Genomic DNA, 54725 nt, shown 5'->3' on the forward strand with positions numbered 1-54725 from the left:
GCGGTGGTAGGCGGGCGGTCATGGTGCTGTGAACTTTCCTGATGCAAGACCGGGGTGCCGGTGTTCGATTCGGTCGCAGGGGCCTGCGCATGTTGCACAGCGGCGCCCCCGTGGCTAAAGTGGTACGTCCGGCGTTCATCGGCCATCGGGCCAGCGGTGCGGACGGTGTGCGATGATTAGCATGAAAGCGCACCCTTGTCCCAAGCCGCACGGACGCAGACCGTGATACAGCGCCGCCGTTCCTTCCACAGAAACACGACTCCGATCGCCATGAGCCGGGTTATTTCCATTCTTTTCGTCCTGTTCCTGTTCGTCATCGGGGGTGGCATGGCCTTCCTTGCCTCCTGGGACATGCCGGCACCGTCCAAGACGGTGGAAAAGGTCATTCCGGATGAGCGGTTCCCCCGCTGACGCCGGGGACGCCGACGGGGACGCCGCTGGGCGCCGCCGCCGGTTCGCCGCTCCGTCACGGGGCGGAAGGGCCGGTGCCGGCGCCGTTTCCATGTTTGCCGCAGCTCCTCTGGTGCTGGCCCCTCTGGCCCTGGCTTTGTCCGGTGCCCTGATGGGAGCGGCGACGCCGGCCCAGGCCCAGACCTATACCCAGGCCGTGCCTTCCGGGCCGCCGATCCGCCTGTTTCCGCCGCCGGAAACGATGGCTGCTCCCGACGTCGGGGCCGGGGCTGGGGCCGGGGCCGGGCGGGCGCTGGACGATCCGCTGGCCGCGCCGGGACCGTCCGTTGCTCCGCTGTCCCTGACGGTGCCCGTCCATACGCCGTCCTTCGACGTGGTGCCCACCGTTGCGTCGCCCTCGGCCATCGCGGTGGAGACGCTGGGGCCGCTGGACCCCGATGGCGCCGGTCCTCTGGCGGGCGCCGCCGGGCTGGGCGGCGACCCCTGGCGCGGCATCCCGCGCGCCGAGGTTCTGGCCCTGCTGCCGGAACTGCCCACCCTTACCCCGTCGCCCGCCGTGAAGGAGCTGCAGCGCCGCCTGTTGCTCAGCCACGGCTCGCCCGCCGCCGCTCCGGGCGAGCCCGAGCCGGCGCGCCGCTTCGGCGCGCTGCGGGTGGAAAAGCTGGCGGCTATGGGCGACCCGCGCGGGGCCGCCGACCTCGCTGCGCTGCTTCCCGAGGCGATGATGGCCGACGAGGCCGCCGCCCGCGCCCTGACCGACGCCGAACTGCTCGCCGGCCCGCTGGACTGCGCCGCCGCGACAGAGCGCGCCAAGCCCTTCTCCGGCCCCTATTGGCAGCGGGTGGCGCTGTTCTGCCGCCTGCGCGCCGGACGGATCGGCGGGGGAATGCCCACCGAGGCCGGGGCCGCCCCGACGGGGGACGACCTCGCCTTCGAGATGCTGCGCGAGCAGCCGGGCGGCGATCCCGATTTCCTGCGGGTGGCCGAAGCGATGGCCGGCGGTCCGACGCTGCGGCTGCGCAGCCTGAAGGACCCCAGCCCGCTGACCCTGGCCGCCCTGCGGACGCTCCAGGCCGCGCTGCCGCCGGACGTGCTGTCCCTGACCGACCCGGCCCGTCTGGCCGCGGTGGCGTCCTACAACGGCACCGACCCGGCGACCCGGGCGACCGCGGCGGAGCGCGCCGCCGTCGCCCTGTTCCTCGATTCCCGGCGGCTGGCGGAGGCGTACCGCGCCGCCCCGGCCAAGGGCGACGAGTTTCTGCGGCTGAAGGACGCCGCGGCCCGCGACCGCACCGCCCGCACCCGCGCGCTGGTGCAGCAGGCCATGCTCGCCGCCATGGGGGGCGGGCGGCGGGTGGAACTGGCCGGGCTGGCGCTGGAGCTTCTCGACCCGCCGATGCTGGGCGGTCCGGTGGGGGCGGTGGTGGCGGACATGCTCGACACCCTCTCGCCGACTCCGGACGCCGCCGCCCTGGCCCCCGCCGCCGCGCGGCTCTGCTTCGCGCTGGGCCGGGCCGACAAGGGCAAGCGCTGGTACGACCTCGCCCTGCGCAGCCGCCCGACGGCGGAGGTGGCGCGGCTGTGGCCGCTCGCCGTCATCGCGCTGGGTCCGCCACCGGGCGGTGGGGCGCTGGGCCTCGCCGGCTGGCTCGACGAGTCGCTGCGCGGCGCCGATCCGGAGGCCCGTGGTCGCGTCGCCGGGCAGCTGGCCCTGCTCCAGGCGATGGGCGTCGCCGTGCCGGAGGAGGCGTGGCGCAAGACCGCCGACCCCGAGGATACGGCGCCCATGCCCGCCGACAGCCGCCCCGCGATGGCAGACCCCGCTTTGTGGCAGCGGCTTGTCGAGGCCGCCGCCGACCGGCGCGTCGGCGAGACGGCGCTGGCCGCCCTGCTGCTGCTCGGCAACGCCGGGCCGGCGGGCACGCCGCCCGCGGTGGTGGCGCGTGCGCGCCGTGGGTCTGGACAGCGATGCCCGCGCCATCGCCCGTGAAGCCGCCGCGGCCCTGGCCGGATGAGTCCCATGCCCAAAACGACCCCGCCAAAAGCCCAGCCAAAAGCCCAGCCGCAAACCCGGCCGAAGCGGCGCGGACGCCCCTGCAAGCCGCGCCCGATCGCCACCTCGCCCCATGTCGACGCCTTCCTGGACATGCTCACGGCGGAGCGCGGGGCTGCGCTCAACACCCGCATGGCCTACGAGCGCGACCTCGCCGACCTCGCCCTCTGGCTGGCCCAGCGCGGCCAGCCGCTGGAGAAGGCGGGGACGGAGGATCTGCGCGCCTACCTCGCCTTCCAGTATGTGGAGGGCGGGCAGAAGCCGGCGCCGCGCACGCTGGCCCGCCGCCTGTCGGCGATGCGCCAGTTCTACCGCTTCCTGGTCTCGGAAGACCGGCGGGCGGACGACCCGGCCTCGGCGCTGGACAGCCCCAAGCAGGGCCGCCCGCTGCCCAAGATCCTGACGGTGGAGGAGGTCACCCGGATGATCGACTCCGCCCAGACCCGCGGCGGGCCGGAGGGATTGCGGCTGGTCGCCCTGCTGGAGGTGCTCTACGCCACCGGCCTGCGCGTGTCGGAGCTGGTCGGCCTGCCGATGGCGGCCATCCTGCGCGACGGGCGCGGGCTGATCGTGCGCGGCAAGGGCGGGAAGGAGCGCATGGTGCCGCTGTCCGAACCGGCCTCCGCCGCGCTCGGCGCCTATCTGCCCTGGCGGAGCCACTTCATCCTGGCCGGGCGGGAGAACGGGCCGATCGCCTTCCTCTTCCCGTCGCGCAGTTCCACCAACGGCCATCTGACGCGCCAGCGATTCGCCCAGCTGCTGAAGGAGCTGGCCATCGAGTCGAACATCGACCCGGAGAAGGTCAGCCCCCACGTGCTGCGTCACGCCTTCGCCACCCACCTGCTCGACCGCGGGGCGGATCTGCGCTCGGTCCAGAAGATGCTGGGCCACGCCGACATCGCCACCACCCAGATCTACACCCACGTGGTGTCGGAGCGGCTGAAACAGGTCGTGCACGAGCATCACCCGCTGGCCCGGCGAAAAACCGTTCGTACGCAATAGTGTTGCGCTAAAAGGGGTTGCTCCTTTCAAAAGATACCAATCCGGCTATGGCAGGTTCTCCCGCTGTGGTATAGCCCTGGTTCCAATGGGGTTGGCTGGCGCGGGTGCGTCGGACCGCCCTCGCGACGAACTGGGGGAACCGCATGGCCACGACCATCTCCGGGCTTGAGATCCTGGGTCCGATCACGCCGGGCTTCGAGGCAATCCTGACGCCGGAGGCGCTGGCCTTCCTGGCGGAGCTGGAGGGCCGGTTCGGGTCGGAGCGGTTGCGCCTGCTTGACGTGCGGACCAGGCGGCAGGCGCTGATCGACCAGGGGCACAAGCCGGACTTCCTCCCGGAGACCCGCGCCATCCGCGAGGCCGACTGGACCATCGCGCCGCTGCCGCACGACCTGCTCGACCGCCGGGTGGAGATCACCGGGCCGGTGGACCGCAAGATGATCATCAACGCGCTGAATTCCGGCGCGAAGGTCTTCATGGCCGATTTCGAGGATTCGAGCTGCCCGTCCTGGGCCAACCTGATCGAGGGGCAGGCCAACCTGCGCGACGCCGTGCGCCGGACCATCGCCTTCGACGATCCCATGTCGGGCAAGAAGTACCGTCTGAACGACAAGACCGCCGTCCTGAAGGTCCGCCCGCGCGGCTGGCATCTGGAGGAAAAACACGTCCGGTTCGATGGCGAACCGGTGTCCGGCGCGCTGTTCGACTTCGCCCTCTACGCCTTCCACAACGCGCAGGAGCTGCTGGCCCGCGGCTCCGGCCCCTATTTCTACCTGCCGAAACTGGAAAGCCATTTCGAGGCGCGGCTGTGGAACGAGGTGTTCTCGGTCGCCGAGGATTATCTGACGATTCCGCACGGCTCGATCAAGGCCACCGTGCTGGTGGAAACCATCCTGGCCGCCTTCGAGATGGACGAGATCCTCTACGAGCTGCGCGACCATTCCGCCGGGCTGAACTGCGGGCGCTGGGACTACATCTTCAGCTTCATCAAGAAATTCCGCAACGACCCCGCCGCCGTCCTGCCCGACCGGGCGGAGGTGACGATGGCGACGCCCTTCCTGCACTCCTACAGCCTGCTGGCGGTCAAGACCTGCCACCGCCGGGGCGCGCCGGCCATCGGCGGCATGGCCGCCTACATCCCGGTGAAGGACGACCCCGCGGCCAACGAGACGGCCTTCTCCAAAGTCCGCGCCGACAAGGAGCGGGAGGTGTCCAACGGCCATGACGGCACCTGGGTGGCCCATCCCGGCCTCGTTCCCGTCGCGCGGGAGGTGTTCGACGCCTACATGCGCAAGCCCAACCAGATCGACCGCAAGCGCGCCGACGTCGCCGTGACCGCCGCCGACCTGCTGGCCGTGCCCGAGGGGCCGAAGACGGAGCGCGGCCTGCGCAACAACGTCGCCGTCGCCATCGGCTATCTGGAGGCGTGGCTGCGCGGCATCGGCTGCGTGCCGCTGTTCAACCTGATGGAGGACGCGGCCACCGCGGAGATCAGCCGCACCCAGCTCTGGCAGTGGGTCCATCACGGCGCTGCGCTCGACGACGGGCGCCCGGTGACCATGGAGCTGGTGGACGAGACCATCGCCGAGGAGTTGGCCGCCTGGAAGGCCCGCGTCGGCGACGGCGCCTTCGAGCGAGGCCTGTACGAGGACGCTGCGGTGATGCTGCGCGACCTCGTGGAGCGCGACGACTTCGTGGATTTCCTGACCCTGCCGGCCTACGACCGCATCGTCGCGCAAGGGGCGTGAGGGCGTTGCCAAGCCCACGGCGTGTTCACCATATTGGTGTCGGCACATCACCCGAAGGGGCCGCCATGGGACGCAACGCCGCCGCGTATGGAGACGATTTCTACGGCTGGACGCAGGAGCAGGCCGGGCTTCTGCGCGCCGGCAAGCTGTCCGAAGTGGACGCCGAAAACCTCGCGGAGGAGATCGAGAGCATGGGCCGCAGCGAGGCCGACCGTCTGCGAAGCTGCCTGCGCCTGATTCTTCTGCATCTCCTGAAATGGCAGGAACAACCCGCCCGCCGGTCGCGGAGCTGGCGCAACAGCATCCAGCGGGAGCGGGACAACGCGGCCCTCGTGTTGGAGGACAACCCCAGCCTGACGCCCAAGCTGCCCGCGCTGTTCGCCAAGGCCTACCAGCTTGCCCGGCGTGAGGCCGCCCGCGAAACCGATCTGCCGGTGGAGCGTTTCCCCGAGGACAGCCCCTTCACGGTGGAGCAGACCCTCGACCCGGCCTTCCCGGACGATCTGGAGGACGGCTGGCGCCGCAGCTCCCGGACCCCGCCGATCTGACATTGCGTATCTGACATTGACCTCCCAACCCTCCACCGTTCCGCCGGCCTCGCGCGGGGCCGAATCGCTTGCGTTGCTGCTCTTGGTCGGCGGGTTGATCGGCGTGATCTTTCCGGTCACCAAGATTGCGCAGGCGGGCGGCGTGCCGCCGCTGCCCTGGGCCTTCTCCATGATGCTGGGCGCCGGGGTGATCCTGGCCGGGCTGGCGCGCGTCAAAGGCCAGGCGATGCTTCCCGCCGGGCCCCTGACCAGACGGTACCTGCGCTATTTCGCGGTGTCGGGGCTGCTGTCCATGGCGCTGCCCAACGTGGTGCTGTTCTTCGTCATGCCGTGGCTGGGGGCCGGGCTGTCGGCGGTGGTCTACACGCTGCCGCCGATCCTGACGCTGCTGATGGCCGTGGCGGTGCGGATCGAAAAGCCCGACCGCGGGCGGGTGGTGGGCATTCTGCTGGGCTTCGTCGGGGCGCTGATGATCGTCGGGCCGCGCGGCAGCCTGCCCTCACCCGATCTGGCGGGCTGGATGGCGCTGGCCTTCGTCATGCCGCTGTCGGTCGCGGCGGGCAACGTCTACCGCACCGTGGCCTGGCCACCGGGCGGGCAGTCGGTGGCGCTGGCCGCGGGGACCATGCTGGGCGGGGCGGGCTGGGTCGCGCTGGCCCTGCTCGGCACCGGGGCGGTGGCGGAGTTGCCGGCGCTGGGCCGGGCACCCTGGCTCGCCCTGCTCCAGATCGCGGTGACGGCGCTGACCTACGTGCTGTATTTCCGGCTTCAGGTCGTCGCCGGGCCGGTCTATCTCAGCCAGATCGGCTACGTGGCGACCTCCGTCGGGCTGGGCACCGGGACGCTGCTGTTCGGCGAGCGCTATTCCCCCTGGGTGTGGGGTGGGGCGACGGTGATCGTCCTGGGCGTGCTTCTGGTCAGTTTTGGCCGGCGATTCGCGCGATAAGCTGTGGCATCGCCGCCGCGCACCGTGGTACCAAGGCCGGTCCGCGACGTCCGCGTCCTATCCTATTCGGTCCGTGATCCTTCCGGCATGCAAACCTTCCTGGAATTCGAAAAGCCGATCGCCGAGCTTGAAGGCAAGATCGAGGAACTGCGCCACCTGACCAACGCCGGCGATATCAACATCGCCGACGAAGTGACGAAGCTGCAGACCAAGGTCGACAAGCTCCTCCGGCAGACCTACGCGAAGCTCACCCCGGCGCAGAAGGTGCAGGTGGCCCGCCACCCCAACCGTCCGCACTGTCTGGACTATGTGAAGGGGCTGATCGACGACTTCACGCCGCTGGCCGGCGACCGCGGCTTCGCCGAAGACCGCGCGGTCATCGGCGGGCTGGGCCGCTTCCGCGGCCGCTCGGTCGTGGTGATCGGGCAGGAGAAGGGCCACGACACCGAAACGCGCGTGCGCCACAACTTCGGCATGGCCAAGCCCGAGGGCTACCGCAAGGCCCAGCGCCTGATGGACCTCGCCGACCGCTTCAAACTGCCGGTCGTCTCGCTGGTCGACACCGCCGGCGCCTTCCCCGGCGTCCAGGCGGAGGAGCGCGGCCAAGCCGAGGCCATCGCCAAGAGCATCGAGCGCTGCCTGCGCCTGTCCGTGCCCATGGTGGCCGCGGTGATCGGCGAGGGCGGCTCGGGCGGCGCCATCGCCATCGCGACCGCCGACCGGGTGCTGATGCTGGAGCACGCCATCTACTCCGTCATCTCGCCGGAGGGCTGCGCGTCGATCCTGTGGCGCAACCCCGACATGGCCGGCGAGGCCGCCGTCGCGCTGCGCCTGATCAGCCACGACCTCAAGGAACTCGGCGTCATCGACCGGGTGGTGAGCGAGCCGATCGGCGGCGCCCACCGCGACCCGGCGGAAACGGTCAAGGCGCTCGGCGACGCCATCGAGGAGTCGCTGGGCGACCTCGACGGGCTGGACGGTGCGGCGATCCGCGCCCAGCGCCGCCAGAAGTTCCTCGACATGGGCCAGAAGGGCCTGGGGTAAGGCGCCATGGCCGCCGCACCGGAGACCCGTCCTTCCAAGACCCGTCTTCTGCGTCTGGCGGCCACCGTCAACCTCGCCGCGGTGGTCGTGGCGCTGCTGGCCCTGTGGCTGCTGCCCCCGCTGTTCGCGCCGCCGCCCGGCATCGCCGATCCGGGCGCGCGCATGGCCTTCTGGGGGCGTCTCGCCCTGTGGCCGGCGCTGCTGCTGTTCCTGACGGTGGGCGGGGTGCTGGTCGCCCGCGCCCGCTCCGTCGCCCTGAACCCCATCGACGACGCCGAGTCGCGCTTCCACCGGGTCAGCCAGCGCGTGCTGACCAACACGGTGGAGCAGACGCTGATCTTCGTGCCCGCCCTGGCAGCTTTGGTGGCGCAGATGCCGCTGCCCGACCTGGGGTTCGCCCGGCTGGCGACCGCGCTGTTCGTGCTGGGCCGCCTGTTGTTCTGGGCGGGTTACGTGATCCACCCCTACGCCCGCGCCCCCGGCATGGCGGTCACGCTGACGGTCAACCTCGTCGTGCTCGGTTGGGCGCTGGTGCTCGCCGTCGGCTGAGCGGAAATTACAGCCAGCGCCGCCGCTTGAAGTGGATCATCGGCAGAGCCGCCGACAGGATCATCAGCATCACCGCCAGCGGATAGCCGAACGTCCAGTCCTTTTCCGGCATGGTCGCGAAGTTCATGCCGTAGATGCTGGCGACCAGCGTCGGCGGGAACAGGGTGACCGTCAGGATCGAGACGATCTTGATGATCTCGTTCTGCTCGACGTTGATGCGGCCCAGCGTGGTGTCCAGCAGCAGGCTGACCTTCCCCGACAGGAATTGAGCGTATTCGCCGAGGCCCGTCGCGTCCTGCAAAGCGGCGCGCGCCCAGCGCCGGGTCCGCTTGGCCGGGGTCCAGCCCTCGCCGCGGGCCAGGAAGGTCAGCAGGCGGTTGAGAGTCGACAGGCTGACATGGGCCTTGCCGATCAGGTGCCCGGTGTGGCCGATGCGCTTCAGCGTGCGGCTGTCGTCCCGCCGCTCCCCCTTGACCGGCAGGGCGCGCCCGCGGAAGGCGCGGCTGCCCATGGTGTCCAGTTCCAGCCCGACGCGGCGCAGGACGGCGGCGGTGCGCTCCACCACCCCGTCGAGCAGGGCGGCCAGGACCGCCTCGGCCGTCAATTCCGTACCGCCGTTGCGGGTGACGCGGCGGCGGAAGGCCAGGAAGGGCTGCGGATCGACGGTGTGGATGGTGGCGAGCCGCCCGCCGGCCAGGACGAAGCTGACCGGGACGATGCGCGGCTGGTCGGTGTCGGCCCAGACCAGGACGAGGGCGGTCATGTGCACGGCGCCGGGGGTGACGCGCAGGCGGCTCGATTCTTCGATTTCCGCCATCTGCTCCCGAGTCGGCAGCTTGATGCCCATCAGCGCCTCGGCGCGGGCCAGCTCCTCCGGAGTCGGATTCTGCAGGTCGAGCCAGACGGCCTCAGTGGGCAACGGGGTGCGGACGCCCTCGGCCTCGCGGGCCCAGCGCAGCCGGTCACCGTCGCAGGCGAAGACGTGGAGCATGGCGGCGGTCCGCCTTAGAGGAGGCGGCCGAAGCGGCGCGGCTTGCGCGGCTGGGGCGGATCGGCGGGGCTGTCGCCGCGTCCGGCTTCCCCTTCCGGAAGGTCGACGGGCGCGCCGTCCTCGCGCAGCGCGGCCTCCAGCTTGCGCCGGAAGGCCCCGCCGTCATCCTTGGAGTCGAGGAAATGCCCGACGGCTTCCTTCGCCGAGTCGCGGTCGTAGGGGACCTTGCCGAAGACCGACAGCTTGGCGCGTTCCAGCAGCTTCGGGTCCATCCGTTCACGAATGGCCTTCATCTGGCGGAGCAGGTCCTTGCGCACGTCGGACATGGCGGGTCCCCTTCGCTTACCCGGTCACTCGCGGCCGATCATAGTACCGGCCCCGCCCTCGGTGAAGATCTCCAGCAGCAGGGCGTGCGGCACCCGGCCGTCCAGGATGACGGCGGCGTCCACGCCCTGTTCGACGGCGTCGATGCAGGTCTCGATCTTCGGGATCATGCCGCCGGTCGCGGTGCCGTCGGCGATGGCGGCGCGCGCCTGGTCCAGCGACATGCGCGGCACCAGCTCCTTGTTCTTGTCCAGAACGCCGGCGACGTCGGTCAGCAGGAAGAAGCGGGTGGCACCCAGCGCCGAGGCGACGGCGCCCGCCGCCGTGTCGGCGTTGATGTTGTAGGTGTCGCCGTTGCGGTCGAAGCCGATCGGGGCGATGACCGGGATGATGTCCGACTGGGCCAGCGACGTGAGGATCTGCGGGTTCACCTGATAGGGCTCGCCGACGAAGCCGAGGTCCAGCACCTTCTCGATGTTGCTGTCCGGGTCGCGCTGGGTGCGGCGCAGCTTGCGCGCGGTGATCAGGCTGCCGTCCTTGCCCGACAGGCCGACGGCGCGGCCGCCCGCGTTGTTGATGGCGGCGACGATCTGCTTGTTGATGGAGCCGGCCAGCACCATCTCGACCACCTCGACCGTCTCCTTGTCGGTGACGCGCAGGCCGTCGATGAAGCTGGACTTGATGGCCAGCCGCTGCAGCATCTGCCCGATCTGCGGGCCGCCGCCGTGCACGACCACAGGGTTGATGCCGACCTGCTTCAGCAGGACGATGTCGCGGGCGAACTTCTCCGCCAGGCTGTCGTCACCCATGGCGTGGCCGCCGTACTTGATGACGAAGGTGCGCCCGGCGTAGCGGCGCATGTAGGGCAGGGCTTCGGACAGGGTGCGGGCCTTGGCGAGCCACTCGTCGCGGGTCGTGTTCTGCACGGGATGGAGCCGTTCGTCGGGGTGGGCCAATCGGGTGAGATTCCGCCGACTCTTTAACGGAAAGCGCGGGGGGTGCCTAGGGGGCTTTTTCAGGCGCGCGCCGCGTCCGGGAACCCTTGCCGCGCCCGGCGGTTCGCCCGGGGTAGGATGAACCGCAAAGGACGGTGCCATGAACGACCGCATCATGCCGACGCCGCGCAACCCCTTCACCGAAGCCCACAAGGCCGAGATGGAGGAGACCGCCCGGCGGGCCGAGGAGATCTACGGCTCCCCCGACGCCCAGGAGGTGACGGAGGCCAACACGGCGCTGAAGGAGCAGGCGCGTGGGGACGGAAAGGCCGGGTCTGATGGGCCGGGCGCCGATCCGGTGGTGACCGGAAACGTGCGGAAACCCGGCTGACGGGTCAGGCTGTGCCGGCGTGGCCCGCCCGGCGGCCGGCGATCCGCCCGGCCAGCAGGGTCATCGGCTGGGTCAGCGCGGTGACCACCACCGCCATCAGCACCATGGCCGAGAAGCAGGCCTCCGACAGCACCCCCGCCTCCAGCAGGATGGTCAGGACGATGACCTCCATCAGCCCCTTGCAGGACATCAGCGTGCCGAGCCGCCAGGAATCGGCGGCGCTCTCGCCCGACAGCCGGGCGGGCAGGGCGGTGCCCAGGATCTTGCCGGTGATGGTCGCCACGGTCGCCAGCACGAAGACCCACCATTGCGCCGCGGCGGCGAGGTCGAGATCGACCTTCAGGCCGGTCAGGGTGAAGAAGAAGGGCAGCAGGATCAGCGTGGCGAAATGCTCCAGCCGGTCCAGGATGGCCGCCGCCAGCCGCCGCGGCATGACCGTGCCGGCGACGAAGGCGCCCAGGATGTAGTGCAGCCCGATCAGTTCCGTCACCGCGGCGGAACCGAGCAGGGCGGCGCAGGTGACCACCACCACCATGTCGCCGACGTCGCCGTCCGGGGCGATGCGGTTCATCAGCCGGGTCAGCAGGGGGCGGGCGAACAGCTCCGTCGCGGCGAGATAGGCAAAGCCCAGGACGGCGATCCATGCCACCCCGGCGAAGCCGCCGCTTCCCCCCGCCGCCAGGGCCAGCACGGCGGTGATGAGAAGCCACAGCAGCGCGTCGTTGACTGCCGCGTAGCCCAGCGCCAGCCGCCCGACCCGCTCCCCGATCAGCCCCATTTCGCGCAGGATGGCCCCCAGCACCGGCAGGGCGGTCACCCCGATGCAGATGCCGAACCCCGCGGCGAACAGCAGCGGGTCGGCCTTCGGCCCGGCCATCTCGGGAAAGGCGCCGACGATCCACCAGCCGAGCGCGCCGCCGAGCAGGGTCGGCACCAGCATGCTCGACAGGCTGATGCCGACGAAGGCGCGCCCGCGGCCCTTGAACTCCTCCAGGTCGAGATGAAGCCCGGTCAAAAAGGCGAAGAAGACCACGGCGAGCAGGGCCAGCCCGGAGAGCGGCGCCAGCGACCCCTTGGGGAACAGCGGTTGCCAGAGTTCCGGGGCGGCCTGCCCGAGAACCGACGGGCCGAGCGCGATCCCGAACAGGATCTGGATGACCACCATCGGGGCCACATGCTTCAGCCCGGACAGCCGCCACAGCAGGAACGGGCCGGCGATCAGCAGGATGGCCTGGAGGAGGAACAGCAGGGCCGGCGTCAGCTCGACGGGCATCGGGTCATCCCAGGCTGGCGAGCTGGGCGAGGCTGGCCCGCAGCTCCGCGATGCCCTGGCCCTTCTCGGCGCTGGTGGCGTGGATCTCCGGGAAGGCGGCGGGGTGTTTCTTGATGGCCGCCACGGTGCGCTTGCTCACCTCGGCCAGCTCCTGCGACCGCACCTTGTCCGACTTGGTCAGGACGACGACGTAGGGCACCGCCGCCTGATCGAGCATCGTCATGATCTCCTCGTCGTTGGGCTTCAGCCCGTGGCGCGAATCGACCAGCACCAGCGCCCGGCGCAGCGTGACGCGGCCGCGCAGGAAGCGGCGGACCATGTCGTTCCAGATCTCGATCTTCTCCTTCGATTCCTTGGCGTAGCCGTAGCCGGGCATGTCCACCAGCTTCAGCCGGTTGCCAAGGTTGAAGAAGTTGAGCTGCTGGGTGCGGCCCGGCGTGTTGGAGGTGCGGGCCAGCGTCTTGCGCCCGGTCAGCGCGTTGACGAGGCTGGACTTGCCGACGTTGGAGCGGCCGGCGAAGGCGACCTCCGGCAGGTCGGCCTCCGGCAGCTGCTCCGCCGTCTGGGCGCCCCAGATGAAGTCGCATTCCTTGGCGAACAGAAGCCGCCCCGCTTCCAGGGCCTCCTCGTCGAAACCGGAGATCGGGGAGCTGCTGGAAGAGGTCATGGACGGCGCTTTCGAAAGAGGCGGGCTGTGGATCGTGACCGGCCCAAAACATAACCGCCGGCAAACGCCCGTCAAGGGAGGCGCTTGCCGGCGGTCGATGCCCTGAGGTTCAGGGAAGCCGGGTATCAGATGGAAAGGACCCTCAGGTCACCTTCACACCGTCCTGCCGCATGATGATCCACTGCTGGGCGATGGACAGGGTGTTGTTCCAGGCCCAGTAGATCACCAGACCAGCCGGGAAGCTGGCGAGCATGAAGGTGAAGACGATCGGCAGGAACTGGAACACCTTCTGCTGCACCGGATCGGGCGGTGCCGGGTTCAGCTTCTGCTGGAAGTACATGGTGATGCCCATGATGATCGGCCACAGGCCCAGCATCAGGAGGTGCGGCGGCTGCCACGGGATCAGACCGAACAGGTTGAAGATGGTGGTCGGATCGGGCGCGGACAGGTCGTGAATCCAGCCGAAGAACGGCGCGTGCCGCATTTCGATGGTCACGAACAGCACCTTGTACAGCGCGAAGAACACCGGGATCTGGATCAGGATCGGCAGGCAGCCCGACACCGGCGAGACCTTCTCGCGCTTGTAGAGCGCCATCATCTCCTGGTTCAGGCGGACCTTGTCGTCGCCGAAGCGGTCGCGCAGCTCCATCATCTTGGGCTGCAGCTTCTTCATCTTGGCCATCGCGTGATAGGACTTGTTGGCCAGCGGGAAGAAGGCCGCCTTGACGATCACGGTGAAGACCAGGATGGCGATGCCGAAGTTGCCGAACAGGCGGCCCAGCAGGTCCAGCCCGTAGAAGAACGGCTTGGTCAGGAAGTAGAACCAGCCGAAGTCGATCGCCAGATCGAAGTTGGCGATGCCCAGCTTGTCCGAATAGTCGTCGAGCAGGCGGACCTGCTTGGCGCCGGCGAACAGCCGGTCGGTCATCTCGATGGTGGCGCCGGGGGCGATTTCCACGGCCTTGCCGAGCGTGTCGACCTGATAGCGGTCGGTGCCGCCGGGGGCGGAGTGGACGAAGCGGGCGGTGATCGGGGCCTTCTGGTCGGGGACCAGCGAGACCAGCCAATACTTGTCGGTGATGCCGATCCAGCCGCCCGTGCTCTGGGCGGAGACGGTGCCGGCCTTGCGCAGGTCGTCGTACTTGTGCTCGTTCAGCTTGCCGTCGAAGACGCCGAGCGGGCCTTCATGCAGGATGTAGTAGCCGTCGGTGTGCGGCGTGCCGGCGCGGCTGACGAGGCTGTAGGGCAGCAGGCTGACCGGGGTGGAGCCGGTGTTGCGCACCTTCTGGGTGACCGTGAACATGAAGTTCTGGTCGACCGCGATGGTCCGCTCGAACACCAGGCCCTTGCCGTTGTCCCAGGTCAGGGTCAGCGGCTGGTCCGGCGTCAGCGCGGTGCCGGCGGCGGTCCAGCGGGTGTCGGCGCCGGGAACCGGCTGCGACTTGTCCTCCGGAACCCAGCCGAACTCGGCGTAATAGGCCTCGGGCGTGCCGGCGGGGGCCAGCAGCACGATTTCCGGGCTCTTGGGATCGGGGGTGACGCGGTAGTCGGCCAGCGTCAGGTCGTCGATGCGGCCCCCAACCAGATTGACCGATCCGTGCAGCGACGGCGTGTTGATCTTGACGCGCGTTCCGGCGGCCATCTGCTCGGCGAGCAGGCCGGCGCGGTCGCGGACCGTGGCGGGAGCCGCCGTGCCGGGGACTGAACCGGGAGCGGCGCCCGGCGCTGGCGCGGCGCCGGGAGTGACCGACTGCTCCGTCTGGGCGGCCTGCTGCGCAGCCTGCTGCTGCTTTACCCGGGGTCCATCGTAGAAATACTGGAATCCCAGGAGGATGGCGATCGACAGAGCGATCGCGAGGATGAGGTTGCGTTGATCGGTCATGGCATCCCGGTTGCCGTGGGCCTTCATCAAGAAGGGGGCCGAACGCCGGTTTTCAGGCCGGCATGCGAATTGCTGCATCGATGCGCCGCGTCGTCCGGCCCGTGCGAACAGCGGTTGGACCGCCCCGGTTCGGGCACGGGATCATATCCCCACCCGCCCCAGGGATGGCAGCGCAGAAGCCTCCGGACGGTCAGCCAACTGCCCCGGATCGCTCCGTGCTTAGATAGCGCATCCAGCGCATAGTTTGAACAGGTCGGCTGAAATCGGCAGTGCCACCCGATGAAGGGCGACAGGGTCCACTGATAGCCGACCACGAGCGCGCGCAGAAAATAGGCGAGCGGGCTCACGCGCCGGCCTCCCCACCGCCGGAACCGTTGCCGGTCCCGCCGTTGGGTGTGACGGCGTTTGGCCCGCCATTCGCCTCGCTCTTGGGCACCTCGCTCTTGGACGCGTCGCGCCACAGACCGAGGCGTTTCAGCGCCGCAATCAGATCGCCCACCAACTCCGTCCACGGCCTTTCGGCCGTCGCGGCGCGGGCCACCAGCACGAAATCGTGACCGGGGGCCGCGTGGGCGGTCAGAATTTGACGGGCCGCTTCGCGAAGGCGGCGGCGTGCGCGATTGCGCACGACCGCGTTCCCCACTTTGCGGCTCGCCGTCAGGCCAAGACGAATCGGCGGCTCGCCAGGGGCGGGCCGCTGCCGTTCGTCGTGTCGGCGCACCTGCAGGATAAGGCCGGGAGCCACATGCTTGCGCCGTGTACCGGCCACGGCCAGAAATTCCGGCCGCCGCTTCAGGCGCCCGACCCTGGGGTCCGGCGCCGCCATGCGTATCAGGCGCTCAGGACACTGCGGCCCTTGGCGCGACGGCGGGCAATCACCTTGCGGCCACCGACGGTCGCCATGCGGGCGCGGAAGCCATGCCGGCGCTTGCGCACGATTTTGCTGGGCTGGAACGTGCGTTTCACGGCACCATACTCCTCGATCTCAGGGCAAAAAATGAGCCCCGCTGTATAGAGGTACCGACCCCCGGAGTCAATCACGCCCTGCCACCCAAGCGTGGGAAATATTCTCCGTTCGGATGGGCAGAGGCAAGAAGGGTGGCGCAAAGGAGGGTGAAAAGGGGTAGGGGCCTGCCTCCCCCGCCGTGCGGCGTGTTTACCCCCTGACATTCGCGAAAGGTCCGGGGGAAGTCGGCATGCTGCACCGGCGGCAATTCATCGTGTCCAAAAACACCCACGCGCTCCGTCCGGATTGGGTGAGCCGTGATATCGGCGGGCTGGTCCTGTCCCATTGTCCCGACCTGCCGGTCCGGCGCGTGCTGGGCGCCGACAAGACGGTCTGGCACCTGCTGGGGCTTCCCGTGCAGACCGACCCGGCGCGTCCCGACCCGGTGGAGGCGCTGGCCGCGTCCCGCGCCGGGGACAACGCGGAGCTGTGCCGTTCCTGGACGGGACGCTGGCTGCTGCTGAACAACCGGGCGGTTCATCTGGACACCGGCGGGACGCTCGGCTGCTTCTACGGGATGGTGGACGGCGCCCTGACCCTCGCCTCCAGCGCCGGGGTGATGGCCGAACTGCTGGGCGAGGAGGCGACGTTCCGCCGTCCCCTGACGCACGAGGCCGGGCTGGACTGGTACCCTTTGCCCGGCTCCGGGCTGGCCGGGGTGCGCCGGCTGCTGCCGACCCAGGTGCTCGACCCCGCCCGCCCGATGGACGATCCGGGCTTCCTGACCTTCCGCCGGCCCTTCCCGGCGGTTCCGCCGGGCTTTTCCGATTCGCTCGCCTATGAGCGGATGGAGTCCATCCTGGTCACCGCCATCCGCAATCTGCACCGGACCCTGTCGGGACCGGAGGGCGGCAACCGCCCGCTGATGCTCCAACTCACCGCCGGCTACGACACGCGGCTGCTGCTGGCCGCGGCGCAGAAGGCCGAGGTGCCCTTCGCCACCTTCACCTTCGACCACCGCGACTTGACGCCGGGCGACCGCAAGCTGCCGCCGAAGCTGGCCCGGCTGGCGGGGGTGGAGCATCACCTGATCCCCTGCCCGCCGCTGGACGCCCAGCGTGCGCGCGACTACGCCGCCCACACCGGCGGGCACACCGCGGCGATGGACGGGGAGTTCTACGCCAACGGCGCCTGGGACGGCGTGCCGGAGGGTGCCGTCGTCCTGCACGGCGGCGTCTTCGAGGTGGCGCGCTGCTTCTACTGGGGTCAGATCCCGCCGGGCCTTGCCGCCGACGCCGAGGACACCGCCGCCCGGATGTTCGACGCCTTCCGCGGCAAGCTCTACAACCCGCCGTCCCATTGCGAGGCGCTGCGCGAATGGCTGGCCTGGGTGGTAAAGACGCCGGACGTCCTGCCGGGCGGCGCGATGGACCTGCGCGACCGCTTCTATCTGGAGCAGCGGGTGGCCGGCTGGCTCTCGGCCATCGACCAGGGGGTGGACCTGACCGGGCGTCAGCTCTTCCAGGTCGGCAACTGCGCGGACTTCCTGGCGATCGCCCTGGCCATGCCGGTGGACGTCCGCCGCTCCAGCCAGCATCAGGCCGAGCTGATCCGCCGCATGGCCCCCGACCTGCTGAGCGAGCCGATCAACCCGCCGCAGCCCGCCGTGCTGCGCCAGCTGCGCAAGCTGCCGCGCCGGCTGAACAAGTTGCGCACGGCGATCGGGCACCATCTGGCGCGGACGTCGGCGTAGGTGGTGGCTTTAAGGGTGGCGGCTTGTCCCCACCCTAACCCTCCCCCGCTGGGCGGGGGAGGGGATTGTGGGCTGGCGCGGGGTCGGGTTGGGAAAGGCCTGGTGCGGCCGTCTTGGACAGGTACAGCCAGCGGCGGTAGGCGTCCTCGCTGACGGGGGCGCGGTGCTTCAGGCCGATGCGGAGGATCTCCGGCAGGGCCAGAAGCACCTTCAGGTCGGTCAGCCGCGGGCCGTGGCGCAGGTTCTTCCAGCTGTTGCCGATCCAGCTCCGCGCGAAGCGCCAGGGCAGCAGGCCGGCGGGGCAGCGGGCGATCTCGCGGATCAGGTCGTTGCGGTGGTTGTAGAAGCGCTCCAGCCCCGGCTTGCGGCCCTTCTCGCTCTTGTCGTGATAGACCATGATGCCGGGCAGGGCGACCACCCGGTGGCCGGCGCCGATCAGCCGCAGGCAGCGGTCCTTCTCCTCCCCCTGGCGGTACAGCTCCGGCATGTAGAGGCCGACGGCGGCGACCGCGCTGCGGCGCAGCAGATGGCCGCAGCCGACGTACCAGGGCGCGTCGAAGGGGTCGGCCTGCGGCGGGAAATAGACCAGCCCGTCGCGCGTCTCGATGTTGCAGGCCAGCGCCGCCACATCCGCGTGCGTCTCCATGTAGGCCACCGCGCGGGCGAGGCCGTCGGGCTCGGCGAACCAGGAATCGTCGTCCACCGACAGCACGTAATCGCCCGCCGTGTTCACGAAGCCGAAGTTGCGGGCGTAGATCAGCCCGGCGTTGTGCGGCAGCCGGACGTAGCGGACGGTGGGGAACTCCCCCCGCACCATGGCGTCGGTGCCGTCGGTGGACCCGTCGTCCACCACCAGGATCTCCGCGACGGGGTGCGTCTGGGCGAGCAGGCGGGACAGCGCGGTGCGCAGTTCCGGCGCGCGGTTGAAGGTGGCGATGACGGCGCTGACGCTGGGCATCAGGCAACCTCGCTGGAGGAGGACGAGGCGGCGCGCGGCCGCTCGGGCAGGGGCAGCCGGACCGGTGGGCGCTTCAGCTCCTCCGGGTACTCGTCGCGCAGGCCGGACAGGTAGCTGTCCAGGAAGACCCGCAGGCCCCGGAAGTCCCGGTTCACCAGATAATGGGCGGTGTATTTGGCGATCATGCGCGGGATCACCCCCGCCTTCTCGTAGTTGGCGTGGATGTAGCCCATGTTGCGGAAGAAATGCGGCGCCCGGTCGGCCCGCATCGTCTCCACCGTGCCCAGCCGGCCGCCCAGCACCTTGTGCTCCGTCCGCGACATGCCGGGATGGATGTGCAGGGCCTTCACCGCCGTGCCGACCTTCAGCCCGGCGCGGCGGGCGCGCAGGGTGAACTCGTACTCGTCGCCCCAGATGAACATCTCGCGCTTCACGTTGCCGATTTGCTCGAAGACGGCGCGGCCGATCAGCGTGCCGTTGAACAGGGCGATGGTGCCCGGCGCCAGCCCGTCGACCGCCCGCGCCATCAGGCTGTCCGGGTCGCGGGTGCCCTGCATGGGGAAGGCCAGGGTCGAGCGGTCCTCCGCCGCCAGCACCAGCGGGCCGACCATGGACAGGCCGTGGTGCCGCGCCTGAGCCAGCAGTTCGGCCAGCGCGCCGGGCTGCGGGATGCCGTCGTCGTCGGTGCTCCAGATCCAGCGGGCGCCGAGGCCGAGCGCCGTCTCGAAGGCGGTGTGGTAGGCGCCGGCGGACCCGCAGTTGGCCTGCCGCACCACGACCAGCGCGTCGTCCCGCTCCTCCGCCTGCGCGGCCAGCCACTCCGGCGTGCCGTCGCTGGAGCCGCTGTCCACCACCACCAGCCGCTCCGGTCGCGGGTGCTGCCCGAGGATCGCCGCGACGCAGGTGGCCAGAAGCGGCAGGCGGTTGTGCGTGACGACGATCGCCACGACGCCTTGGGCGATGTCCGCCGAAACGCTGTCCGCCGGGAATGTGTCGTGAGCCATGGCTGGGCGGTTCCTCCTGGTCCTGTCCATCAGTCGGTTTGGGTGCGTGTGGGGGTGCAGTCGCCCTGGTCCGGCCGGCAGGGCAGGATGGCGACGTCCGGCGATGGGTCGGTGGCGCCGGACAGCACGCCCAACTGCCCCAGGGCGCGGGCAACCGTCCGCGCCGCGTAGAGCTGCCCCTCCAGCCCCCAGCGGCTGCCGTTGGGCGCGTAGAGATCGCGCACCCCGCCCGCGGCCAGTGCCGTCAGGCCGGCGGCCAGCGGCACCGCCTGAAGCGTCGGGTCGGCGGCCATGACCTCGTCCACCGCGGACCGGTGGGGTGGGGGGGTGAGCAGGAAATCGGCATAAACCGTCCCCTTGTCCGGCGCGACCAGCAGCAGGAAGCGCGTCACCCCGTTGGACTCCACCGCGTCCTGGATGGCGTGCAGCCCGGCGCGGCGCTCCTCCAACAGACGGCGGTCGGTGCGCCAGGGCTGGAAATCCTCCGCGTGGAAGAGGGTGGTCGTCGCGGCGGCGGAGCTGAACAGTCCCGCATAGGCCAGCGCCCGCTCCTCCACCGGGCCGCCGGTGACGTTCAGCACCGTGCGCGGCAGCGCCTTGACCAGCAGGTCCAGCGCGTGGCCGACCGGCGGCGGGTTCCAGGCCTGGGCGCGGGTGCGCTCCATGGCGCGTGGCTGGCGGTTGAGGGGCTGGACGGCGAGGGGGCGCAACGTAGCCACCGCATGGGGGCGGGGTGTGGTGACGGTGGACAGCGCCAAGCCGCCGATGCGCTCCCCCAACTCGTGTTCGGATAACTGCAGGATCACCACGCGCGGCGGGTGCTCCCGGAAGTCGGGGGAGGCCAGATAGCCGGCCAGCGCCGCGCCGTCCGAAGCCCGAACGCCCACGGTCAGGCCGGTCAGGTTGCGCAGATGGTCGGTCCAGTAACGGCCGTAGCGGCCGTGGCGCTCCTCCGCCTCGGGCCGGGAGAAGCCGTCGCCGAAGACCATAACGTCGTAACCGGCGCCGGGCCGCGCCGCCTCGGCCAGCGGCGGCACGAAGATCGCCTGCGGTGCTTTGGGGCCGAAGCGGTTCTCCGCGTAGCCGCCCAGCTCCGTCAGGTCGCCGTCAGGCGGGTCCAGCGCGAAGGCCAGCGGTAGGACCAGCGCGACGGCGAGGGCCAGCCCGCGCAGAACGATCCTGTCCAACCCGCCCCTCACCGGTCGCCTCACGCCCGGTCCGCGGGGAACCGGAAGCCGGGCAGGCGGAAGGCGGGCTTGTGGAAGACGGACATGCGGCTTTGGGCGAGCGGCGACCCGGCGGAGTCGCCGATCCACAGGCGCAGCGCCTTGGTCGCGCCGATCCACAGCAGGATGGGCAGCAGCGAGAAGAAGCCGAACTTGACGATGGTGATGTTGCCGTCGCGGTACCATTGCAGCGACAGCGGGATGAAGGCGCAGTAGAACAGCACCGCGTAGCGGTTGGTGAAGCCCGACTCCCAGAACCAGCGGTGCAGCCGGCCCAGGATCAGCCCGACCACCACCATGGTGACGATCACGCCGATCCACCCCGCGCTCATCCAGCCGTCCCCGGCCAGCGAGGTGGTCAGGTTGGAGAAGTTGCCGAAATCGTGCAGCGACACCCATTTGATCGGCGCGCCGATGGGCTTGTCCGGCCACAGCATGCGCGGGATCGGCTCGGTGAACAGTTGCAGATACTGGGTGAACCAGGTGTAGGTCCCCGACTGCTGCGGCACCGCCCACAGGATGAAGGCCAGGAAGTCGAAGTTGGCGATGTCCTGGTTCGACACGCTCTCCACGAAGGAGCCCTGGCCGCCCTGGAAGACGCTGAACAGCTTGCCCGGGCTCTCGGTGCCGGCCAGCACGCCGCGCAGGAAGTCGCGGTTGTTGCCCAGCGTGTGGAACAGCAGCAGCACCGGCAGGCCGCAGGCGAGCTGCCACCAGCGGAACCACTTGGTGCGGGTGTGGTAGAGGATCAGCAGCACCATGCCCAGCACGCCCATGATGATCGCCCAGCGCCCCCAGCCCAGATAGGCGCGGTAGCTGACGAAGGCGATGAAGGGGATAAAGGACAGCGGGTGGAAACGGCTGACCCAGATGATGCCCAGCGTCAGCGGCAGGCCCATCGAATGGGCCTCGGCGATGTAGCCGGTGGTGTTGACGTAGACCGGCTGGCCGGTCAGCGGGTCGCGCTCCATCTGCACATCGCCGGTGCCGGTGAAGTCGGCGCCGTCCTGGCGCAGGATCGCCGAATAGATGGCCAGCGGTCCCAGCGCCGCCACCGTCAGGGCGAAGGCGGTGATGTCCAGCCGGTCGAAGGTGAAGGTGGGCGCCCGGCTGAAATCCGGTTTCACCCGCCCGGCCCAGCCGCAGGCGGCGGAGAAGGCGACGAGCGCGACCGAACTGACCGTCAGCGACTTCACGAACTCCGCCGCACTCGGCCAATAGCCCATGAACAGCCAGGCGTTGTCGATGCCGAAGCCATGGACCAGCAGCGGTCGGATCACGAAGACCAGCGTGTGGAAGATCAGATAATAGGTCAGCGGGTGGAACATCGACGCGGTGCCGGTGCTGAGGAACACCACGGCGACCAGGGCCACCACCAGCACCTGCGCGATCAACGCCGTTTCGATCATGCCGGACTCCGCTTGGCCTCGTGAACGCGCGGCACCGCCGGCCACGGCCCGTGGTGACGGCCTGTGGGGCGGTGTCGTCGTGCCGGCCCTCGGGAGCGAGAGCGACACTCCCCGGAAGCAACGCCGCCGGCCCCGGTCGGGTCCCCCCGTCCGGGAGCGCAGACGGCGAGGTCCGCCCGGTCAGGGCTATCCGCGCCACGCCTTCGAGGCACCCCGTCCGCGCTTTTGCTTCATCCGGCCCCCGCCGCCAGTTTCGCTGGGGTGCCGAACGGAGGTGATATGACGCGCCGGATTCCTGGACTCTTCGCGGGCGGGCTGTTGTGGCTGGTCCTCTTCCTGGCTGGCTTCCACCCGTCCCTTGCGGCCGAACCGGCGATCCACGTCTCCCCCCAGGGTGACGACCGCTGGTCCGGGCGGGTTGCCGCCTCCACCCCGGACGGGCGGGACGGCCCGGTCGCCACGCTGGCCCGCGCGGTGGAGGAGGCGCGCAAGCGCGGTCTGCACCTGATCCTGCTGCGCGGCGGCACCCACCGGCTGACCGACACGGTGACGCTGGGGCCGGAGGATTCCGGCCTGCGCATCGCCGCCTTTCCCGGCGAGACCCCGATCCTGTCGGGCGGCGAGGTGGTGACGGGTTTCAAGGCGGAGCGGGATGGCGTCGTCTCCGCCCCGCTGGCGCGGGAACCGGGGCTGGACGTCAGCGCCGGCGGGGTGCGGCTGCGCGCGGCGCAGAGCGGCGCCTTCGACCCGCAGGACCCGATCCGCAGCGGCTGGTTCGTCGCCCAGCAGACCAAGGGCGGCGGCGACAAGCGGCAGTTCCGCTTTCCGCCCGGCACCGTCCAGGCGGCCTGGGCGGTCCCCGGCGTGCGTGTCCAGGCGCTCGACCGCGAGCGGCAGGCCGACGACATCCGCGGCATCGAGCGCATCGACCGCAACGGCACGCTGGTTCTGGACCGCGACGGCTGGTACCCGTTCCGCGACGGCAGCACCTTCCGCCTGCTCGGCCATCCCGATTTCCTGAAATTCCCTGGCCAGTTCGCCTGGAGCGCCAAGGACCGGCGCCTGCTGCTCCGCCCCCACGACCCGGCGGCCTTCGCCCGTGAGGGCGAGGCGGTGGTGGCGCGCACCGCCCCGCTGATCCAGGCGGAGAAGGCGGACTCCATCACCCTCGACGGGTTGTCCTTCGTCGACGTGCCCTACAGCGGCGCCGCCGTGCGGCTGGCCGGCGGCACCGGGCACCGCGTCCTCGACAACCGCTTTTCCGCGGTCGGGACGGGTGTGCTGCTGGTCGGCGTCTCCGACAGTGAGGTGCGCGGCAATCGCCTGGAGCATCTGGGGCGCAGCGGGATCGAACTCACACCCGGCAGCACCGGCAACCGGATCGTCGCCAACACCATCCGCCATGTCGGGGAGGTGAACCTCTACAGCGCCGGCATCATGACCGCTGGGGTGACCCGCACGCGGATCGCCCACAACGACATCCGGCACGCCGCCCGCTACGGCATCTCCATGAAGAACTGGAACCCGGAGACGAAGAACGTCGACAACGTGATCGAGTACAACCGCATCCGCGACGTCGGGCGGGAGACCGCCGACCTCGGCGCCATCGAGACGCTGGGGCGCAGCGACATCGACACCAAGCTGGTCATCCGCTTCAACGACATCCGGGGGACCGGCGGGATCGCCACCGACGCGGCGGGGCGCTGGATGACCCGCTACAAGGGCTTCGGCGTCTATCTGGACGACCTGACCAACGGCGTGCGGGTGGAGGGCAACTTCCTGGAGGACACCGGCTGGGCGTCGGTCTTCATCCATGGCGGCGACGGCAACCGGGTGGAGAACAACATCGCCGTGCTGACCGACGAGCGCGACCGTTTTCTGCGCTTCGAATGGGTGCCCAAGGCGGGGACGGCGGGCTTCCTGCGCGACAACGAGGCCAGCCGCAACCTCATCCACGCCCGCGTTCCGGTGGAGCAGTTGGTGACGGCGCTGACCGGCGGCGAGTACCGGCTGGAGAACAACATCTTCGACCGTCCGGGCCGCGGCCTGCGCGCGCCGGGCGCGTCCATGGAACGGACGCAGGCGCGCTCCGTTCAAGGAGGCAACCTGCCGGACCCCTATTTCATGAACCCAGCGAAAGACGACTACCGCCTGCGCCCGAACTCCCCCGCCCTGAAGATCGGCTTCCAGGAGCTTCCCTGGTCGCGCATCGGTCCGGAAGGGGCGCGCTGAGCCCGTGGACACCCGCATTCCCTCGCCCAACTCTTCTGCCGAGGCGCCGCCGTCCGCCACCGTCGGGCTGGCGCCGCCGCAGCTCGACCTGTCCGCCCTGCCGCCGCGCATCCTTCGCGAGTTGCGCGCCAGCCATGTCGGAGAGACCGTGGCGGTCGCTCTTTACGACGGCGTCGCCGGCGCCACCACCGATCCGGAGGTCCTGCGCTTCGCCGCGTCCCACCGAAGGGTCGAGCGGCGGCACCTGCGGCTGTTCGAGGCGGTCCTGCCGCCGGACAGGCGCAGCGCTCCGTTGGCGTTCTGGCGCTGGTCGGGCCGGTTGATGGGCGGGCTGCCGGCGTGGCTCGGCCCGCCCTATTTCTACGCGGTGGTCGCCGGGGTGGAAGCGTGGGTGGACGGACATTACGCCCGGCAGATCGCCCTGGCGCGGCGGATCGCCCCCGATCCGGACCTGCTGAACCTGCTGGAGGCCTGCCGCCTCGACGAGCGTCTCCATGCCCACGACGCCGCCCGTCTCGACCCGGCACCGCCCTGGACCGCCCGTGCGCTGGCGGGACTGGCGGTGTTCCTGTCCGGTCTGGGGGTGAGGGCGGCGCGCTGGGTGTGACGGTTACTTGCTGCGGATTTCCTGGAGCAGGACGCCGAGCATCTGCTTCAGTTCCAGGTGATTGTCGTTGTGGACCTTGTTCGACGCGGCCAGCGACCCTTCGAGATTTTCGAAATGCTGGTCAATCGACTCGAATTTCTGATCCATGACGTCGAACCGTTGGTCGATCGCCTCGAACCGTTGGTCGATCGCCTCGAACCGTTGGTCGATGGCCTCGAAACGCTGGTCCACCTTTTCGAAGCCCTGCACCATGTCGGTGCGCAGAGACTTCACCTCGGTTTCGAGCGCGGTCAGCCGACGGCCGATGTGGTTACCAAGTTGGTCGATGGCTTCGTTGAACTTGTCTTGGGTCACGTAAGCCATGCGTACCGTCCGTTCCTGCGCGGAAGCCGGCGTGGTGGAGCGTCCGGCCGTCTCAGGGTGAACCGCTTTCGTGTCCCTGTCGATGGATTCTACCGGCGGAACGGCCCTGGCTTGGCTCAAGGGATTGGCTGGGGCTTTCTTGCCGGTGGGGTTCATCGAGTCGGCCGGATTGCGGATGTATGCCCCGATGATGGCGCATCCCGGCACGCGGGTCCAGCCGCCTCATCTGAAAAAGCGATTGACATCGAAGAAATTCCACTCAGGCGCGGTCAGCCCATGGCGCGTTTCGGGCGGACGGCGGTTCCGGCGGCTTCGGGCAGCGGGCCGGCGATGCGGTCGAGCAGCGCGTCCATGCCGCCGTGCCCGGCCTCGTGTGCGGCGCGGGCGCGGGCGTGTGCCTGCTCGGAGGCGAGCGCCAGAGCGTCGCGGTCCTTGGCCCAGAGGCGCAGCGCCGGCAGCACCGCCTGGATGAAGTCCCGGTCCTGCGGGACGAGGCCGGGGCGGGGGATGTCGCTGCCGATGCAGCCGCGGTCGTAGGCCAGCACCGGGACGCCCGCCGCCATCGCCTCGAACAGCACCAGCGGCTGCGCCTCGTTGCGGTAGCGGGTGGGGAAGACGAAGACGTCGATGTCGCGGTAGAAGGCCGCCTTGGCGTCGTCGTCCACTGGCCCGCGGTACTCCACGTCGCCGTCGAAGGCCGCCAGTCCCGCCGCGACCAGTGCGTTGTCCATGCGCCCCAGACCCGGCCCGGCCAGCACCAGAGTGACGTCCACTCCCTCCGACCTCAAGGCGCGCAGCAGGGTGAACAGCGTGTCCAGCCCCTTGTCGGCGCACAGGTTGGACAGGTGGCCGATGCGCAGCGGGCCGGACTTGCCGTGGCGCGGCCGTGGCACCGGCGGGGTGAAGATGGCGTTGGACACGCTCATCGCCGTTTTCGCCGCTGGGTAGAGCGCCTGGAACCGCGCCTGCATGGCCGGGCAGAGCAGCACATGCATGCAGTCCGTGCCGGCGAGACGGGTCAGCAGGCTCATCCGCCAGGTCGGCTTGGAGATGGTGGCGAAGGAATGGTGGTGCAGCGTGCGCTCATAGCCGAACAGCCGCGCCGCGCCGGCCAGCGCCGCCGTGTAGAAGATGCCCAGCCCCGAATCGACGGGCATGTAGAAGCGCCGTTCGGGGATCGTCGCCCCGGCCGCCAGCCGCAAGCCTGCCAGCAGGACGCGCATGGCCTTGGCCGCGTGGTAGCGCAGGCCGCCGCCGTTCCAGCCCGGCGACAGGTCCGCGACCTCCACCGTGGCTTCCACCGGGCCGCGGTTGCGCAGGCGGTCCAGCACCAGGGCGGTGACCCGGCTCATCCCGTCCGTGGGCGGGGGAAGGCGGCCCGAGACGACGATGTGAGGGATGTTGCGGCGGTCGGTCATCAGGCTTCGCTTTCACGGGTGCCCTTTCGGGCGCTTTCGCTGGCACTTTCCGGTGCGGCGGTTTCCAGTACGGACGCCGCCGGACGGGCGCCCAGGCTGTGCAGGGCCTTTTCCACGGCCTCCGCGAAAAAGCCGGCGTCGGCCAGCGCCTGGAAGGGCCGTCCGTTGAGGCTGAGGCGGCGCCATTCCGCCTCGTCCGACGCGACGGACAACATGTGGCGGGCCAGCCCCTCCGGATTGTCGGGCTCGACGATGTGGCCGTTCAGCCCGCTGCGGATCAGCACGTCGCGGGCGCCGCACTGATCGGACAGGATCGTCGGCACGCCCATCGCCAGCGCCTCGTTCACCACCAGCCCGAACTGCTCCTCCAGCGAGGGCAGCAGCAGGCACAGGGTGGAGCCCAGCGTTTCCGCGATGCCCTGTTCCTGAAGGAAGCCGCGGAAGATGATCTGCCCCTCCAGCCCACGCTTCGCGACCTCCGCCCGCAGATCGGTCTCCAGCGGGCCGGAGCCGCAGAGGTGCAGGGGCCGCGCCGCTTCTCCCGCCATCCGGCGGTAGAGGTCGTAGGCCTCGACCGCGCGGAACAGGTTCTTCTTTGGCACGAAACGGGCGATGATCGTGAAGTGCCGCTCGGCGAAGGGCACGCCCTCCGGGGCCGGCGTCATGCCGGACAGCCGGCGCACCCGCTCCAGCGACAGGGTGTCGTAGCCGATGAACAGCCGGTCCTTGGGCAGTCCCAGGAAGCGGTAATAGTCGACGGTGCGGTGGCTGCCCCCGATCGCCGCCTGATAGGGCTTGTAGAGCAGGGACTTCAGCGCCTCGCGCCAGAGGACGCGCGGCTTGTCGTCGAACTTCGAGGCGTTCATGTTGACGACGCGCCGGCCCATCAGCCGCATCGTCACCGCCAGGGCGAAGACGTCCGGCTCCTCGTAATGGCACAGGAAGACGTGGCTGGCCCCCGCCGCCCGGCATTCGCGCAGCAGGGCGCGGTAGACCTGGAAGGACGGGATGTCCGCCTTGGAGCGCCCGGGGAACAGCGTGACCTTGCGGAAATGCTGCCCCTCCCCGGTGGAGTCCCAGGCGTAGGTGTGGGACTTCGACCCGACCTCCAGACCGACCACGTCATAGAGATGGCCGAGCCGTCGCCCGACCGCCTCCAGCCGGTCCATGTGGTAGGGGCCGAACATCTCCCAGGAAAAGACCAGGGCGGGCTTCGTCATGCGGCGTCGTCTCCCAGCAGCAGCGCGGCGTATTGCGCCAGGACGGCGCTGCGGCTGGCGTTGCCCTCCACCCAGGCGCGGCCCCGGCGGCCCATGGAGGCGCTCCGGGGGGGATCGTTCAGAAGCTCGGCCACAGCCTGCGCCATCGCTTCCGGCGCGTCGGGCGGGGTGCGCAGGAAGGCGTCGATCTCCGTCCCCAGCCGGTCGAGCGCCGAACCCGGCAGGCAGGTGCAGACGAAGGGCCGCCCGGCGGCCAGGATGGTCACCGCCTTGCCCGGCATGGCGAAGGCCGCCCCCTCCGGTCGCTGCGGCACCAGATGCACGTCGCCCTCGGCCAGTCCCTCGGCGAGCCGGTCGGAGGCGATCAGCGGCGCGAACTCCACATTGGGCAGCGCCATCGCCTTGGCCTGAGCCTTCAGTTCCTCCTCCAGCCCGCCCTGGCCGCGCAGCAGGACGCGGGCGTCGGGGCGCAGCGCGTGGAGGTGGCGGGCCATCTCCAGCACCTGGTCCAGCCCCTGCTTGCGGGCGAAGGCGCCGCTGTAGAGGACGGTCGGCGGCTGGCCCTCCGGCCGGGGCAGGGGGCGGACGGCGTCGGCGTCGACGTGGGGCGGGATCACCGTGATCGGCCGCCGCACGCCGAGGTCGCGCAGCACGTCGGCCATCGCCTCCGACAGCACGACGATGCCGTCGGCGCGGTTCAGCGCGGTGCGCTCCACCGCCTGGATGGCTTTCAGAGCGGCTCCGCCGCCCATGCCCAGCGCGCCGGCGAGGCCGGACTGGATGTCGTGCACGATGGCGATGTGCCGCCCGCCCGGCGCCCGGAAGCGGTCGGCGACGGCGACGCTGAAGATGGAGGGGCACAGCGACAGCACCGCCCTGTGCCGCCCGACGCGCCCGCGGGCGCGGGCCGCCAGGAAGCCGGCGTGAAGCACCCCCTCGTGGATCAGCCGGGCCTTCATGCCGCCGCCCTTCGGCGGGATGGTGGGCAGCCGCTCGATGCGGACGCCGTTCACGGTGCGGCGGTCCTCGGCCCCGTCGGCGTAGCCGTCGTAGATGGCCTGGCCCGGATAGTTGGGGCGGGCGGTCAGAACCGTCATGTCCGTTCCCGCCGCGGCGAAGGCGGTGGCGAGGTCGGTCATCATCGGCGCGCTGCCGGCGGGTTCCGGCCAATAGCTCATCGCCACCAGCAGGACCGATGGCGGCAGGGCGGCCGGAGCCACTGTCCGGGTGCGCAGCGGTGTGGAGTCATCGGGCATGGGCGGTCACTCCGCGGCTTCGCCAGTGGCGGCGGGCCGGGGAGCCGGCGGGGCGGCGTTCTCCAGGAACCAGCCGTAGGTGCGGCTTAGCCCCTCCTCCAGCCCGACCTTGGGCCGCCAGCCGGTGGCGAACAGGCGCGACACGTCCATCAGCTTGCGCGGGTGGCCGTCCGGCTTGCTCAAATCCTGGGTCAGCGCCCCCTCGTAGCCGACCACCCCGCGGATCAGCCGGGCCAGATCGCCGATGGCGATGTCCTCGCCGGGGCCGACGTTGATGATGTCCTCGCCGTCGTAGCGCTCCATCAGATGCAGGCAGGCGTCGGCCATGTCGTCCACATAGAGGAACTCGCGCCGTGGCGTGCCGGTGCCCCACAGGGTGACGCTGGGCGCCCGCTCCATCTTCGCGTCGTGGAAGCGCCGGATCATGCCGGGGATGGCGTGGGAGCCCTCCGGGTCGAAATGGTCGCCGGGGCCGTAGAGGTTCGACGGCATGGCGCAGATGGCGTTGAAGCCGTATTGCCGCCGGTAGGCCTGGCACTGGGTGATGCCGGCGATCTTGGCGATGGCGTAGGGCTTGTTGGTCGGCTCCGGCGGACCGGTCAACAGCGCCTCCTCCTTCAGCGGCTGCTCCGCGAATTTCGGGTAGAGGCAGGAGGAGCCGAGGAACAGCAGCTTCCTCACCCCCGCCCGCCAGGCCGCGTCGATGACGTTGGTCTGGATCAACAGGTTGTCGCGGATGAAGTCGCCGCCGAACCGCTCGTTCGCCAGGATGCCGCCGACCTTGGCCGCGGCCAGGATCACGTAATCGATCTTCTCCCGGTCGAAGAAGGCGCGCACCGCGGCTTGGTCGGTCAGGTCCAGCTCGTCGCGGCCGCGCAGCACGAGATCGTCGTAGCCGTCCTCCACCAGACGGCGGACGATGGCCGAACCGACGAGGCCGCGGTGCCCCGCGACGAAGATGCGGCTGTTTCGCTCCATGGGTCTCGGTTCCCTTATTCGGCGGCGCTGGCGATCGGGGCGTCGCCGTCGCGGCTGCGGGCGGCGTACCAGTCCACCACGCCGGGCAGACCGTCCTTCAGCGGGATGCGCGGCGTGTAGCCGAGCGCGGAGAGGCGGGCGATGTCGGGGCTGCGCCGCTGGGTGCCGCCGGGGGSGGGCGGCCCGATCCGGATGTCGGCCACCCGCCCCAGCACGCCGACGATCTGCCGGGCGAGTTCGGCGATGGAGATCTCCTCCGGGTTGCCGACATGGTAGATGCCGAGATGCTCGCCGCGCTCGATCACCGTCATGATGCCGTCCACCGCGTCGTCGACGTGGACGAAGGCGCGGGTCTGGGTGCCGTCGCCCTGGATGGGGAAGGGCACGAGAACCTCCGGGCTGCGGTCGATGGCATCCACGGCGCGGCGCACGAACTCCGGCACCACATGCTCCCACCCCATATCGGGGCCGTAGACGTTGTGCGGGCGGAAGACGGCGACGCGGTCGAAGCCGGTGCGGCCCCAGTTGACCGCCAGAAGCTCCGAGATCAGCTTCGACCCGCCGTAGCTGTAGCGCGGGTTCAGCACGTCCGGCACGACCAGCGGGATGTCCTCCGGGGTCGGCACCATCGGCGGGGTCTGGTAGGCCTCGGAGGAGGAGGCGACGACCAGATCGCCCACCCCGTTCGACCGGCAGGCGTCCAGCACGTTCAGCATGCCGCGCACGCCGACGTCCAGCACCACCTCCGGCTTCTCGTAGAAATGCTTGGTGCCGTTGACGGCGGCCAGATGCAGCACGCCGTCGACGCCGCGCACCGCCTTGTCCACCGCCGCCGGGTCGCGGATGTCGCCCGACACGAACTCGACCGCGTCCACCGCGTCGCCCAGGCGGCGCGGGTGGCCGCGGGAGTTGTCGTCGAGAACGCGCACGCGGTGTCCGTCGCGCACCAGCCGGCGCACCAGGGCGGCGCCGATGAAGCCGCTGCCCCCGGTGACGAGGTAATGTTTCGGCATTGGTCTTTTCCCTCAGGCAGCGGCGTCAAGCGACATGGGCGAAGCGGGCGGCGCCGTGGCTGCCCAGCGCCACGTAGGCCGTGCCCTCCGGCAGGTCCACCTCGCGGCTGTTGAAGTTGTTCCAGAAGTCGTAGATGACCCCCGGCCGGTCCATGCGGCGCGCCAGATCCGGCAGCGGCATGGAGGTGAAGACCGGGTGGTTGTTCAGGATGACGGCGAGGTTGGCGCCATCCACCGCCTCGGCCATGCTGTTGGCGGGCTCCAGCCCGAAGCCGCGGATGTCGTCCGCCGCCACCACCGCGTCGAAGCCGCGCCAGCGCGCCTTGGGGAAGCGGGTGCGCAACTCCTCGAACAGCGGCTTGGCCATGGTGCCGCGCAAGTCGTCGGTTGCTGGGCGGCCCTTGAAGGCGAGGCCCATCAGGCTGATGGTCGGCTCCTGTGGGAAGCCCTGCATCGAGCCGGTCAACCGCTCCAGGAAGTGCGACACCTCGAGCGGCTGGCTTTCGTTGATGCGGCGCCCGGCGGCGGTGATGTCCATCTCCACCCCGAACTCGCGGGCGGATTCGATCAGGATGTGCGGGTCCTTCTCCAGGCAGGGACCGCCGACCGGGCCGGGCAGCGGAAGCTGCGTGCGCGGGTAGCCGAGCTTGCCCGCCCGCGACACCTCCAGCGCCGACACCTCCATGGCGTTGCACAGCCGGGCGATCTCGTTGGCGAAGGCGAAGGTGACGTCGCGGTAGGTGTTGTCCACCAGCTTGATCATCTCCGCCGTTTCCAGCGTCGAGACCTTGACCGTCGTCGGAGTCAGCATGCCGAAGATCTGCGAGGCGCGGGCCGCCACCTCGACGCTTTCCGCGCCGATGATCTGGGGAAGCTGGTTCAGTTCGATCAGCGCCTGCCCCTCAAGCGTGCGCTCCGGGCAGAAGGCGATGTCGAAACGCTTGCCGGTGCGGCGCAGGATCGGCGCCACGACCTCGCGGGTCGTTCCCAGCTTCACGGTGGAGCGCAGGATGACGAGATCGCCGTCGTGGATGCAGTCGGCAACCTGGCGGGTCGCCGCCTCGATCATGTCGGTGCGCACGCGGCCGTCGCGGTCGAGCGGGGTGCCGACGGTGATGATGAAGACGGAGCAATCCCGGCTGTTTTCCGGCTTGCGGCCGAAGGTGAAGCGCCCGCGCTCCATCACGCGCCGCAGCGTCTCGGCAAGGCCCGGCTCATGGAAGTGGGGGATGCCGTGGGCCAGCTTGTCCAGCACCTCGTCCCGGACTTCCACGCCGTGCACCTGGAACCCCGCGTCCGCCATGGCGACGCCCAGCGTCAGCCCGACATAGCCGAGACCGAGCACGCAGACGTTCCGGTCGGGAAAGGACTTTGGGAGCATAGTCTTTCGATCCTGCTAGTGATTGGAGCATGCATCCAAAGGCGCCGCCATCCGCCACCCGCGCCATGCGCAATCCGAACGTCTTGCAACGCGGCATTGTTCCGGCCGTTCGGGGTGGCGTGAAATGACTATGCCGTTGATCGGGCATTGTTTTGTTCGTGGTACCCCGGACCGGCGGCAAGGGTGCGTCCGGTCGGCGTCCTTCGGGATTCGGGATGAGGCGGGCGGGTCATGCCGCCGCCATGATCAGCCGGCGCAACCGCGACGGGCGCACCAGCCCGGTGAGCAGCGCCGCCAGCGCGTAGACCGCGACCAGAACGCTGCCGCCGATCAGCAGCGCCGGCAGGGGATGAGCGGGAGCCATCAGGTCCGGCAGCGCGTGGGTCAATCCCATGGTGACCCCCATGGCGAGCGCGCCGCACAGCGCCGCCCGCGCGGCGATTCCGAGGTAAAGCTGACCGACCGCCCGCCGGTGCTGCCAGGCGAGGCCGGTCATGGCGGTCAGCTCGGCGACGATGGTGGCGGCGGCGGAGCCCTCGATCCCATAGCGCGGGATCAGGATGAGGTTCAGCGCCGCATTGGTCAGGCCGCCGATCAGGATGGCGGTCATGTAGCCGGTCTGCCGGTGCCAGACGAGCAGCGGGTTGCCCATCGTCAGGTTGATGTGGACGATGGCGACCGCGATCATCAGCAGGCGCAGCGTGTCGACGGCCGGCGCGTAGGCCGGGCCGAAGACGGTGCCCAGGATGGCCGGCGCCAGGGTGAAGCCGCCCGCTGCGATCAGCGCGCCGATGGACAATGTGGTGGCGGCGTAGTCGCGCATCCGTGCCCGCATCGCCTCGCGGTCGCCATAGGCGGCGGCGAGCTGCGGCATGAAGGCGCTGAGGATGATGTTCCCCGCGGTCAGCGACAGCACCAGCAGCTTGGTCACCGCGGCGTACCAGCCGACCTCCGTCTGCGGCGCCATGAAGCCCAGCATCACCAGGTCGAGGTGGGAGAACAGCGCCCAGGCGAAGACGCTGACCGCCATCGGGGCGGAGGTCTTCAGGATGTCCCGCCACTTGGCGAGGTCCACCCGCGGCCGCGGCATCCGGAAATCGCGGCTGAAGCGGACCAGCATCAGGGCGGCGTTGATGACGAAGGAAACGGCGGTGATGCCGGCGGCGACGGCCAGATCGTCCGGCCCGTGCACCAGCGCCAGCACGGCGACCATGTTGCCGAGCGAGGTGCCGATCTCGCGCACCGCGATGACGCTCATCCGCTCCGTCGCCTGATAGACGAAGTCGAGCAGCAGCGCGTTGCCCAGCAACTGCACCGCCTGGACCAGCAGCACCGCCTTGACCAGCGCCGATTTATCGAGCTGGAGCACGAACAGGGCGTAGAGCCCGCCGACCAGCACGGCCAGCAGCATCCGCAGCGTCAGCACATGGTCCGCCAAATCGGTGGCCTTTTCCCGGTCGCGGGCGATCTCGCGCACCGCGTAGGTGGACAGGCCCAGATTCACGAACAGCGCCGCGTAGGCCAGCATCGAGGTGCCGAAACCCAGCACGCCGAACCCGTCCGGTCCGAGCGCGCGCGCTGTCCAGGCCGTGGTGATCAGCCCGCTCAGCAGCGTGGCGACGCGGGCCAGCCCCAGCGCGCGGATGTTCAGGAAAATGCGTCGTCCGGCGGTCATCGGGTCTTTTCGGGTGTGTGGGCGTGTCGTGTCGGAGCCCCCCTCCCGACCTCCCCCCGCTTCGCAGGGGGAGGAGAAGAGCCCTCCCCTGCGAAAGCGGGGGAGGGTTGGGTGGGGGCCCGAAGCAGTGGCTTCTCTCAAGCGCCGCCGTCAGTTCGCGTAGTAGCGGCGGTAGCCGTGGTAGCGCCCGCTGTCCGGGAACTCGTATTGGGCGTGGCGGCGGATATCGACCTGGGAGAACAGGACGCCGACCACCTCGCCGCCCGCCTCGACGATCTCCTTGAGCCCGGCCATGGCGGTCTCCCGCTTGGTCTTGCCCCAATGCACGATGAAGACCGTCTGGTCGGCCAACGCCGCCAGCAGCTTGCCCTCCGACACCGCCAGCACCGGCGGGCTGTCCAGGATCACCCGGTCATACTCCAGCGCCAGCCGCGAGATGAGCTGGTGCATCCGGCTGGAGCCCAGCATGTCCTGCGGCAGGGCGGAGCCGCGGCCCGACGCGATGAAATGCAGGCCGGTGCGCGGGTCGGTCTGGATCACCTCGTTCGGCGCGCATTCGCCGGACAGCACCTCGTACAGGCCGTGCCGGTTCTCCAGCCCCAGCATCGGGTGCAGCCCCTTTCGGCGCATGTCGCAGTCCAGGATGATCGTCTTCTGGCCGGCGTTGGCGCAGATGCGGGCGAAGGCCGCGGCGATCGAACTCTTGCCCTCGCCGGGGACGGAGGAGCTGAACAGGATCACCCGCTGGTGCCCGTCGGGGTTGGCGAGCAGCAGCGTGGTGCGCAGGTTCTGCATCGCCTCGGCGAAGGCCGACATCGGCTTGTCGATGGCGTAGGCGGCGGGCGAGGTGCCGCGGCGGCGCCGTCCGATGGCCGGGACGATGCCCAGCGAGCGCACGCCGGTCACCGATTCGAACTGGTGCGGGCTGCGGAAGCCGCGCTCCGACTGCTCGCGCAGCATCGCCAGCAGAACGCCCAGCGTGGCCGAGGCGATCAGGGCCAGCAGCACGATCATCTTCTTGTCGGGCTGCGACGGGTTGAGGGGGATCGCCGCCTCCGACACGATGCGGGCGTCGGGCTGCTGGATCTCGGTCTGGCCAGCGATCTCCTGGAAGCGGGTCAGCATCGCCTCGTACATGGTCTGCGAGGTCTCGGCGTCGCGCTCCAGCGTGCGCAGGGTCACGTTGGATTCCTGCTGCTGGTTGCGCTGGGCCTGGAGCTGGTCGAGGTTGGTCTTCAGGGCGGCCTCGCGCCCGCGCTCGACCTCCACCTCGTTGCTCAGGTTCTGGACGATGCGGCCCACGTCGGCCTTGATCTGGCCTTGCAGGTCGCGCAGCTCGCTCTGCAGCGCGGTTAGCGTCGGGTGGCGGGCGCCGTACTTGTTGGCGGCGTCGGCGATCTTGCGCTGAAGCTCGACCTCCTGCTGGCGCAGCGCCTGGATCAGGGGGGAGCCGAGCACGTCGCCGATGGCCGACACGCCGCGCGGGCTCTGTGCCAGGGTGGTCACCTCGCGCAGCTTGGCCTCCGCCTCCTGCCGCTTGGTGCGGGCCAGGACGTAGCTGGTGTTCAGCTCGGCCAGCTGCTGGGCGATCAGGGTGGATTCGCCGTTGGCGCTGGTCAGGCCGCTTTCGGCGCGGTACTTCTCCGCCGCCTCGCCGGTCGTCTTGGCCTCGCGGCGCAGCTCGGTGATGCGCTCCTCCAGCCAGGCGGTGGCGCGCTTGGCCGCCTTGAACTTCTCGTCGAGCTGGTCGACGAGGTACATCTCGCCGATGGTGTTGGCGATGAGGGAGGCCTTGCGCGGGTCCTCGCTGTCGAAATCCACGGCGATGACGTAGGAGCGGCCCTGCGGGCGCACCGCCAGATTTTCAATGAAGCTGTTGACGACCGAGGTCCTCTCGTTGGCTGTCTTCTCCTCCGGGCTCAGCGTGATCTCGGGCCGGTCGCCGCGGGCGCTGTTCCACCAGGAGTCGGGCACCCAGTTCTTCGGGTTCAGATAATAGAACCAGTTCGTTTGCTCGGGCCGCAGCGCCGCGTTGAACTCCGGATCGTTCATCAGGCCGAGCTTGTCCACCACCTTCTCCGCGAAGGCGGGAGATTTCAGGATCGCCACCTCGCTCTGCAGGGCGCCCAGCTCGGTCGAGAGGCCGGAGACGACCTCCTGGTAGTTCATCACCTGGTTCTTGCGGTGCTCCACCATGATCAGGGTCTGGGCGGTGTAGAGCGGCGTCATGCGCAGGGCGACGAGACCCGCGATTCCCGTCCCCAGCACGATCACCGTCCCGATCAACAGCTTGTGGCGCAGCAGCATGCCGGTGGTGCGGCGCACCGCGCTGGCCGCCGCGGTGGACAGGTCGAACGAGAGCGGTGCCGAAACCGGTGCCGCCTGCCGCCGCTGGGGTTGATCCTGAATGTCCTGGGTGGCCAAAGCGGGTTCCTCCTCGCATGCCGAACGGCACCCCGTTCGGGGCGTTACGATTGCCTAGAACGCCATCGACCGTCCGGCCGTTTCATGCTGCCCGGAGGGCATATGGTGGGGAAGACACGCTCATTGGGTACCCTCCCCGGAGGTGCCATTGGGTAGACCGGTCCTTTGGGTGGACCGGGGAAGCCCCTTTGCGGATAATGGTCATAGTCGATCGAAGGGGGCCGGGCATGCTGCCGCAACATGTTGGAAAGATTGACGCTGCCTGGGCCGGTGCGTTTCCGGCGCTGTCCGCCCTGGAGCCCGACGCGCAGGCCGTCCTGCGCACGCAGGGGGCACGGATGGCGGTGCCGCGCGGCACGGTGCTGTTCCGCATCGGCAGCCTGTGCCACAATTTTCTCATGCTGCTGGACGGCACGGTGCGGGTCCAGATGACCGCCGAGACCGGGCGGGAGATCGTTCTCTACCGCGTCGGGGCGGGCGAGACCTGCATCCTGACCACCGCCTGCCTGATGACGCGCGCCGACTACAGCGCCGAGGGGGTGGCCGAAACCGACCTGGACGCCATCGCGCTCGGGGCCGGGGCCTTCCACGAGCTGCTGGCACGGTCCGCGCTGTTTCGCGACTTCGTTTTCGCCTCCTTCGGCACGCGCCTGCTCGGCATGATGATGCTGGTGGAGGAGGTGGCCTTCGGGCGCATCGACCTGCGGCTGGCCCGCTTCCTGGTCGACCACCGCGACGCGCGCGGCGGGCTGGACACCACCCACCAGACGCTGGCCGTCGAGCTGGGCACGGCGCGCGAGGTGGTCAGCCGCCAGTTGAAGGAATTCGAGCGGCGCGGCTTCGTGGAGCTGTCGCGCGGGCGCGTCGGGGTGCGCGATCCCGACGCGCTGCTGGCGCTGGAGCGCACGGACGGCGTGTGACGGAGTCACAGACCGGCGGGCGGAAAGGGTCTTGGATGGGCGCACCAACCGCCCACTTCAATTCCCAAGGTGCACCCATGCCCGTCAACGTCGGCACCATCGACCGCGCGCTGCGCGCCATCGTCGGTCTCGTCCTGATCGCCCTCGTCTTCGTCGGCCCGCAGACCCCCTGGGGCTGGATCGGCCTCGTCCCGCTGCTGACCGCGGTGGTCGGCTTCTGCCCGGCCTATACCCTGTTCGGTGTCAGGACCTGCTCCGTCAGGAAGTGAACCGCCCCGCGGCAAAGAAAAAGGCCCCTCTCCGCAAGGACAGGGGCCTTTTCTCTGTCACGGTCCGGCGACCGGCATCACCCCCGCGGGGCGTGCTTGTTCAGGATGCGCTGCAGGGTGCGGCGGTGCATCTTCAGCCGGCGGGCGGTCTCGGAGACGTTGCGGTCGCACTGCTCGAACACGCGCTGGATGTGCTCCCACCGCACGCGGTCGGCGGACATCGGGTTTTCCGGCGGGGAGGGCAGCGGGCGGCCGTCGGCCAGCAGGGCGGATTCCACGGCGTCGGCGTCCGCCGGCTTCGGCAGATAGTCCACCGCGCCGGCCTTCACCGCGGCGACCGCCGTGGCGATGTTGCCGTAGCCGGTCAGCATGACGATGCGGGCATCGGGGCGGGCGTCGCGCAGGGTCTTGACCACGTCCAGGCCGCTGCCGTCGGCCAGCCGCAGGTCGACCACCGCGAAGGCCGGCGCCGATTCCTGGGCGACGTCGATGCCGAGCTGCACGCTGTCCACGGCCACCACGTTGAAACCGCGCTTTTCCATGGCGCGCGCGAGGCGGGTTCGGAACGGCGCGTCGTCGTCGACGATGAGGAGGCTGCGGGTAACGTCACCGGTGAACGTCAGCTTGGCGGTTTCGCCCGTTGGACTCTCGTCCGTGGTCATCGCGCTATCCACCACTAGTCCTCTGGTTCTAAGACACCACGGTCCCAACGTACGACAACTCGCGCGCCGCCGCTACGGTTATTGCTAAAGGCTACAAGGGCACCTGTTTTCTCTAGCAGCGTTTGTGCAATAAAGATTCCCAGCCCCATATGGCCCGACCGCTCGCTTCTTGCCGACAGGTAGGGCTCGCCGATGCGGCTCAGCAGATGGGCAGGATAGCCCGGACCGTCGTCCATCACCACGACGGTCGCGGACTTCGCGTCCCAGGAGGCGGCGACCGTCACGCGCCCATCGGCGAACTGGTGGGCGTTCTGGATGAAGTTGCCCAGGCCATGAATGATCTCCGGGCTGCGGCGGACGATCGGCTCCTCCCCCACGGAGCCGTCGCTGCGCTCGACCGCGAACTGGATGTGGCCCAGCCGGTGCGGGGCGCCCGCCGCCTCCACCAGCGCGGTCAGCGGCAGCCGCTCGAACGGGTCGCCGCCGTCCGCCTCCGGCTTGCGGGCCAGCTCCGCCAGGATTTCGCGGCAGCGCATCACCTGGCTTTGCAGCAGCGCCACGTCCTCGGTGAAGGGGCTGTCCGGCGGCATGTCGTGCAGAAGCTCCTTCGCCACCACCGCGATGGTGCCGAGCGGCGACCCCAGTTCATGCGCGGCGGCGGCGGCCAACGCGCCCAGCGAGGACAGCCGCTGCTCGCGCGCCAGGGCCACCTGCGAGGCCGACAGGGCGTTGGCGAAGCGCCGCGCCTCCTCGGCCACGCGGAAGACGTAGCCGCTGATGAAGCCGGCCGACACCGACAGCGACAGCCAGATGCCGAAGGCGTAGAGCGGGGCGACCGAGGGCATCGGCTCCGGCCAGGGCAGCGGGAAGTGCCACAGCGCCAGCACCGTCAGGCAGACGAGGTTGAGGCCGGTCAGCAGAACCACGCTGTAGCGCGACAGGATCGCCGCGGCCACCGTCATCGGGGCCAGCAGCAGGATGGCGAAGGGGTTGGCGAGGCCGCCGGTCAGATACAGCAGCAGCGTGAGCTGCAGCATGTCGTAGCCGAGATAGAGCGCGGCGTCCCGGTCGGCCAGCCGCAGCCGCCCGCCGCGCTGGGCCATCGCCACGAGGTTCAGCAGGACCGAGGCGCCGATGGCCGCCAGCACCGGCCCCAGCGGCAAGGGGAAGCCCATGACGAGCTGCACCGTCGCCACGGTGGCGAGCTGCCCGATCACCGCGATCCAGCGGATCAGGATCAGGGTGCGCAGCGTGACGCGGCCGTCCAGGTTGGTCCACTGGGCCGGACCCGGCCGGCCGGCGTGGGTCATGGCGTGGCGGAGGGACGAGGCGGCGGTCACGGTCATGGGCGGGCTTTCCAGCAAGGGCCGCTGTCGCCGCGGCTTCGTATCGGGGCGCTTGGCCGATTTGTCGGTGCTGTTTTGCCACTCTGGCGTTTGCGCGCCAAGCGGCCATATTCTCCGCCTATGGATCAATGCGCAAAACAGCACGCCATCCGGGCCGAGAACCTGACCAAACGCTACGGCACCGCCCGGTCCGGCGAGGTCACCGCCGTTGATGGCATCTCCTTCACCGTTGCGGCGGGGTCGGTCACCGGGCTTCTCGGCGGCAACGGGGCCGGGAAGACGACGACCATCTCCATGCTGCTCGGGCTTTTGCTGCCGACCTCCGGCACGGTGGAGGTGCTGGGGGTGGACATGGTGCGCCACCGCCACGCGGCGCTGCCCCGCATGAACTTCTCCTCGCCCTATGTGGAGCTGCCGCACCGGCTGACCGTGCGGGAGAACCTGACCGTCTACGGTCACCTCTACGGTCTGAAGGGGGTGAAGCGGCGGGTGGAGGAACTGGCCGAGCATCTGGAACTGACCCGTTTCCTGGAGCGTCCCTCCGGCGGGCTGTCGGCGGGGCAGAAGACGCGGGTGGCGCTGGCCAAGGCGCTGCTCAACCGGCCGGAGCTTCTGCTGCTGGACGAGCCGACCGCCTCGCTCGACCCCGACACGGCGGACTGGATCCGCACCTATCTGGAGCGCTACCGCCTGGAGTCCGGGGCCACCATCCTGCTCGCCTCCCACAACATGCTGGAGGTGGAGCGGCTGTGCGACGACGTGCTGGTGATGCGCCAGGGGCGGATCGTCGACCGCGGGTCGCCGTCGGGGCTGCTGGCCCGCTATGGACGGACCTCGCTGGAGGACGTGTTTCTCGACATCGCCCGCGACCGCGCCAATGGTGAGGATGCCAGTCGGGACTCCCGGCGGGAGGCCGCCGATGCTGCCGAGTGACGCCGCTGTGATGGTTCACCCGAATCCGGCCCTCTCCCTCCGCCGGGTCGGGGCGATGGTGCTGCGCTACTGGTATCTGCTGCGCGGGTCCTGGCCGCGCTTCCTGGAGCTGGCCTACTGGCCGACCATGCAGATGATTCTGTGGGGCTACATCAACCAGTTCATGGCGACCTCCAGCGCCTGGGTGGCGCAGGGGGCGGGGGTGCTGGTCAGCGCGGTGCTGCTGTGGGACGTGCTGTTCCGCGGCCAGCTCGGCGTGTCGGTGTCCTTCCTGGAGGAGATGTGGTCGCGCAACCTCGGCCACCTGTTCGTCAGCCCGTTGCGTCCGAGCGAATGGGTGGCGGCGCTGTTCGGGATGAGCCTGATCCGCACGGTCATCGGCGTCGTCCCGGCGGCGCTGCTGGCGATTCCGCTGTTCGGCTACTCGCTGTTCGACCTCGGGCTGCCGCTGGCCGGCTTCTTCGCCAACCTGATCGTCTTCGGCTGGTCGCTGGGGCTGGTCATCGTGGCGCTGATCCTGCGCTACGGCATGGGTGCGGAAGGGCTGGCCTGGATCGTCGTCTTCATGCTGGCCCCGGTCAGCGCCGTCTACTACCCGGTCAGCGTCCTGCCGGACTGGCTGCAATGGGTCGCCCTGTCGCTGCCGTCCGCCCACGTCTTCGAGGGGATGCGGGCCATCCTGTTCGACGGCACCATGCGCTGGGACCATCTGGCCTGGGCGGTGGGGCTGAACGCCCTGTTCATGGGGCTGTGCAGCGCCGCCTTCCTCTACTCCTTCCATCAGGCGCGGGTGCGCGGGGCGCTGCTGCAGACAGGCGAGTGACAAAAGGCGCCGGCCCTCGCCAGCACCGGCCCGCCGTGCTAGCGTCCCGGCCACTTCGGACCGACAGCCAGAGCGCCGCCATGACTCCCGTTTCCCCCGCCGCCCCGGTCACCCTCGCCGAGATCGCCGCCGCCCTGGGGGCGGCGCTGGAGGGCGACGGCACCCTGCCCATCGCCCGCGCCGTCCACCCGTCGGAGGCCGAGGGGCCGGAGGATCTGGCGCTTGCCATGGAAAAGGGCATGACGGAGCTGCTCGCCGGTGGCAAGGCCGTCGCCGCCGTGGTCGCGGAAGGGGCGGAGGTGCCGGCCAACCTCAAGGGCTGGATCGTCGTCAAGCGCCCGCGCTTCGCCATGGCCGGCCTGACCACGGTCTTCGAAAAGCCGGTCCATGCCGAGCCGGGGGTGCACCCCGCCGCCTTCGTGGCGCCGGAGGCCATCCTGGGCGCGGGCGTGTCGGTCGGTCCCTTCGCCTATGTCGGGCCGAAGGCGGTGCTGGGCGAGGGCGTGATCGTCATGCCCCACGCCACGGTCGGGGCGGAGGCGGTGATCGGCAAGGGCTGCCTGCTGCACCCCGGCGCCCGCATCGGCGAGCGGGTGGTGATGGGCGAGCGCTGCATCATCCATCCCAACGCCGCGGTCGGCAACGACGGCTTCAGCTTCGTGACGCCGGAGCCGGGCAGCGTCGAATCGGCCAAGGCGACGGGCAAGGTGGTCGGCACCAACGTGCTGATCCACCGCGTGAATTCCATCGGCACGGTGATCCTGGGCGACGATGTGGAGGTGGGGGCCGGCGCCACCATCGACCGCGGCACCATCACGGCGACCCGCATCGGCTCCGGCACCAAGATCGACAACCTCGTGCAGATCGGCCACAACGTGCAGATCGGCACCAACTGCATGCTCTGCGGCCATGTCGGCATCGCCGGCAGCACGACCATCGGCGACCGTGTGGTGCTGGCCGGCAAGGTGGGCGTGGCCGACCATGTGAAGATCGGCAACGACGCGGTGGTGGCCGGCAACTCCGGCGTCGGCACGGACATTCCGGCGAAGGCCGTCTACATGGGCTACCCGGCGGTGCCGCGCGACCGCGCCTTCGAGCAATACAAGGGGCTGGCCCGGCTGAAGCGGATGTTCGCGGACGTGACCGACCTGAAGAAGCGGGTTGGGGCGCTGGATGGCGGCGGGAAGCCGGCGGCCGAGGAAAAGTGAGGGAGCACTTGCCCCCTCCCTGACCCTCCCCCGCTATCGCAGGGGAGGGGATTGAACTCCCTCTCCTGCGATAGCGGGGGAGGGAAGGGGCCCGCGGCGAAGCCGTGGGAAGGATGGGGGCAAGCGCTGCCCCTTTCATGTGCTTACTGAAACGCGATCTTCGCGTGATCCCCCGGCTTCGGCGGCTCGCCGGTGATTTTCGCCTTCACATAGCCGTAGGCGTAGACCATCGCGCTCGAGGGGCTGTCCCAATATTCGGCCTGATCGACGCTGACCTTCAACAGCGCGAGATCGGGGTCGTCCACCCCCTGCGGGAACCAGGTGGACAGGATGTCCCGCCACAGGAAGCGGATCTTGTCACGGTCGCGCACCGTCTCCGCCACCCCGGACACCGAGACGTAATCCTGCTTGTCGGGGTCGGCGTAGGACAGGTTGACGCGCCAGTGCGTCTTCAGTTCATGGACCTTCGGCGAGTCGGCGCGCGTAAAGAACCACAAGGTTCCATCGTCGAATCCCGCGTGCGGCAGGGTCGCCATCGGGCGGGAATGCAAAATGCCGTTTTCGTCCAGCGTCGTCATCATGCAGATGCGGACGCCCTTGATCATGCCCCAGAGCTTCTCGGCGGCCTCGCGATCGTCAGCGCTTCTTGCCATGGTCTGACCCTCTATTGGTAGCCCAACGGAGTCCGGTCAACGCGCGCTGCCTGGAAAGGTTCCGAGCGCGTTCAGGGCCGCGACCGACCAGGAACCGCCCTCCTCGCTGCCGTAATGGTCGATCCGCGACAGCGACAGTGGCGCCACCGCCAGCCGCAGCGCCGCCTGTGGCGTCAGGTTCAGGGCGAGCGCCAGCGCCGCGCGGATCGACCCGCCGTGGATCACCGCCACGATGTCGCGCCCGGCGTAGAGGTCGGTCAACCGGGCGACGGCGCCGGCGACCCGCTCCATCACCGCCGCGAAGCTCTCGCCGTCCGGTGCGGCCTCCGTTGCCGGATCGCTCCAGAATCGGCGGACCTCCTCGGGATGCAACTCCGCCACGGCGTCATGGGACAGCCCTTCCCAGCGGCCGAAATCCTGTTCGGCCAGCGCCCGCTCGACCAACGCCATGTCGCTGCCGGGCAGCCGCAGCGCCGCCGCCGTCTGCCGCGTGCGGCGCAGGTGCGAGGTCACCCAAACCGCCTGCGGGGGCAGCCGCGCCGCCAGCGCCGCCAGCGCGTCGGAATCGCCGGTGTCGGCGGCGGGATCGCTCTGTCCGTAGATCACGTTTCCCGGATTCGGGACGGGAGCGTGGCGGATGAGCCACCAGCGAGTGTTTTTCATGCAACAGTCGCGGCCAGGGTGAGCAGAACGGCGGCCTCCGCCACCTGCTGGGCGGCGCCGAACACGTCGCCGGTGTGGCCGCCGATCTGCCGCCGCGCCTGCCACGCCACCGCCAGGACGGCCAGCGCGGCCGAGAGGACCGCGGCAGCGGCCAGCCCCTGCAGCGCCGCCATGGCCACGGCCAGCGCCAGCGCCAGCGACAGGGCCACCGTGCCGGGCGACGGGCGTCCCTGCCGGGCGGCGAGGCCGTCGGCGCGGGCCGGGTCCATGAATCGGGCGATCACCGCCATGCCGCCGCGCGACAGGGCGCCCGAGGCGAGCAGGGCGGGGATGACGAGGCGCGGTTCGGCCAGCGCCGCCAGCGCCGAGGCGCGAACCGCGACCGAGAAGACGATGGCCAGCACGCCGTAGCTGCCGACCCGGCTGTCCCGCATGATCTCCAGCTTGCGAGCCTTGTCGCGCCCGCCGCCGAAGCCGTCGGCGACGTCCGCCGCCCCGTCCTCGTGCAGGGCGCCGGTCAGCCAGACCATCGCGCCCAGCGCCAGCAGCGCCGCCGGCAGCGGCGCCAGATGGGCCAGTGCTGCCAGCCCGTAGACGGCGCCGCCGAACAGCCCGACCCCGGCGCCGACCAGGGGGAACCAGCCCATGGCGCGGGCGTGGGCGTCCTCGGCCAGCGGGCCGGACAGGCGCAGCGGCAGCCGCGTCAGGAAGACGACGGCCAGCGCCAAGTCGGCAATCCAACGGGGGGCGGTCCAGCGGGCGGTGGACGGGGCGGGGGGATCCTCAAGCATGGCGCTTCGGAGTACGGCAACCCCAGGCCCGCCGCAACGGATAACAGACAGGACGAGAGGCGCTTTGACAGCGGATCGGGAATGGTCCAAGGTCGCGCCGCTTTTTTCATCGCTTTCCGATCTCATCCTCTGCCGTCAGCGTCAGGACCCTTCGCCATGAGCAACACGCAGCCCGCCATCACCTTCGAGGAAATCCGTGCGCTGGTGCGCAACCTGCCGGGGCCGGACCTCGACGCCGGCACGGCGGCCCTCCAGCGCGAACGGCAGCTCACCAAGCCGGCGGGCGCGCTCGGCCGGCTGGAGGAGATCGCCCAGTGGATGGCGACGTGGCAGGGCCAGCACCCGGCGGAGGTGCGCCGCCCGCGGGTCGCCGTCTTCGCCGGCAACCACGGCGTCGCCGCGCGCGGCGTCTCGGCCTACCCGGCGGCGGTGACCGCCCAGATGGTCCAGAACTTCCAGAACGGCGGCGCCGCCGTGAACCAGCTCTGCGAGGTGGCCGACGCCGACCTGCGCGTCTACGAGCTGGACCTGGAGACCCCCACCGCCGACTTCACCGAAGGTCCGGCGATGGGCGAGGAGGACTGCTGCCAGGCCATGGCCTACGGCATGATGGCCGTGGAGACGGGGGTCCAGCTTCTGGCGCTCGGCGAGATGGGCATCGGCAACTCCACAGCGGCGGCGGCGCTCTGCCACGCCCTGTTCGGCGGCGAGGCCAAGGACTGGACGGGCCGCGGCACCGGTGTGGACGACGAGGGGCTGGCCCGCAAGGTCGCCGCCGTCGAGGCCGGTCTGGCCGCCAACCCGCAGGCCAAGGACGACCCGTTCGAGGCGCTGCGCTGCTTCGGCGGCTATGAGCTGGCGGCCATCGCCGGCGCCATCCTGGCCGCCCGCATGGCGCGGGTGCCGGTGCTGCTCGACGGCTACGCCTGCACGGCGGCGGCGGCGGTGCTGTTCAAGGCCGACCGCCGGGCGCTCGACCACTGCATGGTCGCCCACCGCTCCGTCGAGCCGGGCCACGACCATCTGCTGGCCGCCATCGGCAAGGAGCCGCTGCTCGATCTGGGGATGCGTCTGGGCGAGGGCTCGGGCGCGGCGCTGGCCATCAACATCGTGAAGTCGGCCTGTGCCTGCCACGCCGGCATGGCGACCTTCGCCGACGCGGGCGTCAGCACCCGCGGGGTGTGAGGGGTAGGCGTTCTTGCCCCCACCCAAACCCTCCCCCGCTATCGCAGGGGAGGGGACTTGATTCTCCCTCCCCTGCGAAGCGGGGGAGGGCCGGGGTGGGGGCAATCACTCCTACAGCAGCCCGTCGGCGAAATCGGTGATGAGCGCCGACAGGAACAGGTCGAGCAGGACCAGAACCGCCGCCGCGACGCCGGAGATGTCCAGCGCCGTGCGCATGACGAACCACTGGTAGGTCAACATCGCCAGCATGATGCCGAACACCAGCCCTTCGGAGATCCGGCCGGGCAGAATCCCCGTGGCGGCCAGGATCACCACCGGCAGATAGATGCTCATCTGCACGACCGACGACCAGTTGTAGGCGCACAGGAAATCGATGTAGCGGTTCTGCCGGTCCAGCAGCCCGCTCACCCCGTGCATGACCACGGGGAAGGCCGTCCAGCTGATGACGTAGGCGATGGCCTCCACCACCACGAGCTGGAACAGCGGCGTGTCCGGCACCTGGTCCCACAGCCGGATCGCCAGCAGCAGCGTCCAGGCCGGGGCGACGATCACCGCGGCGTAGAAGGACTTCCACGCCCCTTCGGGGGTGCGGTCCAGATGCTGCAATCCGGTGGGGTCGAACCGGGCCAGGCGATAGGCGCCGAAGACGGAGGAGGCGACGTCCCGGGCGGTCAGCGGCATGTTGCGGTCACCGGAGGGTGGGGGAAACGGTCGGAGGGGGCCTTACGTCAACCGATCCGGTCGAAGACGTTCCGCAAAACCTCGCCGTAAATGTCGGTCAGGCGGGTCAGGTCGTCCAGCGCGGTGTGCTCGTCCACCTTGTGCATCGTCTGCCCGACGAGGCCGAACTCGACCACCGGGCAGAAATTCTTGATGAAGCGGGCGTCCGACGTGCCGCCGGTCGTCGAATATTCGGGACGGCGCCCGGTGACGCGCTCCGCGGCGTCCGCCACCAGTTCGGTCAGTGGGCCGGGCGGGGTCAGGAAGCTGTCGCCCGACACGAAATGGTCCAGCTCGTAGGCGCCGCCCACCCCGTCCAGCCGCTCGCGCAGCCACGCCAGCAGCGTGTCGGCGGTGTGCAGGTCGTTGAAGCGGATGTTCAGCGTCGCCTTGCCCTGCGCCGGGATGACGTTGTGCGCCGGGTTGCCCACGTCGATGGTGGTCAGTTCCAGGTTCGACGGCTGGAAATGCGGGGTGCCGGCGTCCAGCGGCTCCGCCGTGATGGCCGCCAGCATGCGGGCCAGACGCGGCAGCGGGTTGTCGGCCAGATGCGGGTAGGCGACATGCCCCTGCGCGCCGTGGACGGTCAGGAAGGCGGTCATGCTGCCGCGCCGCCCGATCTTGATCATGTCGCCCAGCGCCTTGGGGTTGGTCGGCTCCCCGACCACGCAGGCGTCGAGCGTCTCGCCCCTGGCCTGCAACCAGTCCAGCACCTTGCGGGTGCCGTTGATGGCGACCCCCTCCTCGTCCCCGGTGATCAGGAGGCTGATCGAGCCCTTGGGCGCGCCGCCGGCCCTGACGTGGCGGGCCGCGGCGGCGACGAAGGCGGCGATGGCCCCCTTCATGTCCACCGCACCCCGGCCATAGAGGCGGCCGTTGTGGATTTCCGCGGCGAAGGGATCGATGGACCAGCCCTTCCGCTCGCCGGGGGGCACCACGTCGGTGTGCCCGGCGAAGCAGAAGTTCGGCCCCTCCGTGCCCAGACGGGCGTAGAGGTTGTCCACCGGCGCCGTGCCCCCCTCCTCGAACCGCAGGCGGTGACAGGCGAAGCCCAGCGGCGCCAGCGCCGCCTCCAGAACGCCCAGAGCGCCGCCGTCCTCGGGCGTCACGCTGGGGCAGCGGATCAGGGCCTGCGCCACCGCGACGGGATCGCAGGGGTCGAAGGTGGGAGCGGCGGCGGCGGTGCTCATCGTGTGGTCTTCCCCGGCGTCAGTCGCGCAGCAGGTCGTTGATGGAGGTCTTGGCGCGGGTCTGCTCGTCCACCCGCTTCACGATCACCGCGCAATAGAGGCCCGGACCCGGCGTGCCGTCGGGCAGCGGCTTGCCCGGCAGGGTGCCCGGCACCACGACGGAGTAGGCCGGGACGCGGCCGACGAAGACCTCGCCGGTGTTGCGGTCGATGATCTTGGTCGAGGCGCTGATGAAGACGCCCATGGACAGGACGGCGCCGCGTTCGACGATCACGCCCTCGACCACCTCGGAGCGGGCGCCGACGAAGCAATCGTCCTCGATGATGACCGGATTGGCCTGGAGCGGCTCGAGCACGCCGCCGATGCCGACGCCGCCCGACAAATGGACGTTCTTGCCGATCTGCGCGCAGGAACCGACGGTGACCCAGGTGTCCACCATGGTGCCGCTGTCGACATAGGCGCCGACGTTGACGAAGCTGGGCATCAGGATGACGTTCGGCGCGACGTAGGCGGAGCGGCGGACGACCGCGCCCGGAACGGCGCGGAAGCCGGCGGCCTGGAACTGCGCCTCGGACCAGCCTTCGAACTTCGGCGGCACCTTGTCGTACCAGGAGGCGCCACCCGGCGCGCCGGGGATCGTCTCGTTGGCGTTCAGGCGGAAGGACAGCAGGACCGCTTTCTTCAGCCACTGGTTCACGACCCACCCGGCGTCCGTCTTCTGCGCCACGCGCAGGTCGCCGGAGTCGAGGCCGGACAGGGCCTCCTCGACGGCGTCGCGGACGGCGCCCTTGGTCGAAACGTTCAGGGTGTCGCGGGTTTCCCACGCGGCGTTGACGGCGGATTCGAGGCTGGCGTGGCTCATGGCGGCATTCGCTGGGCTGTCTGTTCGAGGGTTCGGAACATGGGCCGGGCCGCGCCGCCTTGTCAACGTTGCCTTGTTCTTAAAGGGTTCTACGGGGGGAAGAAGGGCCTTGCGGTCGCCGCTCAGCCCGCGATCTCCTCCAGCCAAGCCGGCAGGTCGTCGACGGTGTGGTCGATGTGGTTGCCGGTGCCGACTCCGCCCTGGTCGGGGCGGGCCCAGTCGGCCTCGCTGCGCACCCACACGGTCGTCATGCCCAGGGCGTGGGCGGGGACGAGGTTGCGGGCGATGTCCTCCACCATGCAGGCGCGGGCGGGGTCGATGTCGTAATGGTCCACCAGGATGTCGTAGGGGCGCGGGTCGGGCTTGGGCACATAGCCCGCCTCGACGATGCCGAAGGTCGCCTCGAAGCAGCCGTCGATGCCCAACTGGCGCGTCACGTTCTCGGCGTGGCGGACGGAACCGTTGGTGTAGATGATCTTGCGCCCCGGCAGCCGGTTCAGCGCGTCCGCCATGTCGGGGCAGGGGGCCACCGGGCTGACGTCGATGTCGTGCACGTAATCCAGAAAAGGCACAGGATCGACGTCGTGCTCCACCATCAGGCCGCGCAGCGTCGTTCCGTGCTCCCGGAAGAAGCGCTTCTGCATGACGCGCGCCTCGTCGTAGGTGATGCCGAAATGCCCGGCGATGAAATCGCCGATGCGCCGGTCCACCTGGGCGAACAGGTTGCAGGAGGCGGGATAGAGGGTGTTGTCGAGGTCGAAGATCCAGACCCCGGTATCGCGAAGGGAAGCCATCATGGGCTGAAGAATGGGGCTTCGCCGGCCCGCCCGCAAGCCGCTTCGCCGCATGGCCCGTTTCCGTTCCGGAACGGAATTGCTTTCAATGAATGGTTGCGTATGGCCAGTGCCCGGACCGCCTGAAGAAAGATTCGGCAAAGAAACGCATTTTTCCGGTATACTCCGCCCCGCGCAGTCTCAGGTTCGCACCGTGTCCGCAGACCCAACATCCGAAGTTCCGCCGGCCAACCCGCCCGGCGTCATCCTTACCCCCACGCTCCTGGCCGCATTCCCCGGTCCGGCGATCCGGTTGGATTCCGCTCACGCGGTTGCCGCCGCGAACGCCGCCGCGGACGAGCTGCTGTGCGCCGGCGGGCGCTGGCTCGCGGACATCCAGGGGTGGCTGGCGATGTGCAGCGTCGCGCCGGGCCTGCGCTCCCTTCCGGTGGAGTTGCCGCGCGGCGTGATGATCGTCGAATGGGCGGCCACGCCGCTGCCCGACGGGGAAATCCTGCTGCTTGGACGCGACGCCACGCTGGAGCGGCAGCTCCGCCAGACGCTGATCGAGTCGCGCCGCCGCTACAAGGATCTCGTCGAGGTTTCGAGCGATTTCGCCTGGGAAACGGGCAGCGACGGGCGATTCGTCTTCGTCACGCCCAAGGGTGCGCTGGGCTACACCCCCGATGCGTTGATTGGTCGCAACCCCAAGGATCTGGCGGTGACCGAGTGGGGCGACCTGCCGTTGCCGTTCGACAGCCGCCGCCCCGTCGATCAGGCGGAGCTGTGGCTGAAGCGGGTGGACGATCTGCCCGCCTGCTTCGTGGTGTCGGCGGTGCCGCTGTTCGGCCCGCAGGGTGAATGGATGGGCGCGCGCGGCGTCTGCCGGGAGACGACGGAGCAGGTGCTGCGCTCCGCCGAGCTGGCGCGGGTGCGCAACCGCGAGAAGATGCTCGCCCACATCGTCCACACGCTGCGCGACCAGCTCGACGCCCAGAAGGCGCTGCACGTCGCCGCGGTGGAAACCGCCCGCGCGCTGGGCGCCGACGGCTGCCGCATCTACCGCGCGACGGAAACCGGCGCCCTGCGCCCCGCCGCCGATTTCGCCGCGGAGATCCCGGAGGAGCTGCTGTCCGACCTGTCGCACCCCGTTCTGGAGGAGATCGCCGGCAGCGAGGACCCGCATGAGCTGACCCTGGGGGCGAACCGGCTGCTGGCCGCCCGGACGGAGCATCGGCAGGCCGTCAACGGCGCCGTGGTCATCTGGCGCGGCGACGATTCCGATCCCTGGGACGACGAGGACCGGATGCTGTTGTCCGGCGTGGCCGACCACATCGGCATCGCCCACGCGCATCTGGCCTATCAGGAGCGGTTGCGCCGCCTGTCGGAACGCGACGGGCTGACCGGCCTGTTCAACCGCCGCACCTTCTTCGAGCGGCTGGAGGAGGTGCTCGGCCGCCCGGACACCGGGCCGTCCGCGCTGCTCTACGTGGACCTCGACAATTTCAAGGCGGTGAACGACCTGCATGGGCATCAGCAGGGCGACGCCGTGCTGATGGCCATCGGCGGGCTGCTGACCAACGGCGTCCGGCCCGGCGACTTGCCGGGACGGCTGGGCGGCGACGAGTTCGTGCTGTGGCTGGGCCGCACCGACGAGGGGCAGGCGGTGGCGGTGGCCGAACGGCTGCTGGCCGGGATGGCCGCGCTGCGCCATCTCTCCGCCGGCCCGGATAAGCCGCTGGGACTCTCCATCGGCATCGCCGTGCACCGGGTGGGACGCGAGACCGTGCAGGAGCTGACCGACCGCGCCGACTCGGCGATGTACGACGCCAAGAAGCGCGGAAAGGGCCATTACGCCGTTGCCCCGGCCCCCCGGGGGGAAAGCGCTCCCGTCGCGGAGGCGTTCCTATGACCACCCGCGGCGACCGCGCCGAGCCCCAGCTTCTCGACCCCGCCGATTACGAGGCGGCCAAGCGGATGGCGCGCAGCGCCGACCCGGCGGTGCGTCGCCGCGTCGCCGCGTCGCCCGAGACCCGGCCGGAGCTGCTCTATTTCCTGGCCGCCGACGCGGCGGCGGAGGTGCGTGAGGCCATCGCCACCAACGCCGGCACGCCGCGGCAGGCCGACCTGATGCTGGCCACCGACCGGGAGGTCGCGGTGCGTGGCGCCCTGGCCCAGAAGGTCGCCCGGCTCCTGCCCGACCTGTCCGCCGACCAGGCGTCGCAGATTGAGCGGCTGACGCTGGAATGCCTGGAGGCACTGGCCCGCGACCAGGCGACGGAGGTGCGCGGCATTCTGTCGGAGGCGCTGAAGGAGCTGCCCGGCGCCCCCCACGGCGTCATCAACACGCTGGCCCGCGACGTGGAGCTGTCGGTCTGCGCCCCGGTCCTGCAATTCTCGCCGATCCTGACCGACGAGGATCTGGCCGACATCATCATGCGCGGGCCGGTGGCCGGCGCCCTGTCGGCGATCGCCGGGCGCAAGCAGGTCTCGGCCTCCGTCGCCGACGCCATCGCGCGCTCCGACGACGAGGCGGCGATGACCGCGCTGCTCGCCAACCCCTCGGCCCAGATCCGCGAGGAGACGCTGGACCGCATCCTCGATCAGGCGCCGCAGCACGAGCCCTGGCACGCTCCGCTGGTGCGCCGCCCGCGCCTGCCCGCCCGCGCCGTGGCGCGCCTGGCGAGCTTCGTCGCCGACAACCTGCTGAAGGTCCTGCGGGAGCGCACCGACCTCGACCCCGCTGCCGCCCACGCCCTGGCCGAGGGCGTGCGGGCGCGGGTCAACCGCGGGGCCGGCGGCAACGGCGGTGGCGGTCCCGGCGTTGCCCGCGGCCTCGTCGATTTCGGGGAGGAGGAGCTCGGCCATCTGCCGGGCGACAAGGACAAGGCGGCCGAACGCCCGTCCGACAAGGCGGCCAGGCTGAACAAGGAAGGCAAGCTGACGGAGAAGCTGCTGGAAGGCGCGCTGGCGGAGGGCGACCGGGCCTTCGTCCTGGCCGGTCTGGGCGAGCTGGCGCAGCTTCCCATGCCGATCATCGACCGCATCATCGGCACCCACGCCCCGCGCGCCGTCACCTCGCTGGTCTGGCGCTGCGGCCTGTCGATGCGCTTCGCCCGGCAGGTGCAATTGCGCATCGCCCAGATTCCGCCAAAAACCGCGCTTATGGCAAGGGAAGGCGTCCTTTACCCGATGTCCGACGACGAGATGCGCTGGCAGCTCGCCTTCTTCGGAGTCGAGGAGAAAGTCTGACGCCGCGTCACCACACGGACCTGTCCATGCGCGCCCTGGCTTTCCTGCTGCTGTTCCTCGGTTTTTCCATTCCGGCCTTCGCCGCCCCGCCGCCCGCCTCCCCCGAGGAGCGGGAGGTCGCGGCGGTCTTTGACAGCGCCCGCTCCGCCCTGGCGCAGAAGCGTGGCGCGGCGGTCGTTCCGCTGCTGTCCCGCGCGTCGCTGGACAAGCTGGAGCAAGTGCGCGGCGTCGCCCGCAGCGGCAACGACTCCGGACTCGCCAAGCTGGAGCCGGCGGAGAAGTTCGCCGCCATGGGCCTGCGCCGCTACGTCAGTCCGGCCGACCTGCGCCGCATGTCGCTCGGCGAGCTGGCCGATCACGGCATGAAGAACGGCTGGCTCGGCCCCAACGTCATCGGCAGCAGCGGGCTCGGCCCGGTGCGGGTGCGCGGCGACCGCGCCTCCGCTCTGCTGATGGTCGACAACCGCCCGGCCCTGGTTCCCGCCGACTTCGTGCGCGAGGGCGGGGCCTGGAAGATCGACCTGACCGGCGTCTTCAGTTTCGGCAGCCAGATGCTGAAGGGCTTCGCCGCCATGTCGGGCAAGAGCGACGAGGCCTACATCGAGGACATGCTGCAGAAGCTGCCGGCCAAACCGACGATGATGCACCGCTGACCGGCTGGGTGAGCGCGGCTGTGCTAGCGCGGACAGGCAGGGGATGACGCGTTCCGCGTTACACCTCCTGCGACGGGGTGGGCCGTTGCGCGGAATCCAGGGATTGCGTTAGAGTCGCGCCACACGCACGACGCGTTGGTGCCCTTCATGACCGCTCCGGATGGCTATCCCTTCGCCGCGCTGACCGAAGCGGACGCCGGGTTCTTCCCGTCGGCCCGGAGCGTCGGCGTTTCGCCCGCCATCCCCTACCGGGTTCCCTGTGCCCCCGCTTTCGCAGCGGCGGCGGTCCGTCTGGCCGCCAAGCGCGGAACCGACCTGTCAGCGCTCACCGCCGCCGCGCTGCTGCTGGCGCCCGACCGCAGGCCGGACCCGGGGGCACCGGACGATGGTGCGGAGCGGACGGTGCTGGAGTTACGGCTGCCGCCCGGCCACAGCGAAGCGGCGATCCGCCGGGCGATGGCGGCGGCGCTGGCGCTGGCCGAACCCGGCTGTCGGCTGATGCCCGCCGAGGAGGCGGGGCGGCTGGAAGGCGCGGTGGAAACGCTGACCTACCGCAACAAGGCGCTGGCCCACGCGCTGGAACGGGTGTCCTTCCGCCCGCTGGACGGCAAGCTGACGCAGGTGCGCGACGCCGCGCAGATGTTCGGCTTCGTCAACGAATGGTGCTTTGACGAGGACCGGGTGGTGAAGCGCTTCCGCGAACTAGCCCCCGTCTACCATCCGGATACCGGGGTGGTCGCCTGCCGCGACCGCATGGCCCAGCTGATCGACGCGCGCAATCTGCTGATCAACCACGTCCGCACCGCCTACCGCTCCGGCCCCTGGACGCAGCGGCGCCCCTGAAGGCGGTGTCCTCAAGCCGGGATCAGGTCCCGGTCATCTCCTCGATCCCGATGGCGTCGGTCAGGCTGGTGCCGTCCAGCACCGTGCCGTCGAGGTCCGCGCCGGTCAGGTCGGTGCCGGTCAGGTCGGCCTCGCTCAGGTTGGCGCCGCGCAGGTCCGCCCCGGCGAGGTTGGCGCCGGACAGGTTCACCTTGCGCAGGTCGGCGTCCTTCAGAACGGCCATGCCCATGCGGGCGCGCTGGAGGTTGGCCCGCCAGACGTGGCTGCTCGATCCCTGGATGTGCACGGGGCCGAGCTGCGCCTCGGTCAGGTTGGCGCCGGTCAGCGTCGCCCGCTCGAAATTGACGCCACG

55 protein-coding genes (2 of these 55 cut by a window edge) are annotated in these 54725 nt (G+C 70.1%); 22 read left to right on the forward strand and 33 right to left on the reverse strand.

Annotated features, from left to right (window positions below):
- Nucleotides 1–22, reverse strand: partial view of a shikimate kinase gene (locus AC1DVI_RS11735; protein WP_476958119.1) — the 5' portion only. It extends 614 nt beyond the left edge of the window; only the first 22 of its 636 coding nucleotides appear in the window; its start codon is at nt 20–22; the stop codon falls past the left edge of the window.
- Nucleotides 23–222: 200 nt separating this feature from the next.
- Here AC1DVI_RS11735 and AC1DVI_RS11740 point away from each other — a divergent pair, with 200 nt between their 5' ends.
- The 8 genes from AC1DVI_RS11740 (at nt 223) to AC1DVI_RS11775 (ending at nt 8301) form a co-directional block, all read left to right on the forward strand.
- Nucleotides 223–411, forward strand: a complete 189-nt coding sequence (locus AC1DVI_RS11740) for a hypothetical protein (RefSeq protein WP_237904351.1) — start codon at nt 223–225, stop codon at nt 409–411.
- Between the two features lie 91 nt (nt 412–502).
- Nucleotides 503–2401: a hypothetical protein gene (locus AC1DVI_RS11745; RefSeq protein ID WP_476958120.1), complete on the forward strand. Its 1899-nt coding sequence runs from the start codon at nt 503–505 to the stop codon at nt 2399–2401.
- Nucleotides 2402–2422: 21 nt separating this feature from the next.
- Nucleotides 2423–3466, forward strand: coding sequence for a site-specific tyrosine recombinase XerD (xerD, locus tag AC1DVI_RS11750; RefSeq protein WP_476958121.1), 1044 nt, complete (start codon nt 2423–2425; stop codon nt 3464–3466).
- Between the two features lie 143 nt (nt 3467–3609).
- Nucleotides 3610–5214 carry a malate synthase A gene (gene aceB, locus AC1DVI_RS11755; protein WP_476958122.1) on the forward strand — a complete coding sequence of 535 codons (1605 nt, stop codon included), beginning with the start codon at nt 3610–3612 and terminating at the stop codon, nt 5212–5214.
- A 65-nt stretch (nt 5215–5279) separates the two neighbouring features.
- Nucleotides 5280–5762 carry a DUF29 domain-containing protein gene (locus AC1DVI_RS11760; protein WP_476958123.1) on the forward strand — a complete coding sequence of 161 codons (483 nt, stop codon included), beginning with the start codon at nt 5280–5282 and terminating at the stop codon, nt 5760–5762.
- A 73-nt stretch (nt 5763–5835) separates the two neighbouring features.
- A complete protein-coding gene (locus AC1DVI_RS11765; RefSeq protein WP_476958124.1) occupies nt 5836–6708 on the forward strand; it encodes a DMT family transporter in 873 nt (290 codons plus the stop codon).
- Nucleotides 6709–6795: 87 nt separating this feature from the next.
- Nucleotides 6796–7752: an acetyl-CoA carboxylase carboxyltransferase subunit alpha gene (locus AC1DVI_RS11770; protein ID WP_200485100.1), complete on the forward strand. Its 957-nt coding sequence runs from the start codon at nt 6796–6798 to the stop codon at nt 7750–7752.
- Nucleotides 7753–7758: 6 nt separating this feature from the next.
- Nucleotides 7759–8301 (forward strand): MAPEG family protein, encoded by a 543-nt coding sequence (locus AC1DVI_RS11775; RefSeq protein ID WP_476958125.1) that lies wholly within the window; start codon nt 7759–7761, stop codon nt 8299–8301.
- Between the two features lie 7 nt (nt 8302–8308).
- On the opposite strand, the gene AC1DVI_RS11780 is transcribed toward AC1DVI_RS11775, so the two are convergent.
- From AC1DVI_RS11780 to argB, 3 genes are read right to left on the reverse strand one after another with little or no spacing between them, the layout of a single operon-like run.
- Nucleotides 8309–9292 carry a magnesium transporter CorA family protein gene (locus AC1DVI_RS11780; RefSeq protein WP_476958126.1) on the reverse strand — a complete coding sequence of 328 codons (984 nt, stop codon included), beginning with the start codon at nt 9290–9292 and terminating at the stop codon, nt 8309–8311.
- 14 nt (nt 9293–9306) lie between these two features.
- Nucleotides 9307–9618, reverse strand: coding sequence for a hypothetical protein (locus AC1DVI_RS11785; RefSeq protein ID WP_476958127.1), 312 nt, complete (start codon nt 9616–9618; stop codon nt 9307–9309).
- 24 nt (nt 9619–9642) lie between these two features.
- The gene (argB, locus tag AC1DVI_RS11790) at nt 9643–10542 is read right to left on the reverse strand and encodes an acetylglutamate kinase (protein ID WP_145625606.1); all 900 of its coding nucleotides are present in this window, start codon (nt 10540–10542) and stop codon (nt 9643–9645) included.
- Between the two features lie 169 nt (nt 10543–10711).
- Here argB and AC1DVI_RS11795 point away from each other — a divergent pair, with 169 nt between their 5' ends.
- Nucleotides 10712–10942 carry a hypothetical protein gene (locus AC1DVI_RS11795; protein WP_476958128.1) on the forward strand — a complete coding sequence of 77 codons (231 nt, stop codon included), beginning with the start codon at nt 10712–10714 and terminating at the stop codon, nt 10940–10942.
- A gap of 4 nt (nt 10943–10946) precedes the next feature.
- Here AC1DVI_RS11795 and AC1DVI_RS11800 read toward each other — a convergent pair whose 3' ends face one another.
- The 6 genes from AC1DVI_RS11800 to rpmH all read right to left on the reverse strand — a co-directional run bounded on the left by AC1DVI_RS11800 (nt 10947) and on the right by rpmH (nt 15730).
- Complete coding sequence (locus AC1DVI_RS11800; protein ID WP_476958129.1) at nt 10947–12215, reverse strand: cation:proton antiporter domain-containing protein; 1269 nt, start codon at nt 12213–12215, stop codon at nt 10947–10949.
- Nucleotides 12216–12219: 4 nt separating this feature from the next.
- Entirely contained in the window at nt 12220–12882 is a 663-nt protein-coding gene (yihA, locus tag AC1DVI_RS11805; RefSeq protein ID WP_035674103.1) for a ribosome biogenesis GTP-binding protein YihA/YsxC, read from the reverse strand.
- Between the two features lie 142 nt (nt 12883–13024).
- Entirely contained in the window at nt 13025–14764 is a 1740-nt protein-coding gene (gene yidC / locus AC1DVI_RS11810) for a membrane protein insertase YidC (RefSeq protein WP_476958130.1), read from the reverse strand.
- 26 nt (nt 14765–14790) lie between these two features.
- Nucleotides 14791–15111: a membrane protein insertion efficiency factor YidD gene (yidD, locus tag AC1DVI_RS11815; RefSeq protein WP_476958131.1), complete on the reverse strand. Its 321-nt coding sequence runs from the start codon at nt 15109–15111 to the stop codon at nt 14791–14793.
- Complete coding sequence (rnpA, locus tag AC1DVI_RS11820) at nt 15108–15590, reverse strand: ribonuclease P protein component (RefSeq protein WP_476958132.1); 483 nt, start codon at nt 15588–15590, stop codon at nt 15108–15110. The genes yidD and rnpA overlap by 4 nt, the downstream gene beginning before the upstream one ends.
- A 5-nt stretch (nt 15591–15595) precedes the next feature.
- Nucleotides 15596–15730, reverse strand: a complete 135-nt coding sequence (gene rpmH / locus AC1DVI_RS11825; RefSeq protein WP_014239280.1) for a 50S ribosomal protein L34 — start codon at nt 15728–15730, stop codon at nt 15596–15598.
- 230 nt (nt 15731–15960) lie between these two features.
- On the opposite strand from rpmH, the gene AC1DVI_RS11830 reads away from it, so the two are divergent.
- Entirely contained in the window at nt 15961–17463 is a 1503-nt protein-coding gene (locus tag AC1DVI_RS11830; protein ID WP_476958133.1) for a hypothetical protein, read from the forward strand.
- Nucleotides 17464–17497: 34 nt separating this feature from the next.
- Here the strand turns inward: AC1DVI_RS11830 and AC1DVI_RS11835 are convergent, their stop codons facing one another.
- The 4 genes from AC1DVI_RS11835 to AC1DVI_RS11850 are packed head-to-tail and all read right to left on the reverse strand — an operon-like array spanning nt 17498 to nt 22060.
- Nucleotides 17498–18421 (reverse strand): glycosyltransferase family 2 protein, encoded by a 924-nt coding sequence (locus AC1DVI_RS11835; protein WP_476958134.1) that lies wholly within the window; start codon nt 18419–18421, stop codon nt 17498–17500.
- Complete coding sequence (locus tag AC1DVI_RS11840) at nt 18421–19425, reverse strand: glycosyltransferase (RefSeq protein ID WP_476958135.1); 1005 nt, start codon at nt 19423–19425, stop codon at nt 18421–18423. The genes AC1DVI_RS11835 and AC1DVI_RS11840 overlap by 1 nt, the downstream gene beginning before the upstream one ends.
- Before the next feature lie 29 nt (nt 19426–19454).
- Nucleotides 19455–20612, reverse strand: a complete 1158-nt coding sequence (locus tag AC1DVI_RS11845) for an alginate O-acetyltransferase AlgX-related protein (protein ID WP_476958136.1) — start codon at nt 20610–20612, stop codon at nt 19455–19457.
- Nucleotides 20613–20632: 20 nt separating this feature from the next.
- A complete protein-coding gene (locus AC1DVI_RS11850; protein WP_476958137.1) occupies nt 20633–22060 on the reverse strand; it encodes a hypothetical protein in 1428 nt (475 codons plus the stop codon).
- 279 nt (nt 22061–22339) lie between these two features.
- Here AC1DVI_RS11850 and AC1DVI_RS11855 point away from each other — a divergent pair, with 279 nt between their 5' ends.
- Nucleotides 22340–24292 (forward strand): right-handed parallel beta-helix repeat-containing protein, encoded by a 1953-nt coding sequence (locus AC1DVI_RS11855; RefSeq protein WP_476958138.1) that lies wholly within the window; start codon nt 22340–22342, stop codon nt 24290–24292.
- A 4-nt stretch (nt 24293–24296) separates the two neighbouring features.
- The gene (locus tag AC1DVI_RS11860) at nt 24297–24899 is read left to right on the forward strand and encodes a demethoxyubiquinone hydroxylase family protein (RefSeq protein WP_476958139.1); all 603 of its coding nucleotides are present in this window, start codon (nt 24297–24299) and stop codon (nt 24897–24899) included.
- Between the two features lie 3 nt (nt 24900–24902).
- Here the strand turns inward: AC1DVI_RS11860 and AC1DVI_RS11865 are convergent, their stop codons facing one another.
- The 9 genes from AC1DVI_RS11865 to AC1DVI_RS11905 form a co-directional block, all read right to left on the reverse strand.
- Nucleotides 24903–25469 (reverse strand): hypothetical protein, encoded by a 567-nt coding sequence (locus AC1DVI_RS11865; protein WP_476958140.1) that lies wholly within the window; start codon nt 25467–25469, stop codon nt 24903–24905.
- Between the two features lie 62 nt (nt 25470–25531).
- On the reverse strand, nt 25532–26680 hold the full coding sequence (locus AC1DVI_RS11870; RefSeq protein ID WP_476958141.1) for a glycosyltransferase family 4 protein: 1149 nt from the start codon (nt 26678–26680) through the stop codon (nt 25532–25534).
- Nucleotides 26680–27900, reverse strand: coding sequence for a glycosyltransferase (locus AC1DVI_RS11875; RefSeq protein WP_476958142.1), 1221 nt, complete (start codon nt 27898–27900; stop codon nt 26680–26682). Before AC1DVI_RS11875 ends, AC1DVI_RS11870 begins: the two co-directional genes overlap by 1 nt.
- Nucleotides 27897–29156 (reverse strand): glycosyltransferase family 4 protein, encoded by a 1260-nt coding sequence (locus tag AC1DVI_RS11880; RefSeq protein WP_476958143.1) that lies wholly within the window; start codon nt 29154–29156, stop codon nt 27897–27899. Before AC1DVI_RS11880 ends, AC1DVI_RS11875 begins: the two co-directional genes overlap by 4 nt.
- A 6-nt stretch (nt 29157–29162) precedes the next feature.
- The gene (locus tag AC1DVI_RS11885) at nt 29163–30134 is read right to left on the reverse strand and encodes a GDP-L-fucose synthase family protein (RefSeq protein WP_476958144.1); all 972 of its coding nucleotides are present in this window, start codon (nt 30132–30134) and stop codon (nt 29163–29165) included.
- 14 nt (nt 30135–30148) lie between these two features.
- The gene (locus AC1DVI_RS11890; protein ID WP_476958145.1) at nt 30149–31147 is read right to left on the reverse strand and encodes an NAD-dependent epimerase/dehydratase family protein; all 999 of its coding nucleotides are present in this window, start codon (nt 31145–31147) and stop codon (nt 30149–30151) included.
- A gap of 25 nt (nt 31148–31172) precedes the next feature.
- Nucleotides 31173–32528 (reverse strand): nucleotide sugar dehydrogenase, encoded by a 1356-nt coding sequence (locus AC1DVI_RS11895; protein WP_149164163.1) that lies wholly within the window; start codon nt 32526–32528, stop codon nt 31173–31175.
- 229 nt (nt 32529–32757) lie between these two features.
- Entirely contained in the window at nt 32758–34203 is a 1446-nt protein-coding gene (locus AC1DVI_RS11900; protein ID WP_476958146.1) for a flippase, read from the reverse strand.
- Between the two features lie 150 nt (nt 34204–34353).
- Entirely contained in the window at nt 34354–36627 is a 2274-nt protein-coding gene (locus tag AC1DVI_RS11905) for a GNVR domain-containing protein (protein ID WP_476958147.1), read from the reverse strand.
- Between the two features lie 227 nt (nt 36628–36854).
- On the opposite strand from AC1DVI_RS11905, the gene AC1DVI_RS11910 reads away from it, so the two are divergent.
- Complete coding sequence (locus AC1DVI_RS11910) at nt 36855–37547, forward strand: Crp/Fnr family transcriptional regulator (protein ID WP_149164166.1); 693 nt, start codon at nt 36855–36857, stop codon at nt 37545–37547.
- A 77-nt stretch (nt 37548–37624) separates the two neighbouring features.
- Nucleotides 37625–37816, forward strand: coding sequence for a YgaP family membrane protein (locus AC1DVI_RS11915; RefSeq protein WP_145625410.1), 192 nt, complete (start codon nt 37625–37627; stop codon nt 37814–37816).
- Nucleotides 37817–37893: 77 nt separating this feature from the next.
- On the opposite strand, the gene AC1DVI_RS11920 is transcribed toward AC1DVI_RS11915, so the two are convergent.
- Both AC1DVI_RS11920 and AC1DVI_RS11925 read right to left on the reverse strand, forming a co-directional pair.
- Nucleotides 37894–38478 (reverse strand): ActR/PrrA/RegA family redox response regulator transcription factor, encoded by a 585-nt coding sequence (locus AC1DVI_RS11920; RefSeq protein WP_014239303.1) that lies wholly within the window; start codon nt 38476–38478, stop codon nt 37894–37896.
- Between the two features lie 14 nt (nt 38479–38492).
- A complete protein-coding gene (locus tag AC1DVI_RS11925) occupies nt 38493–39824 on the reverse strand; it encodes an ActS/PrrB/RegB family redox-sensitive histidine kinase (RefSeq protein WP_476958148.1) in 1332 nt (443 codons plus the stop codon).
- A 120-nt stretch (nt 39825–39944) separates the two neighbouring features.
- Here AC1DVI_RS11925 and AC1DVI_RS11930 point away from each other — a divergent pair, with 120 nt between their 5' ends.
- From AC1DVI_RS11930 to lpxD, 3 genes are all read left to right on the forward strand, one after another.
- The gene (locus AC1DVI_RS11930) at nt 39945–40757 is read left to right on the forward strand and encodes an ABC transporter ATP-binding protein (RefSeq protein ID WP_476958149.1); all 813 of its coding nucleotides are present in this window, start codon (nt 39945–39947) and stop codon (nt 40755–40757) included.
- Nucleotides 40744–41580, forward strand: coding sequence for an ABC transporter permease (locus AC1DVI_RS11935; RefSeq protein ID WP_476958150.1), 837 nt, complete (start codon nt 40744–40746; stop codon nt 41578–41580). Before AC1DVI_RS11930 ends, AC1DVI_RS11935 begins: the two co-directional genes overlap by 14 nt.
- An 80-nt stretch (nt 41581–41660) precedes the next feature.
- On the forward strand, nt 41661–42788 hold the full coding sequence (gene lpxD, locus AC1DVI_RS11940) for a UDP-3-O-(3-hydroxymyristoyl)glucosamine N-acyltransferase (protein ID WP_476958151.1): 1128 nt from the start codon (nt 41661–41663) through the stop codon (nt 42786–42788).
- Nucleotides 42789–42931: 143 nt separating this feature from the next.
- Here lpxD and AC1DVI_RS11945 read toward each other — a convergent pair whose 3' ends face one another.
- Genes AC1DVI_RS11945 through cobS form a run of 3 tightly spaced genes read right to left on the reverse strand, consistent with a single transcriptional unit; the run spans nt 42932 to nt 44895 of the window.
- Nucleotides 42932–43441 (reverse strand): pyridoxamine 5'-phosphate oxidase family protein, encoded by a 510-nt coding sequence (locus AC1DVI_RS11945; RefSeq protein WP_014239309.1) that lies wholly within the window; start codon nt 43439–43441, stop codon nt 42932–42934.
- A 36-nt stretch (nt 43442–43477) separates the two neighbouring features.
- Nucleotides 43478–44104, reverse strand: a complete 627-nt coding sequence (locus AC1DVI_RS11950; RefSeq protein ID WP_476958152.1) for a histidine phosphatase family protein — start codon at nt 44102–44104, stop codon at nt 43478–43480.
- Nucleotides 44101–44895, reverse strand: coding sequence for an adenosylcobinamide-GDP ribazoletransferase (gene cobS, locus AC1DVI_RS11955; RefSeq protein ID WP_476958153.1), 795 nt, complete (start codon nt 44893–44895; stop codon nt 44101–44103). The genes AC1DVI_RS11950 and cobS overlap by 4 nt, the downstream gene beginning before the upstream one ends.
- Nucleotides 44896–45051: 156 nt before the next feature.
- Here cobS and cobT point away from each other — a divergent pair, with 156 nt between their 5' ends.
- Nucleotides 45052–46080, forward strand: a complete 1029-nt coding sequence (cobT, locus tag AC1DVI_RS11960; RefSeq protein WP_014239312.1) for a nicotinate-nucleotide--dimethylbenzimidazole phosphoribosyltransferase — start codon at nt 45052–45054, stop codon at nt 46078–46080.
- 111 nt (nt 46081–46191) lie between these two features.
- On the opposite strand, the gene AC1DVI_RS11965 is transcribed toward cobT, so the two are convergent.
- The 4 genes from AC1DVI_RS11965 to AC1DVI_RS11980 all read right to left on the reverse strand — a co-directional run bounded on the left by AC1DVI_RS11965 (nt 46192) and on the right by AC1DVI_RS11980 (nt 49646).
- Entirely contained in the window at nt 46192–46761 is a 570-nt protein-coding gene (locus tag AC1DVI_RS11965) for a hypothetical protein (protein WP_476958154.1), read from the reverse strand.
- Between the two features lie 47 nt (nt 46762–46808).
- A complete protein-coding gene (gene dapE, locus AC1DVI_RS11970) occupies nt 46809–47990 on the reverse strand; it encodes a succinyl-diaminopimelate desuccinylase (RefSeq protein ID WP_476958155.1) in 1182 nt (393 codons plus the stop codon).
- Nucleotides 47991–48009: 19 nt separating this feature from the next.
- Nucleotides 48010–48852 (reverse strand): 2,3,4,5-tetrahydropyridine-2,6-dicarboxylate N-succinyltransferase, encoded by an 843-nt coding sequence (gene dapD / locus AC1DVI_RS11975; protein WP_014239316.1) that lies wholly within the window; start codon nt 48850–48852, stop codon nt 48010–48012.
- Nucleotides 48853–48974: 122 nt separating this feature from the next.
- Nucleotides 48975–49646, reverse strand: coding sequence for a pyrimidine 5'-nucleotidase (locus AC1DVI_RS11980; RefSeq protein ID WP_476958286.1), 672 nt, complete (start codon nt 49644–49646; stop codon nt 48975–48977).
- Nucleotides 49647–49938: 292 nt separating this feature from the next.
- Here AC1DVI_RS11980 and AC1DVI_RS11985 point away from each other — a divergent pair, with 292 nt between their 5' ends.
- The 4 genes from AC1DVI_RS11985 (at nt 49939) to AC1DVI_RS12000 (ending at nt 54373) form a co-directional block, all read left to right on the forward strand.
- Nucleotides 49939–51537, forward strand: a complete 1599-nt coding sequence (locus AC1DVI_RS11985; RefSeq protein ID WP_476958156.1) for a sensor domain-containing diguanylate cyclase — start codon at nt 49939–49941, stop codon at nt 51535–51537.
- Nucleotides 51534–52877, forward strand: a complete 1344-nt coding sequence (locus AC1DVI_RS11990) for a DUF2336 domain-containing protein (RefSeq protein ID WP_476958157.1) — start codon at nt 51534–51536, stop codon at nt 52875–52877. Before AC1DVI_RS11985 ends, AC1DVI_RS11990 begins: the two co-directional genes overlap by 4 nt.
- A 26-nt stretch (nt 52878–52903) precedes the next feature.
- Complete coding sequence (locus AC1DVI_RS11995; RefSeq protein ID WP_476958158.1) at nt 52904–53530, forward strand: hypothetical protein; 627 nt, start codon at nt 52904–52906, stop codon at nt 53528–53530.
- A 147-nt stretch (nt 53531–53677) separates the two neighbouring features.
- Nucleotides 53678–54373 (forward strand): hypothetical protein, encoded by a 696-nt coding sequence (locus tag AC1DVI_RS12000; protein ID WP_476958159.1) that lies wholly within the window; start codon nt 53678–53680, stop codon nt 54371–54373.
- 22 nt (nt 54374–54395) lie between these two features.
- Here AC1DVI_RS12000 and AC1DVI_RS12005 read toward each other — a convergent pair whose 3' ends face one another.
- Nucleotides 54396–54725, reverse strand: partial view of a pentapeptide repeat-containing protein gene (locus tag AC1DVI_RS12005; protein ID WP_149164178.1) — the 3' end only. It continues 1035 nt past the right edge of the window; only the last 330 of its 1365 coding nucleotides appear in the window; its start codon lies beyond the right edge, outside the window; its stop codon occupies nt 54396–54398.

Source organism: Azospirillum sp. P4_B5 (genome assembly GCF_056402275.1).

Excerpts from the sequence above, each read along its gene's own strand:
- AC1DVI_RS11910 (WP_149164166.1), top strand. The coding sequence starts at position 36,855 with ATGCTGCCGCAACATGTTGGAAAGATTGACGCTGCCTGGGCCGGTGCG.
- AC1DVI_RS11995 (WP_476958158.1), top strand. The coding sequence starts at position 52,904 with ATGCGCGCCCTGGCTTTCCTGCTGCTGTTCCTCGGTTTTTCCATTCCG.
- AC1DVI_RS11850 (WP_476958137.1), bottom strand. The coding sequence starts at position 22,060 with ATGATCGAAACGGCGTTGATCGCGCAGGTGCTGGTGGTGGCCCTGGTC.
- AC1DVI_RS11900 (WP_476958146.1), bottom strand. The coding sequence starts at position 34,203 with ATGACCGCCGGACGACGCATTTTCCTGAACATCCGCGCGCTGGGGCTG.
- AC1DVI_RS11915 (WP_145625410.1), top strand. The coding sequence starts at position 37,625 with ATGCCCGTCAACGTCGGCACCATCGACCGCGCGCTGCGCGCCATCGTC.
- AC1DVI_RS11895 (WP_149164163.1), bottom strand. The coding sequence starts at position 32,528 with ATGCTCCCAAAGTCCTTTCCCGACCGGAACGTCTGCGTGCTCGGTCTC.
- lpxD (WP_476958151.1), top strand. The coding sequence starts at position 41,661 with ATGACTCCCGTTTCCCCCGCCGCCCCGGTCACCCTCGCCGAGATCGCC.
- AC1DVI_RS11840 (WP_476958135.1), bottom strand. The coding sequence starts at position 19,425 with ATGGCTCACGACACATTCCCGGCGGACAGCGTTTCGGCGGACATCGCC.
- AC1DVI_RS11945 (WP_014239309.1), bottom strand. The coding sequence starts at position 43,441 with ATGGCAAGAAGCGCTGACGATCGCGAGGCCGCCGAGAAGCTCTGGGGC.
- AC1DVI_RS11870 (WP_476958141.1), bottom strand. The coding sequence starts at position 26,680 with ATGACCGACCGCCGCAACATCCCTCACATCGTCGTCTCGGGCCGCCTT.
- AC1DVI_RS11980 (WP_476958286.1), bottom strand. The coding sequence starts at position 49,646 with ATGGCTTCCCTTCGCGATACCGGGGTCTGGATCTTCGACCTCGACAAC.
- AC1DVI_RS11760 (WP_476958123.1), top strand. The coding sequence starts at position 5,280 with ATGGGACGCAACGCCGCCGCGTATGGAGACGATTTCTACGGCTGGACG.
- dapE (WP_476958155.1), bottom strand. The coding sequence starts at position 47,990 with ATGAGCACCGCCGCCGCCGCTCCCACCTTCGACCCCTGCGATCCCGTC.
- AC1DVI_RS11785 (WP_476958127.1), bottom strand. The coding sequence starts at position 9,618 with ATGTCCGACGTGCGCAAGGACCTGCTCCGCCAGATGAAGGCCATTCGT.
- AC1DVI_RS11770 (WP_200485100.1), top strand. The coding sequence starts at position 6,796 with ATGCAAACCTTCCTGGAATTCGAAAAGCCGATCGCCGAGCTTGAAGGC.
- AC1DVI_RS11775 (WP_476958125.1), top strand. The coding sequence starts at position 7,759 with ATGGCCGCCGCACCGGAGACCCGTCCTTCCAAGACCCGTCTTCTGCGT.
- yidC (WP_476958130.1), bottom strand. The coding sequence starts at position 14,764 with ATGACCGATCAACGCAACCTCATCCTCGCGATCGCTCTGTCGATCGCC.
- AC1DVI_RS11965 (WP_476958154.1), bottom strand. The coding sequence starts at position 46,761 with ATGCCGCTGACCGCCCGGGACGTCGCCTCCTCCGTCTTCGGCGCCTAT.
- AC1DVI_RS11800 (WP_476958129.1), bottom strand. The coding sequence starts at position 12,215 with ATGCCCGTCGAGCTGACGCCGGCCCTGCTGTTCCTCCTCCAGGCCATC.
- cobS (WP_476958153.1), bottom strand. The coding sequence starts at position 44,895 with ATGCTTGAGGATCCCCCCGCCCCGTCCACCGCCCGCTGGACCGCCCCC.
- yihA (WP_035674103.1), bottom strand. The coding sequence starts at position 12,882 with ATGACCTCTTCCAGCAGCTCCCCGATCTCCGGTTTCGACGAGGAGGCC.
- AC1DVI_RS11835 (WP_476958134.1), bottom strand. The coding sequence starts at position 18,421 with ATGCCCAGCGTCAGCGCCGTCATCGCCACCTTCAACCGCGCGCCGGAA.
- AC1DVI_RS11855 (WP_476958138.1), top strand. The coding sequence starts at position 22,340 with ATGACGCGCCGGATTCCTGGACTCTTCGCGGGCGGGCTGTTGTGGCTG.
- dapD (WP_014239316.1), bottom strand. The coding sequence starts at position 48,852 with ATGAGCCACGCCAGCCTCGAATCCGCCGTCAACGCCGCGTGGGAAACC.
- AC1DVI_RS11925 (WP_476958148.1), bottom strand. The coding sequence starts at position 39,824 with ATGACCGTGACCGCCGCCTCGTCCCTCCGCCACGCCATGACCCACGCC.
- AC1DVI_RS11745 (WP_476958120.1), top strand. The coding sequence starts at position 503 with ATGTTTGCCGCAGCTCCTCTGGTGCTGGCCCCTCTGGCCCTGGCTTTG.
- AC1DVI_RS11795 (WP_476958128.1), top strand. The coding sequence starts at position 10,712 with ATGAACGACCGCATCATGCCGACGCCGCGCAACCCCTTCACCGAAGCC.
- aceB (WP_476958122.1), top strand. The coding sequence starts at position 3,610 with ATGGCCACGACCATCTCCGGGCTTGAGATCCTGGGTCCGATCACGCCG.
- AC1DVI_RS12000 (WP_476958159.1), top strand. The coding sequence starts at position 53,678 with ATGACCGCTCCGGATGGCTATCCCTTCGCCGCGCTGACCGAAGCGGAC.
- AC1DVI_RS11830 (WP_476958133.1), top strand. The coding sequence starts at position 15,961 with ATGCTGCACCGGCGGCAATTCATCGTGTCCAAAAACACCCACGCGCTC.
- rnpA (WP_476958132.1), bottom strand. The coding sequence starts at position 15,590 with ATGGCGGCGCCGGACCCCAGGGTCGGGCGCCTGAAGCGGCGGCCGGAA.
- AC1DVI_RS11935 (WP_476958150.1), top strand. The coding sequence starts at position 40,744 with ATGCTGCCGAGTGACGCCGCTGTGATGGTTCACCCGAATCCGGCCCTC.
- cobT (WP_014239312.1), top strand. The coding sequence starts at position 45,052 with ATGAGCAACACGCAGCCCGCCATCACCTTCGAGGAAATCCGTGCGCTG.
- AC1DVI_RS11875 (WP_476958142.1), bottom strand. The coding sequence starts at position 27,900 with ATGACGAAGCCCGCCCTGGTCTTTTCCTGGGAGATGTTCGGCCCCTAC.
- AC1DVI_RS11780 (WP_476958126.1), bottom strand. The coding sequence starts at position 9,292 with ATGCTCCACGTCTTCGCCTGCGACGGTGACCGGCTGCGCTGGGCCCGC.
- AC1DVI_RS11990 (WP_476958157.1), top strand. The coding sequence starts at position 51,534 with ATGACCACCCGCGGCGACCGCGCCGAGCCCCAGCTTCTCGACCCCGCC.
- AC1DVI_RS11950 (WP_476958152.1), bottom strand. The coding sequence starts at position 44,104 with ATGAAAAACACTCGCTGGTGGCTCATCCGCCACGCTCCCGTCCCGAAT.
- AC1DVI_RS11930 (WP_476958149.1), top strand. The coding sequence starts at position 39,945 with ATGGATCAATGCGCAAAACAGCACGCCATCCGGGCCGAGAACCTGACC.
- AC1DVI_RS11880 (WP_476958143.1), bottom strand. The coding sequence starts at position 29,156 with ATGCCCGATGACTCCACACCGCTGCGCACCCGGACAGTGGCTCCGGCC.
- AC1DVI_RS11885 (WP_476958144.1), bottom strand. The coding sequence starts at position 30,134 with ATGGAGCGAAACAGCCGCATCTTCGTCGCGGGGCACCGCGGCCTCGTC.
- xerD (WP_476958121.1), top strand. The coding sequence starts at position 2,423 with ATGAGTCCCATGCCCAAAACGACCCCGCCAAAAGCCCAGCCAAAAGCC.
- AC1DVI_RS11920 (WP_014239303.1), bottom strand. The coding sequence starts at position 38,478 with ATGACCACGGACGAGAGTCCAACGGGCGAAACCGCCAAGCTGACGTTC.